General features: G+C 58.8%; 51 protein-coding genes and 2 tRNA genes (2 of these 53 only partly in view). 34 read left to right on the top strand and 19 right to left on the bottom strand.

Annotation, left to right across the window (positions count from 1 at the left end):
- Both dapE and dapD read right to left on the bottom strand, forming a co-directional pair.
- On the bottom strand, positions 1-998 hold the 5' portion of the coding sequence (gene dapE, locus ACQZ5F_RS11530) for a succinyl-diaminopimelate desuccinylase (RefSeq protein ID WP_225339521.1). 199 nt of this gene lie to the left of the window's left edge; the window shows 998 of its 1,197 coding nt (coding positions 1-998); it begins with the start codon at positions 996-998; its stop codon lies off the left edge, out of view.
- 14 nt (positions 999-1,012) lie between these two features.
- Entirely contained in the window at positions 1,013-1,867 is an 855-nt protein-coding gene (dapD, locus tag ACQZ5F_RS11525) for a 2,3,4,5-tetrahydropyridine-2,6-dicarboxylate N-succinyltransferase (RefSeq protein ID WP_046799357.1), read from the bottom strand.
- 137 nt (positions 1,868-2,004) lie between these two features.
- Between dapD and ACQZ5F_RS11520 the strand changes: the two genes are divergently transcribed.
- On the top strand, positions 2,005-2,871 hold the full coding sequence (locus ACQZ5F_RS11520; RefSeq protein WP_432704570.1) for an LOG family protein: 867 nt from the start codon (positions 2,005-2,007) through the stop codon (positions 2,869-2,871).
- A 165-nt stretch (positions 2,872-3,036) separates the two neighbouring features.
- On the top strand, positions 3,037-5,370 hold the full coding sequence (locus tag ACQZ5F_RS11515) for a methyl-accepting chemotaxis protein (RefSeq protein ID WP_225245111.1): 2,334 nt from the start codon (positions 3,037-3,039) through the stop codon (positions 5,368-5,370).
- 72 nt (positions 5,371-5,442) lie between these two features.
- Here ACQZ5F_RS11515 and ACQZ5F_RS11510 read toward each other — a convergent pair whose 3' ends face one another.
- Complete coding sequence (locus ACQZ5F_RS11510) at positions 5,443-6,387, bottom strand: nucleoside hydrolase (protein ID WP_046799457.1); 945 nt, start codon at positions 6,385-6,387, stop codon at positions 5,443-5,445.
- 206 nt (positions 6,388-6,593) lie between these two features.
- On the opposite strand from ACQZ5F_RS11510, the gene ACQZ5F_RS11505 reads away from it, so the two are divergent.
- Together ACQZ5F_RS11505 and ACQZ5F_RS11500 are read left to right on the top strand one after the other, a co-directional pair.
- A complete protein-coding gene (locus tag ACQZ5F_RS11505; protein WP_046799358.1) occupies positions 6,594-7,019 on the top strand; it encodes an Hsp20 family protein in 426 nt (141 codons plus the stop codon).
- Between the two features lie 56 nt (positions 7,020-7,075).
- Positions 7,076-7,333, top strand: a complete 258-nt coding sequence (locus ACQZ5F_RS11500; RefSeq protein WP_003493591.1) for a BQ00720 family protein — start codon at positions 7,076-7,078, stop codon at positions 7,331-7,333.
- A gap of 41 nt (positions 7,334-7,374) precedes the next feature.
- On the opposite strand, the gene ACQZ5F_RS11495 is transcribed toward ACQZ5F_RS11500, so the two are convergent.
- Positions 7,375-7,971 carry an EF-hand domain-containing protein gene (locus ACQZ5F_RS11495; RefSeq protein ID WP_225339519.1) on the bottom strand — a complete coding sequence of 199 codons (597 nt, stop codon included), beginning with the start codon at positions 7,969-7,971 and terminating at the stop codon, positions 7,375-7,377.
- 117 nt (positions 7,972-8,088) lie between these two features.
- Positions 8,089-8,802, bottom strand: a complete 714-nt coding sequence (locus ACQZ5F_RS11490; protein ID WP_046799360.1) for a pyrimidine 5'-nucleotidase — start codon at positions 8,800-8,802, stop codon at positions 8,089-8,091.
- 105 nt (positions 8,803-8,907) lie between these two features.
- Between ACQZ5F_RS11490 and ACQZ5F_RS11485 the strand changes: the two genes are divergently transcribed.
- Positions 8,908-9,825, top strand: a complete 918-nt coding sequence (locus tag ACQZ5F_RS11485; RefSeq protein WP_448730463.1) for an EamA family transporter — start codon at positions 8,908-8,910, stop codon at positions 9,823-9,825.
- A gap of 48 nt (positions 9,826-9,873) precedes the next feature.
- On the opposite strand, the gene argB is transcribed toward ACQZ5F_RS11485, so the two are convergent.
- Positions 9,874-10,758: an acetylglutamate kinase gene (gene argB / locus ACQZ5F_RS11480; protein WP_046799362.1), complete on the bottom strand. Its 885-nt coding sequence runs from the start codon at positions 10,756-10,758 to the stop codon at positions 9,874-9,876.
- Positions 10,759-11,115: 357 nt separating this feature from the next.
- Here argB and ACQZ5F_RS11475 point away from each other — a divergent pair, with 357 nt between their 5' ends.
- Positions 11,116-11,493, top strand: a complete 378-nt coding sequence (locus tag ACQZ5F_RS11475) for a hypothetical protein (protein ID WP_052820273.1) — start codon at positions 11,116-11,118, stop codon at positions 11,491-11,493.
- A gap of 19 nt (positions 11,494-11,512) precedes the next feature.
- On the opposite strand, the gene yihA is transcribed toward ACQZ5F_RS11475, so the two are convergent.
- The 4 genes from yihA to rpmH are packed head-to-tail and all read right to left on the bottom strand — an operon-like array spanning position 11,513 to position 14,519.
- Positions 11,513-12,166, bottom strand: coding sequence for a ribosome biogenesis GTP-binding protein YihA/YsxC (yihA, locus tag ACQZ5F_RS11470; RefSeq protein WP_448730464.1), 654 nt, complete (start codon positions 12,164-12,166; stop codon positions 11,513-11,515).
- Positions 12,163-13,962, bottom strand: coding sequence for a membrane protein insertase YidC (yidC, locus tag ACQZ5F_RS11465; protein WP_052820272.1), 1,800 nt, complete (start codon positions 13,960-13,962; stop codon positions 12,163-12,165). The genes yihA and yidC overlap by 4 nt, the downstream gene beginning before the upstream one ends.
- Positions 13,962-14,345 carry a ribonuclease P protein component gene (gene rnpA, locus ACQZ5F_RS11460; RefSeq protein ID WP_046799366.1) on the bottom strand — a complete coding sequence of 128 codons (384 nt, stop codon included), beginning with the start codon at positions 14,343-14,345 and terminating at the stop codon, positions 13,962-13,964. Before rnpA ends, yidC begins: the two co-directional genes overlap by 1 nt.
- 36 nt (positions 14,346-14,381) lie before the next feature.
- On the bottom strand, positions 14,382-14,519 hold the full coding sequence (gene rpmH / locus ACQZ5F_RS11455) for a 50S ribosomal protein L34 (protein ID WP_003493611.1): 138 nt from the start codon (positions 14,517-14,519) through the stop codon (positions 14,382-14,384).
- Positions 14,520-14,871: 352 nt separating this feature from the next.
- Between rpmH and ACQZ5F_RS11450 the strand changes: the two genes are divergently transcribed.
- The 17 genes from ACQZ5F_RS11450 to ACQZ5F_RS11370 all read left to right on the top strand — a co-directional run bounded on the left by ACQZ5F_RS11450 (position 14,872) and on the right by ACQZ5F_RS11370 (position 34,260).
- Complete coding sequence (locus ACQZ5F_RS11450; protein ID WP_137083354.1) at positions 14,872-16,899, top strand: methyl-accepting chemotaxis protein; 2,028 nt, start codon at positions 14,872-14,874, stop codon at positions 16,897-16,899.
- A 252-nt stretch (positions 16,900-17,151) separates the two neighbouring features.
- Positions 17,152-18,570: a sensor histidine kinase gene (locus tag ACQZ5F_RS11445; protein WP_175414421.1), complete on the top strand. Its 1,419-nt coding sequence runs from the start codon at positions 17,152-17,154 to the stop codon at positions 18,568-18,570.
- A gap of 217 nt (positions 18,571-18,787) precedes the next feature.
- Positions 18,788-18,864, top strand: a tRNA-Arg gene (locus ACQZ5F_RS11440).
- Between the two features lie 546 nt (positions 18,865-19,410).
- The gene (locus ACQZ5F_RS11435) at positions 19,411-20,556 is read left to right on the top strand and encodes an ABC transporter ATP-binding protein (RefSeq protein ID WP_052820267.1); all 1,146 of its coding nucleotides are present in this window, start codon (positions 19,411-19,413) and stop codon (positions 20,554-20,556) included.
- Positions 20,553-21,479: a carbohydrate ABC transporter permease gene (locus ACQZ5F_RS11430; RefSeq protein ID WP_052820266.1), complete on the top strand. Its 927-nt coding sequence runs from the start codon at positions 20,553-20,555 to the stop codon at positions 21,477-21,479. Before ACQZ5F_RS11435 ends, ACQZ5F_RS11430 begins: the two co-directional genes overlap by 4 nt.
- Positions 21,479-22,300 carry a carbohydrate ABC transporter permease gene (locus tag ACQZ5F_RS11425; RefSeq protein ID WP_046799371.1) on the top strand — a complete coding sequence of 274 codons (822 nt, stop codon included), beginning with the start codon at positions 21,479-21,481 and terminating at the stop codon, positions 22,298-22,300. Before ACQZ5F_RS11430 ends, ACQZ5F_RS11425 begins: the two co-directional genes overlap by 1 nt.
- 41 nt (positions 22,301-22,341) lie before the next feature.
- Positions 22,342-23,634 carry an ABC transporter substrate-binding protein gene (locus ACQZ5F_RS11420; protein ID WP_046799372.1) on the top strand — a complete coding sequence of 431 codons (1,293 nt, stop codon included), beginning with the start codon at positions 22,342-22,344 and terminating at the stop codon, positions 23,632-23,634.
- Positions 23,635-23,701: 67 nt separating this feature from the next.
- Positions 23,702-24,502, top strand: coding sequence for a phosphodiesterase (locus ACQZ5F_RS11415; RefSeq protein WP_225339515.1), 801 nt, complete (start codon positions 23,702-23,704; stop codon positions 24,500-24,502).
- Between the two features lie 295 nt (positions 24,503-24,797).
- On the top strand, positions 24,798-26,294 hold the full coding sequence (locus tag ACQZ5F_RS11410; RefSeq protein WP_225339514.1) for an acetyl-CoA hydrolase/transferase family protein: 1,497 nt from the start codon (positions 24,798-24,800) through the stop codon (positions 26,292-26,294).
- Between the two features lie 188 nt (positions 26,295-26,482).
- A complete protein-coding gene (locus ACQZ5F_RS11405) occupies positions 26,483-27,805 on the top strand; it encodes an alpha/beta hydrolase (protein WP_046799375.1) in 1,323 nt (440 codons plus the stop codon).
- Between the two features lie 126 nt (positions 27,806-27,931).
- Positions 27,932-28,969 carry a 4-hydroxyproline epimerase gene (locus ACQZ5F_RS11400; protein WP_137083366.1) on the top strand — a complete coding sequence of 346 codons (1,038 nt, stop codon included), beginning with the start codon at positions 27,932-27,934 and terminating at the stop codon, positions 28,967-28,969.
- Between the two features lie 112 nt (positions 28,970-29,081).
- Positions 29,082-30,119 (top strand): dihydroorotase, encoded by a 1,038-nt coding sequence (gene pyrC / locus ACQZ5F_RS11395; protein ID WP_225339513.1) that lies wholly within the window; start codon positions 29,082-29,084, stop codon positions 30,117-30,119.
- A gap of 172 nt (positions 30,120-30,291) precedes the next feature.
- On the top strand, positions 30,292-30,990 hold the full coding sequence (locus ACQZ5F_RS11390; RefSeq protein ID WP_006310650.1) for an orotate phosphoribosyltransferase: 699 nt from the start codon (positions 30,292-30,294) through the stop codon (positions 30,988-30,990).
- Positions 30,991-31,088: 98 nt separating this feature from the next.
- On the top strand, positions 31,089-32,015 hold the full coding sequence (locus ACQZ5F_RS11385) for a carbohydrate kinase family protein (protein ID WP_225245121.1): 927 nt from the start codon (positions 31,089-31,091) through the stop codon (positions 32,013-32,015).
- 96 nt (positions 32,016-32,111) lie between these two features.
- A complete protein-coding gene (locus tag ACQZ5F_RS11380) occupies positions 32,112-32,459 on the top strand; it encodes a hypothetical protein (protein ID WP_052820261.1) in 348 nt (115 codons plus the stop codon).
- Positions 32,460-32,569: 110 nt separating this feature from the next.
- Positions 32,570-33,535, top strand: a complete 966-nt coding sequence (locus ACQZ5F_RS11375) for an acetylxylan esterase (RefSeq protein WP_225339512.1) — start codon at positions 32,570-32,572, stop codon at positions 33,533-33,535.
- The gene (locus tag ACQZ5F_RS11370) at positions 33,532-34,260 is read left to right on the top strand and encodes an esterase family protein (protein WP_137083372.1); all 729 of its coding nucleotides are present in this window, start codon (positions 33,532-33,534) and stop codon (positions 34,258-34,260) included. The genes ACQZ5F_RS11375 and ACQZ5F_RS11370 overlap by 4 nt, the downstream gene beginning before the upstream one ends.
- A 65-nt stretch (positions 34,261-34,325) precedes the next feature.
- On the opposite strand, the gene pgi is transcribed toward ACQZ5F_RS11370, so the two are convergent.
- Both pgi and ACQZ5F_RS11360 read right to left on the bottom strand, forming a co-directional pair.
- Complete coding sequence (gene pgi / locus ACQZ5F_RS11365) at positions 34,326-35,951, bottom strand: glucose-6-phosphate isomerase (protein ID WP_046799459.1); 1,626 nt, start codon at positions 35,949-35,951, stop codon at positions 34,326-34,328.
- 141 nt (positions 35,952-36,092) lie between these two features.
- Complete coding sequence (locus ACQZ5F_RS11360) at positions 36,093-37,805, bottom strand: long-chain fatty acid--CoA ligase (RefSeq protein WP_046799381.1); 1,713 nt, start codon at positions 37,803-37,805, stop codon at positions 36,093-36,095.
- A 357-nt stretch (positions 37,806-38,162) separates the two neighbouring features.
- Between ACQZ5F_RS11360 and ACQZ5F_RS11355 the strand changes: the two genes are divergently transcribed.
- The 6 genes from ACQZ5F_RS11355 to ACQZ5F_RS11330 all read left to right on the top strand — a co-directional run bounded on the left by ACQZ5F_RS11355 (position 38,163) and on the right by ACQZ5F_RS11330 (position 46,015).
- A complete protein-coding gene (locus ACQZ5F_RS11355) occupies positions 38,163-39,212 on the top strand; it encodes an ABC transporter ATP-binding protein (protein WP_046799382.1) in 1,050 nt (349 codons plus the stop codon).
- A 153-nt stretch (positions 39,213-39,365) separates the two neighbouring features.
- The gene (locus tag ACQZ5F_RS11350) at positions 39,366-40,382 is read left to right on the top strand and encodes an extracellular solute-binding protein (protein ID WP_046799383.1); all 1,017 of its coding nucleotides are present in this window, start codon (positions 39,366-39,368) and stop codon (positions 40,380-40,382) included.
- A 73-nt stretch (positions 40,383-40,455) separates the two neighbouring features.
- Positions 40,456-42,132: an ABC transporter permease gene (locus ACQZ5F_RS11345; RefSeq protein WP_137083374.1), complete on the top strand. Its 1,677-nt coding sequence runs from the start codon at positions 40,456-40,458 to the stop codon at positions 42,130-42,132.
- A gap of 179 nt (positions 42,133-42,311) precedes the next feature.
- Positions 42,312-44,501 (top strand): TonB-dependent siderophore receptor, encoded by a 2,190-nt coding sequence (locus ACQZ5F_RS11340; RefSeq protein WP_225339511.1) that lies wholly within the window; start codon positions 42,312-42,314, stop codon positions 44,499-44,501.
- A gap of 109 nt (positions 44,502-44,610) precedes the next feature.
- On the top strand, positions 44,611-45,492 hold the full coding sequence (locus tag ACQZ5F_RS11335) for a helix-turn-helix transcriptional regulator (protein WP_225339510.1): 882 nt from the start codon (positions 44,611-44,613) through the stop codon (positions 45,490-45,492).
- Positions 45,493-45,622: 130 nt separating this feature from the next.
- Positions 45,623-46,015 carry a PRC-barrel domain-containing protein gene (locus ACQZ5F_RS11330; RefSeq protein WP_046799387.1) on the top strand — a complete coding sequence of 131 codons (393 nt, stop codon included), beginning with the start codon at positions 45,623-45,625 and terminating at the stop codon, positions 46,013-46,015.
- 92 nt (positions 46,016-46,107) lie between these two features.
- On the opposite strand, the gene ACQZ5F_RS11325 is transcribed toward ACQZ5F_RS11330, so the two are convergent.
- From ACQZ5F_RS11325 to ACQZ5F_RS11300, 6 genes are all read right to left on the bottom strand, one after another.
- Positions 46,108-46,350 carry a DUF982 domain-containing protein gene (locus ACQZ5F_RS11325; protein WP_046799388.1) on the bottom strand — a complete coding sequence of 81 codons (243 nt, stop codon included), beginning with the start codon at positions 46,348-46,350 and terminating at the stop codon, positions 46,108-46,110.
- A gap of 315 nt (positions 46,351-46,665) precedes the next feature.
- On the bottom strand, positions 46,666-46,824 hold the full coding sequence (locus ACQZ5F_RS11320; RefSeq protein ID WP_046799460.1) for a YqaE/Pmp3 family membrane protein: 159 nt from the start codon (positions 46,822-46,824) through the stop codon (positions 46,666-46,668).
- 103 nt (positions 46,825-46,927) lie between these two features.
- A complete protein-coding gene (locus ACQZ5F_RS11315; protein ID WP_080842355.1) occupies positions 46,928-47,341 on the bottom strand; it encodes a type II toxin-antitoxin system HicB family antitoxin in 414 nt (137 codons plus the stop codon).
- Positions 47,342-47,344: 3 nt separating this feature from the next.
- On the bottom strand, positions 47,345-47,533 hold the full coding sequence (locus ACQZ5F_RS11310; RefSeq protein WP_082178986.1) for a type II toxin-antitoxin system HicA family toxin: 189 nt from the start codon (positions 47,531-47,533) through the stop codon (positions 47,345-47,347).
- Between the two features lie 179 nt (positions 47,534-47,712).
- A tRNA-Thr gene (locus ACQZ5F_RS11305) sits at positions 47,713-47,788 on the bottom strand.
- Positions 47,789-47,924: 136 nt separating this feature from the next.
- A complete protein-coding gene (locus ACQZ5F_RS11300) occupies positions 47,925-48,887 on the bottom strand; it encodes an NAD(P)H-dependent flavin oxidoreductase (RefSeq protein ID WP_046799390.1) in 963 nt (320 codons plus the stop codon).
- A gap of 254 nt (positions 48,888-49,141) precedes the next feature.
- Between ACQZ5F_RS11300 and ACQZ5F_RS11295 the strand changes: the two genes are divergently transcribed.
- On the top strand, positions 49,142-50,287 hold the full coding sequence (locus ACQZ5F_RS11295; RefSeq protein ID WP_225339509.1) for a hypothetical protein: 1,146 nt from the start codon (positions 49,142-49,144) through the stop codon (positions 50,285-50,287).
- Positions 50,288-50,347: 60 nt separating this feature from the next.
- Here ACQZ5F_RS11295 and ppk2 read toward each other — a convergent pair whose 3' ends face one another.
- Positions 50,348-51,229: a polyphosphate kinase 2 gene (gene ppk2 / locus ACQZ5F_RS11290; RefSeq protein ID WP_137083384.1), complete on the bottom strand. Its 882-nt coding sequence runs from the start codon at positions 51,227-51,229 to the stop codon at positions 50,348-50,350.
- Between the two features lie 232 nt (positions 51,230-51,461).
- Between ppk2 and phoR the strand changes: the two genes are divergently transcribed.
- The 4 genes from phoR to pstA all read left to right on the top strand — a co-directional run.
- Positions 51,462-52,730 (top strand): phosphate regulon sensor histidine kinase PhoR, encoded by a 1,269-nt coding sequence (phoR, locus tag ACQZ5F_RS11285; RefSeq protein ID WP_225339508.1) that lies wholly within the window; start codon positions 51,462-51,464, stop codon positions 52,728-52,730.
- 195 nt (positions 52,731-52,925) lie between these two features.
- Positions 52,926-53,960 (top strand): substrate-binding domain-containing protein, encoded by a 1,035-nt coding sequence (locus ACQZ5F_RS11280; RefSeq protein WP_046799393.1) that lies wholly within the window; start codon positions 52,926-52,928, stop codon positions 53,958-53,960.
- Positions 53,961-54,231: 271 nt separating this feature from the next.
- Complete coding sequence (pstC, locus tag ACQZ5F_RS11275) at positions 54,232-55,716, top strand: phosphate ABC transporter permease subunit PstC (RefSeq protein WP_052820252.1); 1,485 nt, start codon at positions 54,232-54,234, stop codon at positions 55,714-55,716.
- Positions 55,713-56,745, top strand: partial view of a phosphate ABC transporter permease PstA gene (gene pstA / locus ACQZ5F_RS11270; RefSeq protein ID WP_046799395.1) — the 5' portion only. The gene runs 290 nt beyond the window's last position; the window shows 1,033 of its 1,323 coding nt (coding positions 1-1,033); it begins with the start codon at positions 55,713-55,715; its stop codon lies beyond the right edge, outside the window. Before pstC ends, pstA begins: the two co-directional genes overlap by 4 nt.

Below are 56,745 nucleotides of genomic sequence, written 5' to 3'. Positions count from 1 at the left end.
TGACCGGTAACGGCCTCAACCGCGCCTGAGAGCGACGAGATGAGCGCATTGTTGCGCGTCAGAAAAACGTGAGCCGGTCGGTCCGCCCAGACGATCTCATATTTGACCGGACTGCGGTCAGGGCGAAGCTCGCCTTCGGCTGCGGCGGCATCCAGACGGCGGATGATTTCCGTCCGCAGGCTTTCCACTGTCCAGGTATCGTTGAAACGAATGTTGAAGGCCGCCGTCGCCCGTGCGGGGATGACATTGGTAGCGGCATTGCCGGTATCGACGGTCGTGACTTCCAGATTGGATGGCTGGAAATTATCCGTGCCGTGATCAAATGGCGGGTGCATCAGCGCATGGGTGAGCTGCAGCAGCCCGCGAATGGGGTTGTCGGCGAGATGCGGATAGGCGGCATGGCCCTGAACGCCATGGACGGTGATCCTGCCGGAAAGCGATCCGCGGCGACCGATCTTGATCATGTCGCCCAGCTGGTCGGGATTGGTCGGTTCGCCCACCACGCAGGCATCCCATGTTTCGCCTTTGCCGGCCGCCCATTCCAGAAGCTTGGAGGTGCCGTTGATCGACGGGCCTTCCTCATCGCCGGTGATCAGGAAGGAAACGGAGCCCTGCGGTTTGCCATGTTTTTCGATGTGGCGGGCAATGGCGGCGACGAAACAGGCGATACCGCCCTTCATGTCCACCGCACCCCGACCGTACATTTCCCCGCCGGCAATCTCTGCCGAAAAGGGCGGATGGCTCCACGCGGCTTCGTCACCCACAGGAACGACATCCGTATGGCCCGCAAACATCAGATGCGGACCCTCCGTGCCGAGCCGGGCATAGAGGTTTTCCACATCAGGCGTTCCCGCCTCGCGCGCCACCATCTTCTCAACCGCAAAGCCAAGCGGCGAAAGCAGGGTATCGAGCAGGGAAAGCGCACCGCCTTCCGCAGGCGTCACCGATGGGCAACGGATGAGGGCGGCGAGATTTGCAACGGGATCGGTCGTGGTCATAGCAGTCGCTTTTATCAGTCGCGCAGAAGCTCGTTGATGCCGGTCTTGGAGCGGGTCTTTTCATCGACCCGCTTGACGATGACGGCGCAATAGAGGCTCGGGCCCGGCTCGCCGTTCGGGAAAGGCTTGCCCGGCATGGTGCCGGCAACGACGACGGAATAGGGCGGAACTTCGCCATAGGTGATTTCGCCGGTGGCGCGATCGACGATCTTGGTCGACTTGCCGATGAACACGCCCATGCCGAGAACCGCGCCTTCGCGCACGATGCAGCCTTCGACGACTTCCGAGCGGGCACCGATGAAGCAATTATCCTCGATGATGGTCGGGCCGGCCTGAAGCGGCTCCAGAACGCCGCCAATGCCGACGCCGCCGGAAAGGTGCACATTCTTGCCGATCTGCGCGCAGGAGCCGACGGTTGCCCAGGTATCGACCATCGTGCCTTCATCGACATAAGCGCCGAGATTGACGAAGGAGGGCATCAGCACGACGTTCTTGGCGACATAGGCGGAGCGTCGCACGACGGCGTTCGGCACGGCGCGGAAACCGGCGGCACGGAACTGGTTTTCACCCCAGTTTTCGAATTTCGAAGGCACCTTGTCCCACCAGGTGGATTCACCCGGTCCACCGGTCACGATCTCCATGTCGTTCAGGCGGAAGGAGAGGAGCACGGCCTTTTTCAGCCACTGGTTCACCTTCCAGTTGCCATCCGCCTGCTTTTCAGCCACGCGCGCCTTGCCGCTATCGAGAAGTTGAAGAGATGTGTTCACCGCATCGCGAACCTCGCCCTTCGTCGATACGTTCACGCCATCGCGGTTGTCGAAGGCGGTTTCGATGATGGTTTCGAGGGAGGTGAGATCCGTAAGGCTCATGGAAAATTCCTTAAAGTCGCGTGTGGTCGTGGTCACGGCTGGTCCCGCGCCGCTGGAAGGCTTTGGCCATTTGATCTAAGGGAGTGTTGGAAAGGCGTCAATGTGATTTGGGTGATTTGGCGCGTCAGACGAAAGGCATGGAAATGACACGACTGAAAAATGGCAAATTGCGGCGTAAGGATGGGGTATGGGACCCTTTGAAGCGCAGCTCTGTGGACAAGCAGCAGGCCGAGGTCGTTCCCAAGACACCGCAATCGGATTCCCCGTCCTACCGGCTTGCCTATGTGGACATGGATTTCCTCTGCCGTGAGGAATTGCGTCCCGTCAGGCTTCAATTGGAACTTCTGAAGACGGAAATGGCGCTCACCGAGCGCGGCATCAAATCCACCGTCGTCATGTTCGGCGGCGCCCGCATTCCCGAACCCGGTGGCGAGGCCTGGGCGGCGCGTAACGAGACGCAGAAGCGCAACCTGGAGCAATCCTCGGTCTATTACGATGAGGCGCGCAAGTTCGCCCGGCTATGCACCGATTATGCCGCGAAATCCGATCATCTCGAATATGTCGTGGTCACTGGCGGCGGTCCCGGCGTGATGGAAGCGGGTAATCGTGGTGCTGCCGATGTGGGCGGCCCGTCGATCGGTCTCAACATCGTTCTACCGCATGAACAGGCGCCCAACCCCTATGTCACGCCGGAATTGAGCTTCAATTTCCACTATTTCGCCATCCGCAAGATGCATTTCCTGATGCGGGCGAAGGCCGTGGTGATCTTCCCCGGTGGTTTCGGTACGCTCGATGAGCTCTTCGAGACGCTGACGCTTATCCAGACCAAGCGCATGGCACCCATTCCGCTCATCCTGTTCGGCGAGAAATTCTGGCGCTCGGTGGTCAATTTCGAATTCCTGGCGGATTTCGGCACTATCGCCCCGGAAGATATGGAATTGCTTCATTTCGCCGAAACGGCTGACGATGCATGGGACATCATCTCGGCCTATTACGAACACTGATTTTTGCTTGGCGCGACGAAGTAAATTTTAGGGCTTAATTAGCAAACATACTCTAATTTTGCCTCGTCGCGCTGCAGCGCACTGTCCATGCGGACGGGCCTCCATGACGGAGATTTATCATCCGTTGACGTCAGCCTCCCGGCAGACGATTTGATCGAGGCCAAAATGTTCAATTTCAAAGTGAAGTCGCTTGCGACCAAGCTTATCCTCGTGACCGGCTGTGCCATCACCACGGTTCTTGTCGCATCGAATTCCTTCCTCATTTCCCAGACCAGCGACCGTGTCCACGCGCTGACCATGGATCAGGCCAATACCGAGGCGCGCGCCATCGCCAACGTCATCGCCGCGGACGTCGGCGAACTCGGCAGCGCCGCGCGTTCCATGGCCGGTGTCATCGGCCGTGCGCATCAGGCGAAATCGATGGATCGTCCTGGCATCGTCAACATCCTCAAGGCCAATGTCGAGCAGAATGCTTTCGCTTTCGGAAGCTGGTTCTGCGAGCAGCTCGGCCTTTTCGACGGACAGAGCACGGAGATTGCCGACAGGCTCGATCTCGGCACCAATAAAAATGGCGTCTTCGCCCCCTATTGGTCGAAGACCCAGAAGGGTGACATCCAGTTCTCGACTTTCGATAATGACTACGCCGCTGAATGGTGGGCGCTCGCCGCCAAGACGGGCAAGGGCGCCATCACCCAGCCATATCTGGCGCAGGGTACGGAAGTGCCCACCACCATGACCTCGCTTGCCTATCCCGTCATGTCGGACGGCAAGATGATTGGCGTTGCCGGCGTCGATATTTCGCTGGCCTCGCTGTCGCAGAAGCTGCAGGCGCTGCGTCCTTTCGAGACCGGCCGCGTGACGCTCGTTTCGCAGGGCGGCCAATGGCTGGTGCCGCCGACGCCTGAGCAGAACATGAAGGCCTATGACGGAGACGGCGCCAGCGCCGTTCAAGCGGCGCTCGCTTCCGGCAAGCAGGGCCTGATCGAAAACCTCGGCCTCGATACCGACGCGCCCTATAACCGCCTCGTCTATCCCTTTGCGGTTCCCGGCCTCAATGCCACCTGGGTGGTTCTGGTGGATATTCCGCACCAGGCGCTGAACGCGCCGGTGGAAGAGCAGACCTATATGATGATCATCGGTGCGCTCGTCATTCTCGCCGCAGTCATCACCGCGCTTTATTTCGCCGTGCGTCATTTCGTCGGCAACCCGCTCGCCTCGTTGGTCTCGGATGTGCGGACGCTTAGCGAAGGCCGTTACGATGAGCCGGTGTCCGGGCAGGACCGCCGGGATGAAACGGGGGCTGTGGCCACCGCGCTGGAAGGCTTCCGCGCAAAACTCGCCGGCATTCGTGAAATGGAGGCGGATGCGGCTGTCCAGCGTGGCAATGCGGAAACGGCGCGTCAGCGGTCGGAATCCGAGCGCACGGAAAACAGCCGCATGCAGCAACACATCGTCAGCGTGCTTGGCTCCGGGCTCAACGCGCTTTCGCAGGGCAATCTGACCTACCGGATCGAGGATGAGTTCCCGGGCGACTATGCGAAGCTACGCAGTGATTTCAACTCGGCGCTCGCAAGCCTCGAGGAAACCGTCTCCACCGTCAATGCGACGGTTGTCACCATCGGTAATGGCACCGGTGAGATCACCCGCGCCGCCAGTGATCTTTCGCACCGTACCGAACAGCAGGCCGCAAGTCTGGAAGAAACCGCGGCCGCCCTCAACCAGCTGACCGCACAGGTTAATTCGAGCGCGGAAAATGCCGCGCAGGCCGCTGGTGCCGTCAGCCATGCCTGCGATGACGCCGGCAAGTCGGGCGAGGTCGTGCAGCAGGCCGTTAACTCCATGCAGGGCATTGCGCAATCCTCGGCGGAAATTTCTCGCATCATCGGCGTGATTGATGAGATCGCCTTCCAGACCAATCTTCTGGCGCTGAATGCCGGTGTGGAAGCGGCCCGCGCGGGTGATGCCGGCAAGGGCTTCGCGGTCGTTGCACAGGAAGTGCGCGAACTGGCGCAACGGTCTGCAACCGCTGCCAAGGAGATCAAGGGACTGATCAACACCTCGGCCACCCAGGTGGGCGAGGGCGTCCAGCTGGTGGGCAAGGCCGGCGAGACGATGAAGAACATCGCCGATCAGGTTTTGCAGATCAACCAGCTGATACGGCAGATTTCCGCTTCCGCCAGCGAACAGGCGGTAGGTCTCAAGGAAATCAATTCTGCCGTTACCCAGATGGATCAGGTCACCCAGCAGAATGCGGCGATGGTGGAAGAAACCACGGCGGCCAGCGTGACGCTGAACGGCGAGGCCGAAACGCTGAAATCGCTTGTCGCCGGTTTCGCCGTGTCCGGTGGCCAACCCAGCCAGCAATTGCGCTCCGCGGCTGCTGCAATGCGTGCACCTTCGGCTCCGGCCGCAGCCCCAGCCCGCTCGACAGCATCGCGCCCCCGCCCAAGAACCAGCGGTGCAAACGCACTGGCGCAGGATGACTGGACGGAATTCTGACGGGTTTCCCCGCTTCAAATAAAAAGGGCCGCCGGCATATCGCCAGCGGCCTTTTTCATGTCTTCGTTCCGGTCAGAGCCGGGCAAAACGTTCCGTCAGCAATTCGAAGAACCCGTCCGCATCCACAGTGCGCATGACACGGGCATTGGCGGCGCGTTCGGTCACGTGCCACCAGTCAACCACCGTCATGCCCATGGTCAGTTCGGAAGTGGCCTCGATTTCGACGTTACACTCGCGACCCTGAAACAGCTCGGGTCTGATGAGATAGGCAATGACGGACGGATCGTGCAGCGGGCCGCCGTCCGAACCGTATTTCTCGATGTCGAAACGTTCGAAGAATTCCAGCATTTCCGCCATGGCGATGGCCGGGCGCGTGCCGATGTCGCGAATACGGCTGACCCGCGCCTTGGTGGTCAGGAGCTTATGGGTGACGTCCAGCGGCATCATGACAACAGGAATGCCGGCACGGAAGACGATATCGGCAGCCTGCGGATCGACATAGATGTTGAATTCGGCCGCGGGCGTGATGTTGCCGCCCTCGAAGAAGCCACCGCCCATCATCACCAGTTCCTTGATGCGGTCGGCGATCTCAGGCGCTTTCAGGAGCGCCAGCGCTACATTGGTGAGCGCGCCGAGCGTGCAGAGTGTCACCGTGCCCGCGGGCTCTCGCATCAGCGTTTCGATGATGAAATCGACCGCATGCTGCTTCTGCGCCTCCATCGTCGGCTCATCGAGAACAGGGCCGTCGAGACCGGTGCTGCCGTGAACATGCTCGGCAGTGATGGGTTTGCGCACCAGCGGCTTCTCTGCGCCCTCATAGACGGGAATATCGGTGCGGCCGCACAATTCGCAGATGATGCGGATGTTGCGGCTGGTCAGTTTCAGCGGGACGTTGCCGGCGACGGCGCACAATCCGAGAATGTCGATTTCTTCAGGGCTTGCGAAAGCGAGCATGATTGCCGCCGCGTCGTCCTGGCCCGGATCGGTGTCGATGATGATTTTTCTGCGTTCTGCCATGTCTTGCCCGCCGTTGAGATGAGCGCTTTTTTCGAGCGGCGGATGCTCACTTGTCAAGCTCATTCCTCGGCGCCCCCTTCGCGCCGGTCTCGCGTCTTGCGCATCGCGGTTTGGCTTCCCATATTGTTTCAGCCGGTACGATTGACCGGCAAGGTTGCCGGAAGCGGGACCGCAAAACGTCGCTTGGTTGCAAGGACAGAAAAGATATGAGCCGCATGACGCCATTCACCCACCCGCTTTTGCTGGGTTTTGATGCCATGGAAAAAACGCTGGAGCGCATGGCGAAGGCCAATGACGGCTATCCTCCCTATAACATCGAACGCCTGCCCGGGGCCGAAGACGTGCCGGAGCGCCTGCGCATCACCATCGCTGTTGCCGGGTTTTCGCAGGACGATCTGGATGTGACGACAGCCGACAACCAGCTTGTCATTCGCGGTCGCCAGCAGGAACAGGAAAAGCGGGATTTCCTTTATAGAGGCATCGCAGCGCGCCAGTTCCAGAGGGTCTTCGTGCTTGCCGATGGCATGCAGGTCAGGGAAGCGCGCATGCGCAACGGCCTTCTTTCCATCGATCTGGTGCGGCCTGAAATTTCGAACGTGGTAAAGAAAATTAATATTTCCGTCTCAGAGTAGAACGTGAACGCCGGAATCGGACATGAATCGCTCGGCGTGAAGAAGGAGGCTGAAATATGCTTTTAAAAGAAGCGCATGCGCGTCTCACCCGATCCCAGCTCGCCCATATCGGCGAGGGAGAAGTGGGATATATCCGCAAGATCCGTGCGGAAGACGTAAGCCGCTGTTTCCCGGAAGCGCCTGATCTCGATCCGCAACTGGATCTCTGGGCGCTGTTTGGTGCGGATGGTACGCCGATCCTCCTGACCGACAACCGCTCAAGTACGTTTTTCAAGGCTGCGGAAGACGATCTCAAGACCGTCAGCCTGCATTGAATAAAAAAGCCCGCTTTTGAGCGGGCTTTTTCCTTGATGGATCAAAGGAACGGGCGGTCCGGCATATCGTCGATCGAAATGACGCCGTCCTTGTTCTTGTCCAGCCGCTCGAACATTTTCTCGCCGGCTGCGGTGAATTCGGCCTTGCTGACCTGACCGTTCTCGTCGGTATCGGCCCAGCGGATCATCCCCAGGCCCGCACCCTTGCCACCATGCTTGCCCCAGCCCTGATGACCAGGACGTCCGCCATGTTCGCGTTCGGCGCGCTTGCCCTCGGGGCCTTTGCCCTCTTCGGCTTTGGCGTCCTCACGCTCGGGGCGCGGATTGGCGGCGCGGAAAGCTTCCATTTTCGCCTGGCGATATTCGCGCATTTCCTTCGGCGTGATCGAACCGTCCTTATCCTTGTCGATCTCGGTGAAAAGCGCATCCTGCCGTGCGGCGAATTCCTCCTTCGAAATCTTGCCGTCCTTATTGGTATCGGCAACCTTCAGGAGGTGAATGAAGGCAGCTTCCTGGCGGATCGGCATGCGATCCTTATGGCCTTTGCCGGGTGCGGCGAAACTCGCCGTTGCGGCCGTGCTGAGCACAAGGGCTGCGCCAAGAGCAGAGAGGGCGATTTTTCGTGTGGTCATCGTCATTACCTTTCTTTGGTGTCCCTGAAGAAAAGATAGTGACCTCTACCGGGCCTCACCACTTAAACATCGGTAAGGTGGATGAAGCTTCGGTAATGTTGCGGCGTAACTCGGCTATGGCGTTCAGCCGGCGATGGTTCGCGTCAGGAAGCCGGTCAGATTGTCGGTGATGTAGTCGATATGCGCATCGGTCTCGACGGGAATTTCCCAGCGCTCCATGATGACACCCTCAAGATTGGAGGGAACGAGCAGCACGGTTTTCATGCCGAGCGCCTTGGGGGCCGCAAGATTGCGCGGCAGGTCTTCAAACATGGCTGCTTTTTTCGTGTCGAGTTTCGCAAGTGCTGCGAATTTCTCATAGGTCGCGCTGGCCGGCTTCGGCAGATAACCGGCAGCGACGATATCGAAAATATCCTCGAACTGGTCGAGAATGCCGAGAGCGCCGGCGGCCGCCTGCGCATGCTTGACGCTGCCATTGGTCAGTATGAACTTGCGGCCCGGCAGCGCCTTGATCGCCTCGCCGAGTTCCGGATGGGGTTTCAGCGCCGAATAATCGATGGCATGGGCGCGTTCCAGAAACTCGTCCGGGCTGATGCCGTAATTGATCATCAGCCCCTGAAGCGTGGTGCCATGATCATGGTAATAACGCTTCTGCAGCACACGGGCCTCTTCGGGATCGAGCTTTAAAAGCTCCGCCACATAGGCCGTCATGTTGCGGTCGATCTGTGAAAACAGATTGACGTGATGCGGATAGAGTGTGTTGTCGAGATCGAAGACCCATTCGCTCACATGGGCGAAATCGGCGGCATCCGGCAGGTTTTTCGGCTTTGTGTCCATGGCCTGCTTTATGCCCGTTTCGAATGCTGAAGAAAATCGAAAAGACGACGATTGGCGAGAAAATCGGGCTTGGCTGGGGCCTGCAGCGCATGATACCGCCAAACCATGGAACTCTGGATAGGCATAACCTTTGCAAGCGCGTTCTTGCAGAACCTGCGCTCGACCCTGCAAAAGCACCTCAAGGGCATGATGGGCACCACGGGCGCAACCTTTGTGCGCTTCGTGTTCGGAATGCCCTTTGCTCTTGCCTATCTCGCCTTTCTGCATTTTGGGCTAGGCCGGCCGCTGCCGGTGCCGAACATGTCTTTCGCCGTGTGGGCGACGGTCGGGGCCATGGCGCAGATCGCCGCAACTTTCCTGCTGGTACACCTGTTTTCCTTCCGCAACTTCGCGGTCGGCACGGCCTATTCCCGCACCGAGCCGGCGCAGGCTGCGCTGTTCGCGCTTGTTTTTATCGGTGAAAGTATCAATGGCGGGACACTGGCGGCCATTGCTGTTTCTGTCGCCGGAGTCATGCTGATTTCGGTGGCCCGTACGGAAGTGACGCCTGCTTCCATTCTCACCTCCATCTTCAGCCGTACCGCCGGTATCGGGCTCGCTTCGGGTGCATTTTTCGGCCTGTCATCGGTTGCCTATCGTTCGGCGTCACTGGCGCTCGCGCCCAGCCTGCCGACGCCGGATGCGGTGGTTCAGGCGGGCTATACCCTCGTCATCGTCATCGTGATGCAGACAGTGTCGATGTTCTTGTGGATCGTTTGGCGGCAGAGGGACGAGTTGGGGCGCATTGCAAAGGCGTGGAAACCGTCGCTTGCTGTCGGTTTCGTGGGTGCCACGGCGTCTTTCGGCTGGTTCACCGCGATGACCTTGCAGCAGGCCGCCGTGGTCAAGGCGCTGGCGCAGGTGGAGATGCTTTTTGCCTTCGCCTCGACCGTGCTGTTCTTCAAGGAGAAGATCAACAGGCTCGAACTTTCCGGCTGCCTGTTAATTGTCGTCGGGGTGTTGTCGCTTCTGGTGTTCGGCTGAAACGTCGTCTGTGGCGGACAGGCTGGCCGTCCGCCACATTAAATCGCATCAGGGCACGATCAGCGTGCCGGCACCTTCCGTAAATATTTCCAGAAGCACGGAATGCGGGGTCTTGCCGTTGAGGATCACCACGCCCTGCACGCCGGCCTTGATGGCCTCGATGCAGGTCTCGACTTTCGGAATCATGCCGCCGGAAATCGTGCCATCCTTGATGAGCGCGCGTGCCTGGGAAACCGTCAATTCCTTGATGAGTTCCTTGTTGCGGTCAAGAACACCCGGCACGTCGGTCAGGAACAAAAGCCGCGTCGCATTGAGCGCGCCGGCAATGGCACCTGCAAAGGTGTCGGCGTTGATGTTGTAGGTGGCGCCATCGCGGCCGGGAGCGACGGGGGCGATGACCGGGATCATCTCGGACTTGGCGAGCAGATCGAGCAGTGTTCGGTCGACTTCCACGACTTCACCGACAAAACCAAGATCGAGAACACGCTCGATATTGCTATCGGGATCGACGACGGTCTTTTTCGCCTTTTCGGCGAAGACCATGTTGCCGTCCTTGCCACAAAGGCCGATCGCCCATTCGCCCGTCTGGTTGATGAGCGCGACGATTTCCTTGTTGATCGAACCGGCCAGAACCATCTCGACGATCTCGACCGTCTTGGCGTCGGTGACGCGAAGGCCGCCCTCGAATTTCGATTCGATACCCATCTTCGTCAGCATCGCGCCGATCTGCGGGCCGCCGCCATGCACGACGATGGGGTTGATGCCGGACTGCTTCAACAGGGCGATATCTTCCGCGAAAGCCTTGCCGAGTGTCGAATCCCCCATGGCGTGACCACCATATTTTACGACGATGGTCTTGTTCTCATATTTCTGCATGAAGGGCAGAGCCTGTGCAAGCAGCCGCGCCTGAGTTTCGCTTTCGGAAGAAGTCATGGAAAAACCTCGGTCTGTGGTTGCGGCCCAAAAGAGCCTTTCATCGCTCTACAGCATCGGTGCAGAAATCGGAATCGATTTTTGCAGTGCAGGATGCATGGATTGGACATGCCGGCACGTTTGCAGGGACAGGCGGATGTCTGCTTTTGACGAATGAAATAACCTCCGGGCCTTATTGTGTCTGCCCCTGGTAAAATTCCGTTTTTGAGCGGCGCAAAACGCGTAATAAGATTGACATAAAGCACCAATCGGACCAGCCTTGTTCGCAGCAGGGGAGGGGTTATTCAGCAGGGCGACAGGGACGTGTCGCGCATCGTGAAACGATGCTGCCCGGACGACCGAGGAGTTTGAAGACCTATGACGGCACAGGATCGAGACAAGCAAAGCGGTTTGCGGGACGAAGTGCTCGCAGGCGAATATGTGCTGGGTGCCCTGCCGCCGGAAAGCATGGCGGAGCTTGCCAAACGCGTCAAACGCGACCGCCAGTTCGCCGCCATGGTCAGGCGCTGGCGGGATAATCTGGCGGAAACCGAGTATCGGGAAAAGGCGACGGTCGCTGCGCTGCTTGAAAGGGATCCAACCCGATCAGGCCTGCCTTTCAAAAGCCAGCCTCTGCGCAATGGCAGCATGTTCGCCGCCATGCTTTTGGAGGTCTGGCATTCGGTGCGTTTCTGGCGGCTTCTGGCATTGACGGCGATGCTGTGGACCGCCGTTCTGCTTTTTACCATCGCCTGAGGATAAGGGCGGAAGCCTCTTACAGCGTGACGGTTCTGACGATCTCGGCGCGCAGGCTGTCCAGCCCGAAGGATTTTTCCGACGACGTGGCGAGAACTTCAGGATAGGCAGCGGGGCGCTTGCGGATTTTCTCCAGCGTCTCGCCGATCAGTCGGGGAACACCGACGTCCTTGATCTTGTCCGTCTTCGTCAGCACGACCTGATAAGAAACAGCCGCCTTGTCGAGCAGGCTCAGTACCTCTTCGTCGTTCTTCTTAATGCCATGGCGGGAATCGATCAGCACGTAAACGCGCTTCAGCGTTGCGCGGCCACGCAGATAATCGAAGACGAGCTTCGTCCAGGCATCGACATGGTCCTTTGGTGCCTGCGCATAGCCATAACCGGGCATGTCAACCAGCGCCATCGGCGGCAGGTCGCCCGGCTCGCCGGAATAACCTTCCGGAACGAAATAGTTCAGTTCCTGCGTGCGGCCGGGCGTGTTGGAGGTGCGGGCAAGTCCCTTGTGGCCCACCAATGCATTGATGAGTGAGGACTTGCCAACATTCGAACGTCCGGCAAAAGCAATCTCCGGCGGACCTTCGGGCGGCAGGAATTTCATCGCGGGAACGCCGCGAATGAATATCCAGGGTCGCCCGAAAAGGGGCTTTTCGATTGCCGGGCCGGTTTCACTCATTTCGATTGCACCGGCTTTCGCTTGAACAGCCCTTTGAGATTATCGAACAGTTCGATCTTGGCGCCGTGACGCTTCATGATGAGGGCCTGCTGGGAGATCGACAGCGTGTTGTTCCACGCCCAGTAGATGACCAGACCAGCCGGGAAGGAAGCCAGCATGAAGGTGAAGATCAGCGGCATCCAGGTGAAGATCATCGCCTGTGTCGGATCGGGCGGCGTCGGGTTCATGCGCATCTGCAGGAACATCGTGATGCCCATGATCAACGGCCAGACGCCGATCATCAGGAAGTGCGGCACGTCGTAGGGCAGAAGGCCGAACAGGTTGAACAGCGACGTCGGGTCGGGCGCGGAAAGGTCATGGATCCAGCCGAAGAACGGTGCATGCCGCATTTCGATGGTGACGTAGATGACCTTGTAGAGCGCGAAGAACACCGGGATCTGCAACAGCATCGGCCAGCAGCCGGCCACAGGGTTGATCTTCTCTTCCTTGTAGAGCTGCATCATCGCCTGCTGCATGGCCATGCGGTCATCGCCATGCTTGGCCTTCAGCTCTTCCATCTTCGGCTGTACGCGCTTCATGTTCGCCATGGAAGCATATTGCTTGCTGGCCAGCGGGAAGAAGAGCGCCTTGACGACGATGGTGGTGAGCAGGATCGCCACGCCGAAATTGCCGAAATAACGGAAGAAGAAATCCATCATTTTGAACATCGGCTTGGTGATGAAGTAGAACCAGCCCCAGTCGATCAGAAGGTCGAACTTCGGAATGGAATATTCGGTTTCATAACGGTCGACCAGCGGCACTTCCTTGGCGCCGGCGAAGACAAGGCTCTTCAGCTCGATGGACTGGCCGGGTTCGACCGTCATCGTGTCGCTCTTGAAATCGGCCTGATAGCTCGGCTGATTGCCCGTAATGTGCGAATAGCGGGTTTCAAACGGCGTCGTCTGCGGCGGAACGATGGCCGCGGCCCAGTATTTGTCGGTGATGCCGAGCCAGCCGCCGGTCGCCTTGGCAACCGTTACCGGCGCCTCTTCAACGTCCTTGTATTTCTCTTCCGTCAGGCTGCCGTCTTTGCCGGAGACACCGAGAAAGCCTTCATGGATAACGAAGACGGGCGGGATCGCCGGTTTGTTGTTGCGCGTCACGCGGCCGTAGGTGGCAAAGGAAATAGCCGCCTGACCGGGGTTCTCGACCTTGTCGGCGACCGAGATCATGTAATGTGGGTCGATCGACACCGTACGGGAGAAAACGACGCCCTTTTCGTTGGTATAGGTGAGCGTGACGGGTGTGGTTTCCGTCAGCTTGTCGCCGCTCGCAAGCGTCCAGACCGTCGTCGGGCCGGGAACGCCGCCGACTTCCGCAGCGCCGACGTAACCAAGCTCGGTGAAGTAGCCGTCCTTGGTATCGGAGGGCGAAAACAGTGTGATGATCGGGCTCGAGTCATCGACGGTCTCATGGTAGCCCTTGAGCCGGATGTCATCGAAACGGGCGCCGGTCAGGTTGATCGAACCGGCGATGGCGTTGGTGTCGATGGCGACGCGCTGGGTCTTGGCGATCGCTTCTTCCCGGGTCGCCGTGGCGGCGGCCTGCGTGGAGGATGCGGGCGGTGCGCCTTCTACGGTTGCGCCGGGTGCGGCACCGGGTGCCGGCTGTTGCTGCGTCGTCTGCTGCTGCGCCTGGCGGGCCTCTTCGGCGCGGCGCTGCTGCTCGATGCGCGGATTCATGTAAAGGAATTGCCAGGCGAGGACGATGACAACCGAAAGGGCTATCGCGATGAAGTAATTGCGGTTCTTTTCCATCATTCTTTCCTGGAGCGGGTCTCCTGGGACCGTTTCGGTTTCGCCGTTCCTTCAATGCGCTCGGTAAGGAGAGACTGAAGTTTCGGGAAGGCCGTACTGAGCACGTCCCTGCGGGCGACAATCACATAGTCATGACCGGGCTTCATTGCGACCCCGGCAGAAAGCCTGACGGCTTCCTTGAGACGGCGGCGCATGCGATTTCGCTCGACCGCGTTGCCTTGTTTTTTTGTTACGGTAAAACCGACCCGTGGTTCGGTTTCCGGGGTCTTCCGATCAAGCACTTCCAGAAGAAAGGTGCCTCCCCGTCGTTTTTCCCCTGCCTGAACGGCAAGAAACTCCGACCGGTTTTTAAGCCGGCCGGGGTGTTTTTTAGTCTCGCTCATGTGCCCGCGACTTTCATCGGGCCACAGGCTCGGCAATTAAGCCGACAGACGTGCGCGGCCGCGCGCACGGCGGGCTGCGAGAACCTTGCGGCCGCCAGCGGTAGCCATGCGGGCACGGAAACCATGACGACGCTTGCGAACAAGCTTGGACGGTTGGTAGGTACGCTTCGACATTTATTTAATACCGCGGTGTGCGGCCCTTCTTGAATTTGCAATTATTTGCAAGAGCGTTTCGTTTTTTGCACGGCTAACCCCGCCTGGGCGAGCTTTCAATGGCCGAGCGTGCGCGGCTTATAAGGGCATAGGCCGAACAAAGTCAATTGCCGAAGGGGTTTTCGCGGTTCACCTTTTGCGGAAAACGCACCGCCATCTCCTTCGCCGACTGCCAATAGAGATTGATTCCAACGGGCAATCGGTAAAATCCGAAATTCTTTCTTAACGCAGCATTGATAAATGTTGTGATGCGAAAAGTTATGCCAGCTTCCTGTTTTCCGTCGTGCGGCTGGCTTGTGTTGGGGGAACGAAATTGAGAATTCGCGGTCGTATCAATCTTCTTGTCGGGCTGATGAGCCTCGTGGCCTGTACTATCGGTGGACTGTCCATCTATGCGGTCAGCGAATTCCGGGTGCGTACGGTCGCATATGAAAAGGCGGCAGAGCGCGCCTATAAGGGCGAGGCGCTCAACCGGCTGGTCACCGCGGTTGTGATGGAGGCGCGCGGGGTTTACGCTGCCCCCGATATCGCAAAGGCCGCACCCTTCGCGGATGGCATCGTCAAGAACCTTGACGCTATGGAAAAGCTGATCGGCACATGGACCCCTCTCGTTCCAGCGGAACAGAAGGCGGCCTTTGATAACCTCTCCAACCGCTTCAAGGAATTCAAGGCGTTCCGCCTGGAAACCGCGCGGCTTGCCCGCGAGGCCAGCCCGCAGGCGGCCAACCTGCAGGGCAACAACGACGCGAACCGGGCCAACCGCAAAGCCTATCAGGCGGAAATCGATGCAGTCGTAAAGAATGACATTGCCGAACTTGAGGCCGTCAAGGCCGGCATCGACGGTTTTGTAACGACGACATTCTGGCTGGTCATCATCGTCACCGGCAGCGGCATTTTGGCCGGCGCGGCTTTCGGTCTTTATATTGGAGCCCGGCAGCTGAGCGCGCCCATCCGCAGGGTTTCGGAAGTGATGAACGCCGTGGCTGACGGAAATCTGGACGCGGATGTGCCTTATCTCGGCCAGAACGACGAGATCGGTGAAATGGCGGCGGCCGTTGAAGTCTTCAAGAAGAATGGCCGCGAAGTGCGCCGCATGAACGCCCAGGAAACCGCCATGCGCGCCAAGAGCGACGATCTTCAGGCCGGCATGGCCATCGTCGTCGATGCGGCTGCGGGAGGCGATTTCAGCCGCCGCATCAACAAGGATTACGGTGACGAAAACCTCAACCGTTTCGCTGCAACGATCAACGCGCTGCTCACCGGGGTAGATAATGGCGTCTCCGAGACCAGCCGCGTCATCGAAAGTCTGGCACGCGGCGATCTGACGGAAAAGATGGACGGTGAGTTCCGCGGCGTGTTTGCCGAACTCCAGGCCAACGTCAACCAGACGCTGTCCAAGCTGCGGGAAACGATGCGCGAGGTGCGCAGCAGCACGGAAGGCATCAGCGGCAACGCAAACGAATTGCGCTCGGCGGCCGACGATCTGTCGAAGCGGACGGAACAGCAGGCCGCAGCGCTGGAAGAGACGTCCGCCGCGCTGGACGAGATCACCGCCGTCGTTCGCAATTCCACTGATCGTGCGCAGGAAGCCAGCACCATGGTGGCCGAGACCAAGCAGAAGACGGAAGAATCCGCCAGTGTCGTGCGCGATGCCGTCTCCGCCATGGATCGCATCGAGCACGCTTCCCGTGAAATCAGCCAGATCATCAACGTCATTGACGAGATCGCCTTCCAGACCAACCTTCTGGCGCTGAATGCGGGTGTGGAAGCTGCCCGCGCCGGCGAGGCGGGCAAGGGTTTCGCCGTCGTCGCCCAGGAAGTGCGCGAACTGGCGCAGCGTTCCGCCACCGCCGCAAAGGACATCAAGGCGCTGATCACCAAATCCGGTCAGGAAGTGGGACGCGGCGTATCGCTGGTGCAGAAAACCGGTAGCGCCTTGAACGAGATCGAGACCCGTGTTCTCGCGATCAATGACCACATCCATTCGATTGCCACGGCAGCGCGGGAACAGTCCACCGGCTTGCACGAGGTCAATACGGCGATCAACCAGATGGATCAGGTAACGCAGCGCAATGCCGCCATGGTGGAAGAAACGTCGGCCGCAACCCACAAGCTGAGCAATGAAGCGGGACATCTCGTGACGCTGGTGTCGCGCTTCAAGGTTGGCGCTGAGGATGCTCCGCACCACACGCGGATCGAGCAGCCGATGCGACCCGTGGCGGTATCCGGCAGAGCGGCGGCTGTCGCTTCTCCGGCCCGCAAATTGATGAACAGCGTCAGCCGCGCCCTCAATGCCCAGCCGGCCGCCACACCGGCGCATGGCGACTGGCAGGAGTTCTGAGAAAGCCGATCTGCGGTTTCTCGTGAGACGCGCTATCCTTAAAACGCCGCCTTCGGGCGGCGTTTGTTTTTTTGCGCTGATGAAAACGTTTATTTTGCAGTGCATTGGAAAAATGTCAGTTAGGTCCTATTATCATGCGTGCATATAAACCGAGCCGTTCAACCGAAGCGGCGGCGCGCATAGGATCAGGGCCAGGTGTTATCTAAAGGCGTAGACAGCTTGGACCGCACGGAGGACAATCCGGTGCACTGCATGCCGGGATTGACCGCTGGTCTTTCGGGGCGCCTGCTGTTGCTCACGGTCATTTTCGTGATGATCGCCGAAGTACTGATCTTTGTGCCTTCCGTCGCCAATATGCGTCTGTCATGGCTGCGTGACCGCCTGAACACGGCGGCTGCCGCCGGCGCGGTGATTGACGGCTTGCAGGCCGAATTGCCACGAAGCGTGCAGAACGACACGCTGATGGCAACCGGGGCAAAGCTTATTGCGCTGCGCAAGGACGGCACGTCGCGCCTGCTCGCGGTAGCGGAAACGCCGCCCGGAGTGGACGAGCAATATGATCTTTCCGATGTTTCACAGCTGGCGGCGGTTCGGGATGCGTTTTCCACATTGCTGTTCGGCGGCAACCGCATCATCCGCGTTTTCGATGTCGTCGGAGACAGTGACACTATCATCGAGCTGGTGCTCGGCGAGAACAAGCTGCGGGCAGCCATGCTCGCTTATGCGCGCAATGTGTTCCTGATCTCTATCGTCCTGTCACTCATCACTGCCGGTCTCATCTTTATCTCCATCAACCGCATCATGATCCGGCCCATACGCCGGTTGACGCTTGGCATGCAGCATTTCTCGGAAGACCCCGGCAATCCGGAGCGCATCTTCGTGCCCGAGGAAGGGACCGATGAACTGGCGGTTGCGGGGCGTCACCTCGCCGACATGCAGACGGAACTGCAGAAAACGCTCAGGCAACAGAAGAACCTCGTTGATCTCGGCCTCGCCGTTTCGAAGATCAACCACGACATGCGCAACATCCTTTCATCCGCGCAGCTCATGTCGGACCGGCTGGTGGATGCCAAGGATCCGATGGTCCGGAGTTTCGCTCCGAAACTGCTGCGCACCATCGACCGCGCCGTGGCCTATACGGGTGAAGTTCTGGCCTATGGGCAGGCAACGGAGGGCGCCCCAAAACGCAAGACGGTCCATTTAAGCCTTCTGGTTCGGGATGTGCGCGATATTCTGGCGCTTGAGCCGGAAAGCGGCATCGAGTTTCATGACAGCGTGCCCGGCGATCTGACCGTCGACGCGGATGCCGAGCAGCTGTTCCGTGTGATCCACAATCTCTGTCGCAACGCCGTTCAAGCCCTGCAATCGGATGCGACAAATACCGTGCCGCGACATCTGTCCATTGCTGCTCAAAGGGCTGGCAGCGTCGTCAGCATCGTCATCGACGACAACGGGCCGGGAATGCCACGTAAAGCAAAGGAGAACCTGTTTTCCGCTTTCCGCGGGTCGGCGCGCTCCGGCGGCACGGGCCTCGGCCTCGTCATCGCCCGCGAACTGGTGCTTGCCCATGGCGGCACCATAGCACTTGTCGAGAAGCCCGGCCCAGGCACGCAGTTCCGCATTGAGATCACTGACCGCGCCGCCACTGTGCAGGCGGCCAGAACCGCCTGAAAATTCCCTGAGCCAACGGCCTTCAGTCATCGGCGCGCCCGCTGGAAAAAGGGCAGTGTGCACCGCTTCGAAAACGGCCTCTATGGAATTTCTTTTGTAATCAATGAGATAAATGAATTGCTGCGGAAAAATGACAATTTCGAAACGAAATCGCTTGCAATCGGAATGAGGACGTTTTAGAGGATCGCCACGCCACCGGAAACGACCGGAACGGCACGCACCCGTAGCTCAGCTGGATAGAGCACCAGACTACGAATCTGGGGGTCAGGAGTTCGAATCTCTTCGGGTGCGCCATTTCTCTTCCCAAAAAACTGTCGATAAGACCTAAGTCAATCGTTGCTGTGGCGCGCCCTCATCCGCATAGTTTGGCCCGCGTGAGCGCTGCCCTTCTTGCATCGGCGACGAGGCTCCGTGCGCCCAACAAACTTCGAATCACTCGAATATGTGCCGAAGTCTCTGGGTCACCAGATGGCTCAGAGTAGAAGTCATGTTGGAAGCGGACACGTTTGCGGATTCGATTTCGAGACATCACGACTGCGCCGCCTCTGCGATTGAGGCGCGGCATGGCAGCGGCGAGATTTTAGCCAAAATGAGGTCGCTTGTGATTCTCGCCATGGCTTTAGGAGCTGTGCGCTCCAAGGCGGTTTTAAGCCGAGAAATGCCAGCTTCGCATATTTGGGAATAAACCCCTACATATTAGTGGTTTTGGTGAAAGCCCGTATTACAACGCTTGGCGGTGAGCCGGGTTTGCCTGGCTTTTTGATGTCACCGAACTTTCCGCAAACCTTCGTCATATTGTCATACAATATAAGCATATGCGCTCCAGAAAAGGAGCGCAGAATGACGCCACAATCACTTGAGCTTTCAGGAATCGGCAAAGGCTTCGGGGCTGACGATGTTCTGAAAGAGATCGATCTCTCCATCCGTCCCGGGGAATTTTTGTCCCTCGTCGGCATGTCTGGCTGCGGCAAGTCCACGCTGCTGCGCATCATTGCCGGGCTGGAGACACCGGATCGCGGTTCGGTATCGATCGGCGGGCAGGACGTGACGGAGATTGATCCGAGCGACCGCAATCTGGCGATGGTTTTTCAGTCCTACGCGCTTTATCCCCATATGAATGTCCGCCAGAACATCGCGACGCCGCTGCGTATGCGGCGTCTGCCGTTTGCCGCGCGTCTGCCGCTGATCGGACGCATGATGGCGCCGGCCGAAACATTGCGCGATATCGACGCCGCCGTCGAACAGGCGGCCGAGACCCTGCAGATCGCGCATCTGCTGGACCGCAAACCGGCGCAGCTTTCCGGTGGTCAGCGCCAGCGTGTTGCGCTCGCCCGGGCGCTGGTGCGCTCGCCTGCCGCATTCCTGATGGACGAGCCGCTTTCCAACCTTGATGCCAAGCTTCGCGCCCATATGCGCGAGGAGCTGGCCGGGCTGCATCGGCGGCTGGGTGCAACCTTCATCTACGTCACCCACGACCAGATCGAAGCCATGACCATGTCCGACCGCATCGCCTTGATGTCGGAAGGCCGGATCGAGCAGCTCGGTACGCCGGATGAGCTTTACCGGAAGCCTGCAACGCTGACCGTCGCTCGCTTTATCGGCACGCCTTCCATCAATCTGCTGCCGGTCGAAATCGATACGCTCGGCAAGATCACCGCTTTCGGTCGTGATCTGGGCATCGACACCGCAGGTCGCGACGCTGGCCCGGCGACCCTCGGCCTGCGCGCCGAAGATCTGCGTCCGGGCGCCGAAGGTTTTGCTGTGCGCGTGGTCCGCAGCGAAACCCACGGGGCGGATCGCTTCGTCAGCTGCCGTCTTCTCAGCGACGAGACGGTTGCCATTACCCTGCGTCAGGGTGCGGGCGAGGCGCTGGAGGCCGATGCGCATGGCGTGCTGAACCTCGGTTTTACCCCGGAAAGCGCTCATCTTTTTGCCGCCGATGGCCTGCGCCGCAAGACGACGGTGCGTGAACGGGTGCCGGCATGACGGTTGTTGATGCTTCCATGACCGCGCGTGCCAAATCCCGTCCACGCCTGTCCAAGGCGGACCGGCGGATGATCTGGCGCGGCCTGATGTTTGCCGCCCCTGCAAGCCTGCTGCTTCTCGCCATCTATATTGTTCCGATGCTGGTTCTCGCCGGGTTTTCCGTCACGGATTACCAGCTCGGCGCGCTCTCCACGCGCTTCGTCGGCCTCGGCAACTTCGTAAAAGCATTTCAGGACCCGGTTTTCCTGCGTGCGTTGACGAATACCGCCATCTACGCGGTCATCGTCATCCCTTTCGGCGTGTTTCTGGCGCTTGGCGTGGCCCTGCTCGTCTATAATCGCAAGCGCAGCCGTGCCTTCTGGGAAGTCGCCTATTTTCTTCCCGTCACCGCAACCCTCGTCGCCATGGCGACCGTGTGGCAATTCCTGCTGCACCCTTCGCTCGGCCCGGTGAATGCCGCGATCAAATGGCTGGGTTTCGAACCCGTCGCCTTCCTTTCCAATCCCGTCCTCCTCATTCCCACCATGGCGCTGATCGGCATCTGGCAGGTTCTGGGCTTTAACATGGTGCTGTTCCTTGCCGGCCTTACCGCCATTTCGAAGGATCTGCATGAGGCGGCGCGGCTAGACGGCGCAAAGAACCCCATAGACCGGTTCCTGACGGTGACATGGCCGATGCTTGGGCCGACGACCATGTTCGTGGTGGTCACCACCTCCATCTCGGCCTTCAAGGTATTCGAGACGGTCGCCGTGCTGACCAAGGGCCGCTTCGGTTCGGAAACCCTGCTGTTCGATCTTTATCTTGAGGGTTTCGAATATTCCAACACCGGTTATGCGGCGGCGCTGACCATTATCTTCCTCGCAATCGTGCTGGTGCTGTCGATAGGCCAGACGCTGCATATGGACCGGAAGGTGCATTACTGATGGGCGCTCTCCGCAAATATTTCCCGCATCTGGTCCTGGCGCTCGGCGCATTCGTGATGCTCCTGCCGTTTTACTGGATGATGCTGACGTCGATCCGCTCACCGGCGGAAATATTCAACGTCTCGCTCTGGCCGATCCCGGAAAAATTCGACGCGGTGGAAAACTATGCCCGGGCTGCGGGACAGGTGCCGATGGCGCGCTTCATGCTGAACGGCGTCATCGTCTGCGTCGGCATCCTCATTGTTCAGGTGCTGACCTCGGTTCCGGCGGCCTATGCACTGGCGAAGCTCAGGTTTCCGGGCCGCAAGCTGCTCCTGGGTCTCGTCATCGCGGCGCTCTGCGTGCCCATTCAGGCGCTGGCGCTGCCGCTTTTCGTCGGGCTGGCGAAAACGCAGCTCCTCAACACCTATTTCGCAATGATGATGCCGTTCTTCCTCTCGGTCTTCGCCATCTTCCTGTTCAACCAGTCCTTCCGCAGCTACCCGGATGAAATCATCGAGGCGGCACGCATGGATGGTTTTTCGGAAATGGAAATTTGCTGGGGGCTCGTCCTGCGCGGCTCGCTGCCTTCGCTCGCCGCTTTCTCGGTCTTCTCGCTCGTCGCCCACTGGAACGACCTTTATTGGCCGATGATCGTGGTTTCCGACACCAATCTCGCCCCGCCGCCGCTCGGCATGATGTTCTTTGCCGACGTCGAATCCGGCGCCAATTACGGTGCGCTTATGGCGGGCGCCACACTGATTACCGCGCCGATGGTGCTGTGCTTCCTCCTCGCACGGCGGCACTTCATCGCCGGTATTACCATGACCGGCGTCAAGTGACGCCGTTCACACTCCTCCTCCCAACCTCTCTGGAGACTGATATGAAACTCAACCGACGCGCTGTGGTGAGCGGTCTGGCCCTCGGCATGGCTTTTGCAGGCCTTGCACAGCCGGCTCTGGCCAATGAAATCACGCTGAACGTTCTCTACAACCTGCCGGGCTTCACCAAGTTCCATCAGCCGTTGGCCGATGAATTCATGAAGAAGAACCCGGACGTGAAGATCAACTTCCTCGCCCCGGCCGCCGGTTACAACGAAGGCCAGCAGCAGGTTCTGCGCTCTGCCGTCACTGGCAATCTGCCTGATGTTTATTTCTCGGGTTACAACCTGACGGCGGAACTGGTGCACACGCTCGCACCGCGCAACCAGATCACCGATCTCGGCCCGTTCATCCAGGCTGAAGGCGGTCAGGCCTTCCTCGACAAGAACTACAGCCCGAAGATGGCCGCTCTCGGCCAGATCGACGGCAAGCAATATGGTCTGCCGGTCAACGCCTCTTCGCCGATCATCTACATCAACGCCGACCTCGTCACCAAGGCTGGCGGCGACCCGGACAAGATGCCGACGACCTTCCCGGAACTCATCGCTCTCGCCAAGAAGATCAAGGCTCTCGATGCCAAGTTTGCCGGCATGAGCTACGACATCAACGGCTGGCCGGATGACTGGTTGTGGCAGGCGCTGGTCTTCGAACAGGGTGGTAAGCTCGTTGACGAAAAGACCAAGACCGTTGCCTTCGACAATGAGATCGGTCTCAACGCCCTGAAGATGGCCCGCCAGTTTGTCACCGAAGGCGGCCAGAATCTGCTCGACTGGGACCAGTCGCGCCAGCAGTTCGGTGCAGGCCTCACCGGCTTCATCTTCTCGACCCCGGCCCACGTTCAGACGATCCAGGGTCTGGTTGGCGACCGCTTCAAGCTGAAGACGGCGACCTTCCCGCTCGACAACAAGGAAAAGGGCGGCGTGCCGACCGGCGGCAACTCTGCCGTTATCCTGACTCAGGAAAAAGCCAAGCAGGATGCTGCCTGGAAATATCTGAAGTGGATCACCGGTCCGGAAGCGCAGAACACCATCGTTCGCATCACCGGTTACCTGCCGACCAACAAGCTGGCAACCGGCCCGGACTTCCTCGCTCCCTATTATGTAGAGAACCCGAATGTGAAGACCGCTTCGCTTCAGGCCGACCGTTCGCTGCCCTGGGCCGGTTATCCGGGTGGCGATTCCGTCCGCATCTGGCGCACACAGCGCGACATCATCGGCACCGTCATGCGCGGTGAGGTGACGCCGGAAGCCGGTCTCAAGCAAGTTGTCGAACAGACCAACGCCCTGCTGAAATAAGCAGATCCCCTGAAAGAGGCTGCGGGGAAATCCGTTCCCGCAGCCATTTTGTGCAGAAAGACCTGTTATGAAGATCATCCAGATCACCGACACCCATCTCGTACCGCCCGGCATCGCTGTAAACGGCGTCGATCCGGAAAAGCAGCTGCGCGCGGCGGTGGCCGATATTGTCGAAAAACATGCCGACGCCGATCTTCTTGTCATGACGGGCGATCTTTGCAACTACGGTGAACCGGAAGCCTATGAACTGCTGCGCGATATTCTCGCGCCCGTCTCCGTCCCCGTGCGGTTGATGCTTGGCAACCACGACCGACGTCCGGAATTCGTTGCAGCTTTCCCGGAACAGCCGCGCGACGACAATGGCTATATCCAGTCATTCATCGATACCGAATTCGGCCGCCTGCTGTTTCTCGACAGCCACGAAGCCGATGTCATCGGCGGCAGGTATGGCGCGGATCGTCTGGCATGGTTGGAGCGTGCGCTGGAAAGCGCGGGCGAACTGCCGGTCACGGTGTTCATCCACCACCCGCCGATGGATTGCGGCATCCGCCATTTCGAACATATCGGCATGCATGATGATGGCGCCATCATGCGCCGCCTCGCGGCTCATCCGGGCGGTATACGTCATATCATCTTTGGCCACATCCATGTGCCAATGGCGGGCACCACTGCCGAAGGCATAGCCTACAGTTCCGGTCAGGCCTGCGCGCATCGTTTCATTACCGATATCGATGTTCTCGATCCGCTGTGGACGGGTGGCAACCCTTGTTACCGGGTCATCACGACAGGTGCATTTGGTTTGCGCGCCTATGATGCCGAAGTGGGGCAGGTTGTCCTCGGTCAGGCACCCATCTGCGAAGGCCCCTGATCACGGGCGATTTTTGGCGATATGACGGGGCGGTCGCCCGCCTCATCATATTTCGCCGCCGATACGATGCTGCGGAAGCTCTCCGATTGGCACGGCGATGTCGCGAAGACCCCGCGGCCTGTAGCGCCGATGCACCACTTGCGGTTTGCTGCGCAAGATTTGATGGACTAAGGCCATGGTCCCGATCGCGCCCTTGATCTATGTCAGTTTCATCGGTGAAACTGCACGCCATAGTCGCCAGAGAAATGGCCAGCTTGATGTCGTGCCATCGTGAGTGCAGATCATGGAGAAGTGCATGCTTGAAAAGCGTATCCGCAATGCGTCCCTGCTGAAGAGGATCGTCAGCGCCGAAGAGGCCGCCAGTCTCATTCAGGATGGCATGACTGTCGGTATGAGCGGCTTCACACGCGCTGGTGAAGCCAAGGCCGTGCCGCTGGCGCTGGCCGAGCGCGCCAAGTCGCATCCCATGAAGATCACCCTGATGACCGGTGCTTCCCTCGGCAACGATCTCGACAAGACCATGGTCGAGGCCGGCATGCTGGCGCGCCGCATGCCGTTCCAGTCCGATCCGGCTTTGCGCAAGGCGATCAATGACGGGAGGGTGATGTTCATCGATCAGCATCTTTCCGAAACGGTTGAGCAATTGCGTGGCGGTCAGATCCATGGCGTCGATGTTGCCATTGTCGAGGCCGTGGCAATCACGGCGGAAGGCGGCATCGTCCCCACCACCTCGGTTGGTAATTCCGCAAGCTTCGCCATTCTGGCCGATAAGGTCATCGTTGAGATCAACCTGTCGCAGCCCGAAGTGCTGGAGGGGCTGCACGACATCTTCATTCCCGCCAAACGCCCGACCCGCATGCCCATTCCCGTCGTGGCGACGGACAGCCGTGTCGGCCTGCCATTCATTCCGGTGCCGCCGGAAAAGATCGCCGCCATCGTGCTGAGCGACAAGAGCGACAGTTTTTCAACGGTGCTGCCGCCGGATGACGAGACCAAGGCGATTGCCGGCCATCTCACCGAGTTCCTGCTGAACGAGGTGCGTCATGGCCGCATGACCCACGAACTCCAGCCGCTTCAAGCCGGTATCGGCACTATCGCCAATGCGGTAATGCATGGTTTCATCGATACGCCGTTTCACGATCTCAAAATGTATTCGGAAGTCCTGCAGGATTCGACCTTCGAGCTTTTCGATGCGGGCAAGCTCACCTTCGCCTCCGGTTCATCGATCACGCTATCCTCCGCCATGAACGAACGGGTCATGCCTCGGCTGGCCGATTACAAGAGCCGGTTGATCCTGCGTCCGCAGGAGGTGAGCAATCACCCTGAGGTCATCCGCCGCCTCGGCATCATCGGCATCAATACGGCGCTGGAATTCGATATTTACGGAAACGTCAATTCCACCCATGTCGGCGGAACGCACATGATGAACGGCATCGGCGGCTCGGGGGATTTCGCCCGTAACGCCTATATGTCGATCTTCGTTACCAAGTCGATCGCCAAGGGCGGGGCCATCTCAAGCGTCGTTCCGATGGTCAGCCATGTCGACCACACTGAGCATGATGTCGATATTCTCGTCACCGAAACAGGTCTTGCCGACCTGCGCGGTCTCGCTCCGCGCGAGCGCGCGGCCGTTATCATCGCAAACTGCGTGCATCCCAGCTACCGCGATGCGCTGACGGATTATTACCAGCGGGCGGCGGCGCGGGGCGGGCACACGCCGCATCTCATCGAAGAGGCGCTGTCCTGGCATAATACACTTCGTGAAAGAGGAACGATGCTGCCGCAGCAATAGGGCCTGCGCTTTTGCCGGCCACGGAGTTTCCTGCCTGTCGCCCGGCAATTGGGTCTGTTTGGACACACCGGGGCGGAAAGTGTCCGCTGCTCCGCTTTGGTTGCTGGCGCGGCAGTTCCGCCTCCGGTAGAAAATTCTCTCCCCCTGGCTGCTATCCGGCTGCCTCTGGGTTGTAGGAGAGTGATGTGATGCCCCTTCGCTTTGTGGCCGTAATTGCGATTGTCGCCCTGCTCGCAGGCTGCGGTGGGCGACCCATCGGGGTCATGACGCCGACGGGGCAGACCGTGGCGGGCACGACGCCGGTCAACCTTCTGGTTGCCACCACGCGTGCGCCATCGGAAAACACCGCCGTGCTTTTCGGCGGTGAGCGTGGAACGGGCCTGAAGGTCGATGCCGTCACCATTTCGATTCCGCCCAATGCCAACCGCAAGGTTGGGCAGGTGCAATGGCCGAAAAAGCTGCCGCCGAACCCGCTGAAGGATTTCACCACGGTGGCGGTGGAGCCTATTCGTTCCGAAGCCGAAACCAGAAGCTGGATCGGTAAACATATCGCGAAGGACCGCCGCGTGCTGGTCTTCGTGCATGGCTTCAACAATCGCTACGAGGAATCCGTTTATCGCTTCGCCCAGATCGTCCATGATTCAGGCACGGATGTTGTGCCCGTCGTCTTCACCTGGCCGTCGCGAGCAAGCATTTTCGACTATAATTACGACAAGGAAAGCACCAACTACTCCCGCGATGCGCTTGAAGAGATGCTGACGCGTCTCGCCAAGGACAAGTCCATCGGTGAGGTCACGGTCATGGCGCATTCCATGGGCACCTGGCTTGCGGTGGAAGCGCTGCGCCAGATGGCAATCCGTAACGGCCGCGTCGATCCGAAGATCAACAATGTCATTCTTGCCGCGCCGGATCTCGATGTGGACGTCTTTAGCCGGCAATTCGCAAGTCTTGGCAAGACGCCGCCGAAATTCACCCTCTTTGTCTCGCAGGATGACCGCGCACTCAGCCTGTCGCGCCGTATCTCAGGCAATGTCGACCGTCTCGGCCAGATCGATCCATCCGTCGAGCCTTATAGCAGTCAGCTGGAAAAGGCCGGCATTACCGTTCTCGATCTCACCAAGCTGCAATCCGGTGATCGCCTGAACCACGGTAAATTTGCCGAAAGCCCCGAGGTCGTCCGCCTGATCGGCGACCGCCTGATTGCTGGCCAGACGGTGACGGATTCCGATGTCGGTCTGGGTGAGGCGCTGGGTGCTGTCAGCATCGGCGCTGCGCAAACCGTTGGAACGGCAGCCAGCGTGGTGGTCAGCGCACCGATTGCGGTGTTCGATCCGCGCACGCGGGAAAATTATGGCAGGCAGGTGGAACGGCTCGGTCGCTCCATGGAGAACACTGTCGGATCGGTGGGCGATACGGCCGGTTCCGTGGTGGATGATCAGGCGCTTCAATCGTCAAGGGTCAACTGCGAGGCCGCCGCCAATCGCAAGCGGGCGGAATGCCGTAACCGTTAAGCTGAGATGTGAGCGGGGGTGGCGAAAACGTTAGGCGTTTTTGTCATCGCGTCCCGCAGATTTGTATACAGCTTGTATTTTTATCTGTATGGTCGGGTCAACAACCCAACTTCCGGAGTAAGACCCATGCGTTGGAAACGCACCCTCCAGCTTCTCGATGTTCATTGCGAAGGCGAAATCGGCCGTGTCGTCACCGGCGGCGCGCCTAAAATTCCCGGTAATACCGTGGCGGAACAGCTTCACTGGATGAATACCGATCCGCAGGGCGAGGCGCTTCGCCGTTTTCTGACACTGGAGCCGCGCGGCACGCCGATGGGATCGGTCAATCTTCTCCTGCCGCCGAAGCATCCGGATGCGCATGCCGCCTTCGTCATTCTCCAGCCGGATCAGGCGCATGCCAGTTCGGGTTCCAATTCCATCTGCGCAACGACCGCGCTTCTGGAAAGTGGCATGGTAGAAATGCAGGAGCCGGAAACTGTCATCATTCTCGAAACGGCAGCCGGTCTGGTCAAGGCCACCGCCACCTGCCGGGACGGACGCTGTGAAAAGGTCAAGTTGACCATGGTTCCGTCCTTCGTGCATGCGCTGGATGTCAGCATCGAAACGCCCGAATGGGGCAAGGTGACGATGGACATTTCCTACGGCGGCATTTTTTACGCGCTCGTCGATGTTCGCCAGATCGGTCTCACCATCGAGAAGGCCAATGCCGCGAAACTCGTTGCCGCCGGCATGACTCTGAAAGACCTCGTCAACCGTGAAATGACGGTCGTTCATCCGGAAATCCCCGCCATATCAGGCGTTGCCTATGTGATGTTCCGCGATGTGGATGCGGATGGTTCCATCCGCACCTGCACCACCATGTGGCCGGGCCGGGCGGATCGTTCCCCCTGCGGCACCGGCAATTCCGCCAATCTTGCGACGCTTTATGCGCGCGGCAAGGTGAAGGTGGGAGACGAATATAAATCCCGCTCGATCATCGGTTCGGAATTCGATGTCGGCCTCTCCGCCGTCACCGAGGTGGCGGGCCGCCCGGCCGTCATTCCCACCATTGCCGGGCGCGGCTTCACCTTCGGCCTGCACCAGGTGGGCCTCGATCCCTTCGACCCCTTGGCTGATGGCTTCGCCATGACCGATGTCTGGGGGCCGGAAGCCGGCAACATCTGAGGCAGGCTTTAAAAAAATGACATTTACAGCCGCCCGATGACCTCTGGCGGCTGTTTTCCCGCGACAAAAGATGCTAAGCGGGCGCAATTCCATCATGCTCCGAGGTATCCCGATGAAGTCGCTCACCCTGCGCCGCCCTGATGACTGGCACCTGCACCTGCGTGATGGGGCAATGCTGGAAGGGGTGATCGGGGATACGAGCCGCCATTTCGCCCGCGCCATCATCATGCCGAACCTGGTGCCGCCGGTTGTTACCACGGCCGATGCACGCGCCTATCGCGAACGCATCGTCAAGGCGATCCCGGCGGGTGACCGTTTCGAACCGCTGATGACCCTCTATCTGACTGAGGACACGCAGGCCGACGATGTGGAAGAGGGCAAAAAAAGCGGCCTCATCACCGCCGTAAAGCTCTACCCGGCGGGTGCGACCACCAATTCCCATGGCGGTGTGCGCGATTTCAACAGGGCGATGCCGGTTCTGGAGCGCATGGCGAAGATTGGCCTGCCGCTCTGCGTGCATGGTGAGGTAACGACGCCGGAAGTCGATATTTTCGACCGCGAGAAGGTGTTCATCGATACGGTTCTGGAGCCGCTGCGCCAGCGCCTGCCGGAACTGAAGGTGACGATGGAGCACATCACCACCCGCGACGGTGTGGACTATATCAAGTCGTCCAAGGCCAATCTGGCTGGCTCCATCACCACTCACCATCTCATCATCAACCGCAACGCCATTCTGGTTGGCGGTATCAAGCCGCATTATTATTGCCTGCCCGTCGCCAAGCGCGAAGAACACCGGCTGGCGCTGCGGGCTGCCGCGACATCCGGCGATGCGCGCTTCTTCCTCGGCACGGATTCCGCTCCGCATGTGGACCCGCTGAAGGAATGCGCCTGCGGCTGCGCCGGCATCTATACCTCCATCAACACCATGAGCTGTCTCGCCCATGTCTTCGAGGACGAAAATGCCCTCGACAAACTGGAAGCCTTCGCCTCGCTGAATGGTCCCGCCTGGTATGGTCTCGCGCCGAACGAAGAGACGATCACGCTGGTCAAGCGTGATGAAGCGGTTTCCTTCCCTGAAAAGATCGAGACGGGCGCCGGGCCGGTGACGGTGTTTGACCCGATGTTCCCGCTCCACTGGGATGTAAGTTGATTTTTTAATGACCGCCGGCACTGCCGGCGGTTTTGTTATGGTCTTCAGGTATTCGCCTTAAATTCCGGCGCCGCCTGAGGATGCCTGCAACACTGAACCAAGACGTTGTGCTTTCCGAAAACCGATCCGGGTTTTCGGAGCGATAAACCAAGGCCGAAAAAGGAGAACGCCTATGAACCATTTCACATTCACCGACCGCACCGTCGTTGCGGAACTGGTTGCGAAGATGTTGTGGGAAATCAAGGCGGTCCATTTCAATTCCGAAAGCCCCTATACCTTCGCTTCGGGCATGAAGAGCCCTGTCTATATCGACATGCGCAAGCTCATCTCCTTCCCGCGCATTCGCTCCGCAGCCATGGATTTCGCGGCGGCGGCTGTCATGCGCGAGGCCGGTTTCGAGAAGTTCGACTGTGTCGCCGGTGGTGAAACGGCCGGCATTCCTTTCGCCGCTTTCCTTGCCGAGCGCCTTGGCCTGCCGATGATCTATTGCCGCAAGAAGCCGAAAGGCCATGGCCGCAACGCCCAGATCGAAGGCCATATGCCGGAAGGTGCCCGCGTTCTCGTCATCGAGGATCTGACGACGGCCGGTGGCTCGATGTTTACCTTCATCGACGCGATCCGAGCGGCGGGCGGCATCGTTGATCACGGTATCGCGCTCTTCTATTACGGCATCTTCGAAGAGGCGGAAGCGCGCTTCGCCAATGGCAATGTCAAGCTGCATTATCTGACGACCTGGCGCGATGTTCTGGCTGTCGCACGGGCTGAAAAACTGTTCGATGAAAAGACGCTGTCGGGGGTTGAAGCTTTCCTCGACAATCCGCTGCCCTGGTCTGCGAAGCACGGCGGCGTCAGCGAATTGCCGCAATCGTGATTTCGGATGCGGCCAGCCGGCTTGTGGCTGGCCTTCCGATCGATCTTCGTCTAAATCGATTTAAGTTCATTTGATTTGCTGTTTTGAGGAGGACCGTAATGATCCTGTGTTGTGGTGAAGCCCTGATCGACATGCTGCCCCGGCAGACGACGCTGGGTGAGGCGGGTTTTGCCCCCTATGCCGGCGGAGCGGTCTTCAACACGGCGATTGCGCTGGGGCGTCTCGGCGTCCCCTCCGCCTTTTTCACCGGCCTTTCCGATGACATGATGGGCGATATCCTGCGGGAAACCCTGCGCGCCAGCAAGGTGGATTTCAGCTATTGCGCGACCCTTTCGCGCCCCACGACCATCGCCTTCGTCAAGCTGGTGGATGGCCATGCGACTTACGCTTTTTACGACGAGAATACCGCTGGCCGGATGATCACCGAGGCGGAGCTTCCGGCATTGGGTGCCGATTGCGAGGCGCTGCATTTTGGCGCGATCAGCCTCATCCCGGAGCCTTGCGGCAGCACCTATGAAGCCTTGATGACGCGCGAGCATAAAAGCCGCGTCATCTCGCTCGATCCGAATATCCGCCCCGGTTTCATCAAGGACAAGCAGTCGCATATGGCCCGCATCCGTCGCATGGCCGCCATGTCGGATATCGTCAAGTTCTCGGATGAGGACCTCGCCTGGTTCGGTCTGGAAGGTGACGAGGATACGCTTGCCCGCCACTGGCTGCATCATGGCGCGAAACTGGTTGTCATCACCCGCGGTGCCAAGGGCGCTGTGGGTTATACCGCCAATCTCAAGGTGGAAGTGGCCTCCGAGCGGGTCGAAGTCGTCGACACCGTCGGCGCGGGCGACACTTTTGACGCGGGCATCCTCGCTTCGCTGAAAATGCAGGGCCTTCTGACGAAGGCGCAGGTTGCCACGCTCAATGAAGAGCAGATCAGGAAAGCTTTGGCGTTGGGTGCAAAAGCCGCTGCGGTCACTGTCTCGCGGGCTGGCGCAAATCCGCCTTTTGCGCATGAAATCGGGCTTTGAGCATCGCTGTCTAACGCTTGATCTGTGTCTGGAATATTGTGGTTCTGAGGACAGGGGCGTATTCTCGTCCCAATTTGCATCGCCACGGATGAGACTATGGCTCCGTTGACCCCACCACCCAGGATCAGGCTTTCGCGGTTGCGGGATATCGGTTGGTCTGTGTGGGACCCCATCGGCCTGTTGCCGGCGGGAGAAAACTGGAACGATCCCGATAACCTGTGTTTTGCGGATGAATACGACAATTACCTGATTGCGGCCGCAGGCCAATTGCGCAGAGGTATCGCTGTCGCTGAAGTCACCGATTATCTGGTGGGAATCGAGGCCGAAGATATGGCCCTTGGTGAAACGCCCGGATGCCGCGAAAGAGCATTGGCGGTTGTAGCCGCAATCAATGCGGACCCGCAGCTTTGGACCTTGCCCGAAGGTCAGGATGTTGCTGTTTGAGGCGGGGCATTTTCGGCACAGCCGCTGTGCGCGCGGTCAATACCCTAAAAAACCGGTATTCGAAGATCAAAAACCTTGTGTCCGCCGGTTTTTCGCGAAACAAGCGTCGCATGAGTGTTCCCAATATCCATCCTTTCGATTTCGATCCCAGCTACGGCATGAAGCGCGAACAGTTGCTGGCCATCACCCCGCCCGAAGCGCCGCCGGGCTTCGATGACTTCTGGCAGAAGCGCTATCGCCGCGCGCTCGCTACGGATCCGCGGCCAGTGCTGCGCAAGAGCAGGCTCAGCCATCCGCGCTGGCATGTCCTCGACGTCATCTACACCTCCACCGGCGGCTTCCGCATCGGTGGTTGGATGCTTCTTCCGCGCGAAGGCCTGGTGTGCCGGGGCCTCGTCGTCGGCCATGGTTATGGTGGGCGCTCCGAGCCTGATTTTGAAGTGCCGGTGGAAGAAACAGCCGTGCTGTTTCCCTGTTTTCGCGGGCTCTCGCTAAGCGCCTGTCCGCCGATTTCTTCGGAATCCGCCCTTCATGTTCTCTACAATATCGACAGGAAAGACGATTACATCATCGGCGGCTGTGTCGATGATCTGTGGGTCGCGGTTTCGACGCTCGTGACCCTTTACCCCTGGCTGGAAGGGCAGGTGGGGTATAGCGGCATCAGTTTCGGCGGCGGCATCGGAGCACTGGCGATACCGTTTGATGAGCGCATCGACCGCGGCCATCTGGTGGTGCCGACATTCGGACATAGGCCGTTCTGGCTGACATTGCCCACCGTTGGCAGTGCGAATTCGGTTCAGTCATACCAGAAGGGCCATCCGAATGTGCTTGAGACCTTGCGCTTCTTCGATGCCGCCTGTGCCGCCGCCCGCATAAAAGTGCCGATGCTGGTTGCGCCGGCGCTTTTCGATCCATCGGTGGCGCCGCCCTGCCAGTTCGCAGTGGCCAATGCGCTGCCGCACTCAAAATTTAATGAAATCTTCATCCTCGACGCCGGGCATTTCGATTACCCTGACAGCGCATCGCAAGATGCGGTCCACAAGGACAAGGTCAGACGGTTTTTCAAGGTGCCATGAAACGCGAATATCTCCGTTGGTATAGTCACAGGCTCCATCGCGACATGGAGCTCCTGATATTCGGTCATGCCGGCGCCAAGGTGCTGATGTTTCCCACCCGGGACGGGCGCTTCTTCGAATATGAAGAACTGGGGCTTGTCGGTAGTCTGGCCGACAAGCTGGAGGCAGGACATCTCCAGCTTTATTGCATTGAGGGGTTGGCCACAGAGACCTTTTATGCGGCCCATCACCATCCGGCCGACCGCATTCGCCGCCATTCAGCCTTCGAGAACTATATTCTCAGCGAAGTACTGCCGCTGATGGCCGAGAAAAATTCCCATACCGATACCATCGTGCATGGCTGCAGCCTCGGTGCGTTTCAGGCCGCCAGCCTCGTTTTTCGCCACCCGCATCTGTTCCGCAAACTCGTCGCCTTTTCCGGCCGCTACGACCTGACGATGAAGGTGGAATCATTCGGCGATCTATTCGACGGTTATTATGACGATAATGTCTATTTTCACATGCCAAGCCATTTCCTGCCGGGTCTTGCCTGCCCGTGGCGACTTGAACACCTGCGCCGCATCGACATGGTTTTCACCATCGGTGATGCAGACCCGTTTTTGGACAACAACCATCATCTGAGCCGGCTTCTATCAGACAAGCAGGTGGGCCATCAGATGCATGTCTGGGAGGGCCGCGCCCATCGAGCGGGTGCATGGCGCAAGATGGCGGCGCTTTATATTTAAGGCCGCTGCATTAAAAAAGCCGGAAGTGTCCTTCCGGCTTTCCTGAGATCGAGGGTAGGCGGCTTTTACCCAGCCAGACCCGCCAGCGCCTTTACCAGCCCCTGTGTAGAGCTGTCATGGCCGGCGGCGCTTTCCTTGCCTTCCACGACGGGTAGCAGGCCGGTTGCCAGTTCCTTGCCAAGCTCCACACCCCACTGGTCGAAGGAGTTGATGCGGAACAGCACGCCTTCCACAAAGACGCGGTGCTCATAAAGCGCGATCAGGCGGCCAAGCGCGAAAGGCGTCAACTTGTCATAGACGAAGGTGATCGAAGGGCGGTTGCCGGTGAAGACGCGGTGCGGGGCGATGAAGTCGGCAAGTTTGTCTTCCATGCCCTTGGAGGTGAGCTGGGCTTTCGCCTCAGCCAGCGTCCGTCCCTTCATCAGCGCTTCCGATTGCGCCAGGCAATTGGCGATGAGGAGCTGGTGCTGATGGCGCAGTTCGGGCTCAAAACCGTTGGCGGCGATCATGAATTCCGCCGGAATGACGCTCGTGCCCTGATGGATCAGCTGGTAGAAAGCGTGCTGGCCGTTGGTGCCGGGTTCGCCCCAGACAACGGGGCCGGACTGGCCTTCGACGGGTGTGCCGTCGATGGTAACGCCCTTGCCGTTCGATTCCATGTCCAGCTGCTGGAGATAGGCGGGGAAGCGCGACAACCGCTGGTCATAGGGCAGGATCGCCCGCGTCGGATAGTTCAGCACGTTACGGTTATAGAAGCCGATGAGGCCGAGCAGCATCGGCAGGTTTTCGCGGATCGGCGCCTCGCGGAAGTGCCTGTCCATCGCATGTGCACCATCCAGGAACTTGCCGAAATTATCCGGCCCGATGGCGAGCATCAGCGGCAGGCCGATGGCGGACCAGATCGAATAACGGCCACCTACCCAGTCCCAGAAACCGAAGATGCGGTCGCTTTCGATGCCGAAGGCTGCAACCTTGTCCAGCGCGGTGGAAACGGCGGCGAAGTGGTGCTTTACGGCCTCCTCGCCCAGCTTCTCGGCGATGAAGCGGCGCGCGGTGGCGGCATTCGTCATCGTTTCGATGGTGGTGAAGGTCTTCGACGCGATGATGAAGAGCGAGGTTTCCGGATCGAGCAGCTTCAGCGTATCGGCAATATGTGCGCCGTCAATATTGGAAACGAAATGCGCCCGCGGCCCGTCATGGAAAGGCGCAAGCGCGAGCGTTGCCATGACAGGGCCGAGATCGGAGCCGCCAATGCCGATATTGACGACGTCGGTAATCTTCTTTCCGGTCGCACCTTTCAGGGAACCGGAACGGATCGCATCGGCAAACTTGCCCATGGCCGCCAGAACGCCGTTCACATCAGGCATCACATCCTTGCCGTCAACGAGAACGGCAGTGTTGGAGCGGTTGCGCAGCGCGGTATGCAGCACGGCGCGGTCTTCGGTGAAGTTGATGGCCTTGCCGGAGAACATCTCCTCGCGCTTGGCTTCGACGCCGCCTTCGCGCGCCAGCTGTTCGAGAAGCGTCACGATCTCTTCGTTGACGGCGCATTTGGAATAATCCATCAGCAGGTCATCGAATTTTACGCTGAAACGGCTGAATCTCTTGTCGTCGGCCGCAAACGCGGCGCGAAGATCGGTTGCGGCTGTGCTGCTTGCCGTTGCTTTGAGTTTTTCGATGGTGGCCTGCATCATGTGCTCCTCGGCTTCCGTGGAAGGATGAGGAAACTATTCTTTTTCAGGCGGCCAAATCAAGGCGACTTTGATAAAAGAAAAGCGCCGGGATAAAAGAAAAGAGCCGGTCGCCCGGCTCTCGTCATTCGCTTCAAGCGCTCAATTCAGATTGCGCAATTCGCGCCGCAAAATCTTGCCGACATTGGATTTCGGCAGCTCGGTGCGGAACTCGATGATCTTTGGCCGCTTGTAGTTTGTCAGGTTCTTGGCGCAGAAGGCCTTGAGTTCGGCTTCCGTCAACGACTGATCCTTCTTGACGACGAAAAGTTTGACGGTTTCGCCGGAATGTTCGTCCGGAACGCCGATTGCGGCGCATTCCAGGACGCCGGGATGGCTGGCAGCCACTTCTTCCACCTCGTTCGGATAGACATTGAAACCGGAGACGAGGATCATGTCCTTCTTGCGGTCGACGATCTTGGTGTAACCGCGCTCGTCCATGAAACCCATGTCGCCGGAGCGGAAGAAACCGTCGGCGGTCATGGCTTTTGCCGTTTCATCGGGCCGTTGCCAATAACCGGCCATGACCTGCGGGCCGCGAATGCAAATCTCGCCAACTTCACCCACAGGCAAACGGTTGCCATCGTCATCGCGAATGTCGATCTCCGTCGATGACAGCGGCAGACCGATGGTGCCGCTGAACTCGGTAGAATCGAGGCGATTGACGGTTGCGACGGGCGACGTCTCGGAAAGACCGTAGCCCTCCGCAATCGGGCAGCCGACAATCGAAAGCCAGCGTTCCGCGACCGGTCTTTGCACCGCCATGCCGCCGCCGAGAACGAGGATGAGCGATGAGAGGTCGAGCTTGCGGAAATCCTCATTGTTCATCAGCGCGTTGAAAAGCGTGTTGATGCCGGGGAAGATATGCGGCTGGTAATGCGACAGTTCCTTGACGAAGCCGGGAATGTCACGCGGATTGGCGATCAGCAGATTGTGGCCGCCGAGCGCAATGCCCATCAGCGAATTCACCGTCAGCGCGAAAATGTGGCAGAGCGGCAGCGCGCAGATGAAGTTGAGAACTTCGGGACGATCCTTGCGGCTGCTGAAGGCGGCGTCCAGCCACAGGCTGATCTGCGCCTTGTTGGCCAGAAGATTGGCATGGGTAAGGATCGCGCCTTTGGAGATGCCCGTAGTACCGCCGGTATATTGCAGGAAGGCGATATCCTGAGCCGTGAGGCCGACGGACTTCAGGGAAAATCCCTGGCCTTCCTTCAGCACCGCCTTGAAGCTGATCGAGCCGGGGATCGCATAGGCGGGCACAAGCTTCTTCACCTTGCGAACGACAAGATTGACGATATGCCCCTTGAAGCCGAGAAGATCACCCATGGCTGCGACGACCACATGCCGTACGGCGGTTTTCGGCACCGCCTGCTGCGCCACATGGGCGAAGTTTTCGAGCACGAACAGCGCCTTTGCGCCGGAGTCCTTCAGCTGGTGTTCCAGTTCGCGCGGTGTGTAGAGCGGATTGACGTTGACCACGATCATGCCCGCCCGCAGGATTCCATAAACCGCGACGGGGTTCTGCAGGATGTTCGGCATCATCACCGCAACCCGGTCACCTTTTTCCAGTCCTCTGGATTGCAGCCAAGCGGCCACAGCACGGGTTTGAGCATCCAGCTCCCGATAGGTCAGCGATTTCCCCATGCTGGAAAAGGCTTTGCGGTCGGCAAATTGCACGCAGCTCTTTTCAAGAAGGTCTACAAGCGAGGCGTTGGCCGATACGGGGATCTCGGAAGGGACGCCCGGCGGATAGGACGACAGCCAACGCTTCTCTACGCTGACATTTCCCGGCTGTCCCAGGGACAATTCACTCATGCTTCTCCTCCCAGAGTCTTTTTCGCGCCGTGCATTCGGTGGAATGCATGAAGGGCGCTTTAGGCTTCGTGATGATCATGAAGCTCCCGCAACCAGCCGGCATATCGGCGAGATAGAAGGAACCACATGTGCGCCACCGGATCGACCGCTCCTCCTGCTCCCCGGTGACGAATGATAGACGCGGAATCCCCTGACGTCCATCGTATCGGTGAAGCCTATTTAACTCTAACGTAAACGTCAATATTGCTGTCGCACATCTCGCGTCCTCGTGAATGGAAACGGAGTCATGTGCGATTTTTTGACTTTAATCCTGATTTGAGCGATCAACATAATTCGCAAAGCAGGGCAGGATTGGAAATGGCAGGCAGCGCAGCGCTTGAACTGAAATCGGTTGGGAAAAGATTCGGTGATACGGATGTCTTGTCCGATATCGACCTGTCCGTCGAACGCGGCGAGATTATTTGCCTAGTTGGACGGTCGGGCTGTGGAAAATCGACCTTGCTGCGCATCGTTGCGGGTGTGGAGACGCCAGACCGCGGTAGCGTTTCCCTTAATGGTTCGGCCGTTGCCGACTCGGCTGTTTTCGTTGAGCCGGAAAAGCGCAATATCGGTTTTGTCTTTCAGGATTATGCGCTGTTCCCGCATCTCACCGTCGAGCAGAATGTCATGTTCGGTCTCAGAACCCTCGCCAAGGCCGAGGCCCGCCGCCGTGCGATGGAGATGATTGAGCACGTGCATCTGCAAGAGCTAGCCAAGCGTTATCCGCATACGCTTTCGGGCGGTGAACAGCAGCGCGTGGCGCTTGCCCGTGCGCTCGCCCCGCAGCCCGGTCTGTTGCTGATGGATGAGCCTTTCTCCAATCTGGACAGAGGTTTGCGCGACAATGTCCGCGAGGAGACGCTTGGTCTTCTGCGGCAATTGGGGACGACGGCGATCATGGTCACCCATGATCCGGAAGAGGCGTTGTCCGCAGGCGACCGCGTGGTTCTGATGCAGCGCGGGCGCATCGTGCAGAGCGGCACGGGTTATGAAATCCACGACAATCCCAAAACCCGCTATGCCGCCGATTTTTTCTGCGCCTTCAACAAGATCGAAGGCCGGGTAAGGCAGGGGCGCGTTGAAACGCCGCTCGGGCTGCTGGGTGATGCCTCCGATCTGCCCGATGGCCTTGCAGCGGTTGCCTATGTTCGACCCAACGCGATTTCGATTATCGAGGACAACACAGCGAAAGACGGGATCGCCGGCGAAATATTGAGCCGCGTTTTCCTCGGTGAGATCGAACAGCTCGGCATCGCCGTACCCGGGCTGCCGGGAGACTTGCGTGTCCGCACGATGCAGCGCACACCCGCCAAGACCAAGGCAGTACGTTTCGGTATCGACCCCAAGGGTGTCCTGATATTTACTTGAGGTTGAATGAGTGGATTTGCATGTAAATTTCAGCATCCTTTTCAACTCTTGGTGATCAAACCCGTCAGAAAACAGCGAAATAAAACTTGATTTGATCCATCAGGTATGATGTCTGCTGCCTCTATATTGCCGCCATCGAAGAGGGAGACGACCATGACGAAATTTACCAGATTTGCCCTGCTTGCCAGCACTGTTGCTTTTGCAGCCGGGTCAGCCAGCGCCGCGGAACTCAACATCTACACCACCAGAGAGCCGGGCCTGATCCAGCCCCTGCTGGAATCCTTCACCGCGTCGAGCGGCGTCAAGGTCAACACCGTGTTCCTGAAAGATGGTCTGGCTGAGCGCGTTCTGAGCGAGGGCGCAAGCTCGCCTGCCGACGTCCTGATGACCGTGGATGCCGGCAACCTCGTTGATCTTGCAGAAAAGGGCGTTACCCAGGCGGTTGAGTCCGAAACCCTGACCAAGGCAGTCCCGGCCGAACTTCGTGATGCTAAGGGTCACTGGTTTGCGCTTTCCATGCGCGCCCGCGTTCTTTATGCGGCGAAGGATCTCGACCTTGCTTCCTTCAACTATGAAGATCTGGCGGATGCCAAGTGGAAAGGCAAGGTCTGCATTCGCGCTGGCCAGCACCCCTACAACACGGCACTGTTTGCCGATTACATCGCTCATTATGGCGCTGCCGACACTGAAAAGTGGCTTGCTGGCGTCAAGGAAAACCTGGCCCGCAAGGCAGGCGGCGGTGACCGTGACGTTGCCAAGGACATCCTCGGCGGCATTTGCGATATCGGTATTGCCAACTCCTACTACGTCGGCCTGATGCGCTCGGGCAAGGGCGGCGAAGAGCAGGTCAAGTGGGGCGACGCCATCAAGGTGGTTCTGCCGACCTTCAAGAATGGTGGCACGCAGGTCAACATTACCGGTGCGGCCGTGGCCAAGAATGCGCCCAACAAGGCTGAAGCCGTCAAGCTTCTGGAATATCTCGTTTCCGACGAAGCCCAGAAGATCTATGCCGAAGCCAACTACGAATATCCGGTCAAGCAGGGCGCGGGTCTCAACGAGATCGTCGCTTCCTTCGGCGACCTGAAGATCGACAGCAAGCCGCTGACGGAGATCGTGTCGCATCGCAAGCAGGCGAGCGAGCTGGTCGACAAGGTCGGTTTCGACAAGTAAAGGCCAATTGGCAACAACAAGGTGAAAGGCGCTCGCACCCGCGGGCGCCTTTCCCTGTATTTTCAAGAAGCTCATGAATCCAGACGCCGCTCAGCCATTGACGTCCCGCGCAAGACCAAGGTTTTCATCCGCCTTCTGGTGGCTGGGCCTGTCGCTCATTGCGGTCTGCGGCGCCATGGTGCCGGTTCTGGCGCTGGTCTCTCAGGCGGTGCAGGGGTCTGCCGGCCTGTGGGAGCATCTCGGCTCCACTGTTCTTTTGACGGCCTTGCCGGATACGGTCATCCTTCTCGCCGGTGTCGGCTTGCTGGCCGGCATCATTGGAACCTCATCGGCGTGGCTGGTTACCGCTTATGATTTTCCCGGTCGCCGGATATTGGAATGGGCGCTGCTGCTGCCGCTGGCCATGCCAACCTATATTGTTGCTTATGCCTATCTGGATATTCTGCATCCGATCGGGCCAGTGCAGGGAGTAATCCGCTTTCTGCTCGGTTATTCCAGCCCGCGTGAATTCCGTCTGCCGGACATAAGATCGATGACGGGCTGCATCATTTTGCTTGGCTTCGTGCTGTTTCCCTATGTCTATATTCCCGTCCGCGCCATGTTCCTGACGCAGGCTGGCAATCTGCTGGAGGCCGCCCGCACGCTTGGCGTTTCCAGACAGAGGGCTTTTTTAAAGGTCGCAGTGCCGCTGGCGCGGCCGGCGATCGCGGTCGGCGTCAGCCTTGCCCTTATGGAAGCGCTGAACGATATCGGCGCCTCGGAATTTCTGGGCGTCCGCACCCTCACAGTTTCGGTCTATACGACCTGGGTCACGAAATCCGATCTGCCCGGTGCGGCGCAGATCGCGCTCTCCATGCTGTTCATCGTCGTTGCCCTCGTGGCGTTTGAACGCTGGGCGCGGCGCAAGCAGCGTTATTCGGTTTCCGCGCAGAAAAGCCGGGAACTGGAGCCGGTGCGCCTTACCGGCCTCAAGGCCTGCGGTGCTTTTACACTCGGCAGCCTGCCGGTCCTGATCGGTTTCGTCGCGCCAGCGAGCTATCTCGTCATCGAGGCATGGAAACGGTTCCGCTTCAGCGGCCTGTCTGCCCGTTTCACCGAGGAGGCGTTGAACACCATCGTCTTTGCCGGATTGGCGACGTTGATCACCCTTATTCTCGGCCTTGCGGTTGCTTACGCGATGCGCCTTGCTCCGGGGCGTCTCTCGCTTTGGTCCTATCGTCTTTCCACGGTGGGATATGCAGCCCCCGGCACGGTCATTGCTATTGGCGTGCTGATCGCGCTCGGTGGTTTCGACCGGTTTGTTGACCAGACCATGCGTGACTGGTTTGGCATATCCACCGGCCTCATTTTCATCGGCAGCGGTGCAGCCCTGATCTACGCTTATTCGGCGCGTTTCCTCACCATTGCAGCCGGCGGCGTCGATGCCGGCCTGAGCCGTATCCCGCAATCTTTTGATCACGCTTCGCGAACACTCGGACGATCCGCAACCCAGACATTCCGCCAGATCCACTTACCGCTCTCGAAGGCATCGCTTGCGGCAGCGGCGTTGCTGATCTTCGTGGACTGCGTCAAGGAACTCCCCGCCACGCTTTTGTTGCGGCCGCTCAATTTCGAGACCTTCGCGACCCATCTCTACGGCGAAGCAGCGCGCGGCACCTATGAGGAGGCGGCAATCGCCGCACTGGCGATTGTCGTCATCGGCATCCTTCCCGTCATGCTGCTTGCGAGGATCGGCCGACGCAAAGGTTGATGGCTGGTCCCGCCGCATAAAATGACGGGCATAAAACAGTGCGAGAGGCCAATAAGCTTCAAATCCTCCCGGAAAACGACAAGCATCCCGCCTTAATCCTGATGTAAATACTCAGCTTAATTGAAGTGCTGCGGCCTGCCGGCTATGATCGTCGGCCGCGATCTGTTTCGGGGCATATCTTGAAAAATTTGCATGGGATGTTTTTGAGCCGTCTGGCTTTGGGAACGGCTGCCGTTGTTTTGATGGCGCCGGTGATGGGCCACGCACAGGAAACGACCGTTCTGCGGGAAATCACCGTCGAAGGGCAGGGGGCGGAAAATGCCACGGGCCCGGTCCGTGGCTATGTTGCGAAGAAAAGCGCGACCGGCTCGAAAACCGACACGGAAACGAAAGACATTCCGCAATCCGTATCCGTCGTCGGTCGCAAGGAAATGGATGACCGCGGCGCCGTGACCAAAATCGACGAGGTGCTGCGCTACACGCCCGGTGTGACGGCGGAGCCCTTCGGTACCGACCCGGATACCGACTGGTTTTACATTCGCGGTTTTCAGGCAACCCAGACCGGCGTGTTCCTCGATGGGCTGAACCTGTTCAGTTATGGTTTCGGCGGTTTCCAGATGGATGCCTATGGTCTGGAACGGGTGGAAGTCCTTAAAGGGCCCGCTTCGGTGCTGTATGGCGGCGCCAATCCCGGCGGTATCGTGCAACTGGTCCGCAAGCAAACTCAGGATACGCCGGTTCGTGAAACGGAAATCGGCATCAACAATTTCGGCAATGCCTTTTTCGGTTTCGATGTTGGCGACAAGGTGGATGGTGAGGGCGTATGGAAATACCGCGTCACCGGCAAGGTTTCCGGCGGCGATAATTACACCGATTACTCAGAGGATCTGCGCGGCTTCATCATGCCGCAGATCACCTTCGAGCCGGATGCGCAGACAAGTGCCACGCTCTACGGATATTTCTCGGCGCTGGATCAGGTGCATGTCGGCAATGGCTTCCTGCCCTATGTCGGTACCGTTGTCGATGCGCCATTCGGCAAGCTCGACCGCAAGGCCTTTTATGGTGAACCGGATATCGACAATGGCCGTGTCTACCAGTCGATGGTGGGTTATGAAGTCAGCCATGAATTCGACAATGGCTGGAAGATCAGCCAGAACGCCCGTTATGGCCACCTCTACAAGCACGAGACCGGACCCTATCCGGGCGGTTGGGCCAATGCCGACGCCAATGGCCAGCCGATCCTCGATGCCACCACCAACGACTATATGTTGACCCGCTTCGGTTATGACGGCCTGTCGAAAGCGGATAGTTTCGGCGTTGACAACCGCATTGAAGGACAGTTCGAAACCGGCGCGGTCAGCCATTCGCTGCTCGTCGGTCTCGACTATAAATATTACAGGCTGGATCAGGTGCAGGCTTGCTGCGGATCGAATGCGATCGGCGCGCTCAAGCCGGTCTATGGCTCGACGCAGGGTACGAATTTCGTTTATGCCGACAATGTCGTGACCCAGCAGCAGATCGGCATCTACGCGCAGGACCAGCTGCGTTTCGGCGATGGCTGGCTGGTGACGCTCAACGGTCGTTACGATTATGTCGATACGGAGCTGAACAACAGGTTGCCGGCAGGCGCGTCTTTCCGCTCCAATGACGATGCGCTGAGCGGCCGGGCCGGCCTCGCTTATGAATTCGACAATGGCCTGACACCCTATGTCTCGGCGGCCACCTTCTTCAATCCGCTGATCGATACGCTTGCGGATGGCACCCCGGCCGCACCGGAGGAGGGGCACCAGTTCGAAGCAGGTGTCAAATACGAACCGACTTTCTTTGATGGCAGCATCACTGCCTCCGTCTTCAAGCTGGTCAAGGACAATGCCATCGTGTCCTATACGGCTGGCGGCGTGACCACGAGCGGGCAGTTCGGACAGGTGGAATCCACCGGCTTCGAGCTGGAAGCCAAGGCCAATCTTTCCGACAACTGGAAGGCGCTTGCCTCCTATTCCTATACCGATCTTGAGATTAGCCGCGACGCCAACCCCAACCTGATCGGCAAATCGCCCTGGATCGTGCCCGCCAACACCGCGTCCCTGTGGGTGGATTACGCCTTCACCGATGATACGTTTGAAGGCCTCAGCATCGGCGGCGGTGTGCGCTATCAGGGTAAATCCTGGGCTGATGCGGCAAATACGCTGCGCGTTCCGGATGCGGCGGTCTTCGATGCCGCGATACGTTACGAGAAGAACGACTGGACCGCCTCCGTCAACGTCGCGAATGTCTTCGACAAGGAATATGTCAAGAGCTGCGCCGGCGTCTCGGTTTGTGGCTGGGGTGATAGCCGCACCATCACCTTCAAGCTTGCAAAGAAGTGGTAAGGTTTGGCAGCAGGCTAGCAGTTGCGGGAAATATAGTTTGCCTCTATAAACATGAATAGATTTATCATGTTTATAGAGGCGCCTTTGCGCCTTGCGGGATCAAGAGGCCATGGCTTTCCGCGTACGGATGGAAAATGAGATCGAGGGCTTTGCCGTCATCGGCGGCCCGCGCTCGAGGGTCTGGAACGGCATCGTCGCCGATCTCTGGGATGTGCGTTGCGCGCCGAAAGCGGGTGGCCGTTATGTTGGCAAGGACCCGCGTTTCGTTTTTCTGCTGGATATGGACGGGAGCGATGACGGCCGGTTCATGATGAACCGCTCCCATCGTGACAATCACGGTTCTTCCAAGGCGAACCGGATTTCCTTCGTGCCCGCCGATCTGGATGTGCATGCGGAACTCAGCAATGTGTCCTTTGTGCGCCATCTCGATCTGCATTTTGATGCGGGTTTGCTGGGCGCGCGGCTGGTGCAGGGGTTTGACCCGCACGGCCTGCTCGATCCGCATCTGATGTTCGAGGATGAGCGCCTGCTGGCGTTGGCGCGGCTGATCGCTGCCGAGTGCGATAATCCAGACCCCTTGCATGACCTTTACGGCGAAAGCCTCGTGCTGGCGCTGCTGACGGACTTTCTCAAGGTAAAGCGGGAACCGGTCAAGAAACGCAGCAAGCTCGCCGTCTGGCAGTTAAGAGCGGCGACCGACTATATCCGTGAACATTGCCTGCGGTCGATCCGGCTGGAGGAACTGGCGGAACTCACAAACCTGTCGCAATCCCATTTCAGCCATGCCTTCAAGGCTTCCACCGGCGTACCGCCACACCAATGGCAGATGCAGGCGCGTATCGATCGCGTCAAGGATCTGATGATGCGGACCGACATGGCGTTGACCGACATTGCCATTGCTAGCGGTTTTTCAGACCAGGCGCATTTTTCCCGCGTCTTTCGCAAGATGGTCGGGGTTTCCCCCTCCGTCTGGCAAAAAATCCGCCAATAAGCGCGCCTTTTTGTTCCGTCCTCCTTCAAAAAAATACCTGCCGCAGCGCTTGAAACGCCTCGGAACGATTTCTCCGTCGCAGGGTTTACAAGACGTGACACCAACGAAGAAAATCAAGGAGGAAGACGTCATGTTGCATCAGGAACCCCGCGCCGGGCAGGATCCCTATGTCAAGGATACGCCGAGCCTGATCGCCAGCGACAAGGTAGAAGGCACCCGCGTTTATGGCGCCGATGGCAAACATATCGGCTCGATCCAGCGCATTATCCTGGAGAAGCGTGGCGGCCGCGTCGCTTATGCGGTGTTGAGTTTCGGTGGCTTTCTCGGGATCGGTGACGACTATTACCCGCTGCCTTGGGAAAAGCTGCATTACGATGAAGAACTCGACGGCTACCGCATCGATCTTACCAAGGAAGAGATCGAAAACGCGCCGCACTTCGCCAATCTCGATGACAATGATCTGCTGAACGCCAAGGACCGCAAGGTTTACGACTATTACGGCGTCGCGCCTTACTGGATGTAAGGTCCAGAAAAAGCGCTCCCGGCAATTTGTCGCCGGGAGCGCAATACGTAAAAGAACGGCTCCTTTTCAGGAGCCGTTTTGTTTTGGGCCCGTCAATGCGGGTTTTTCTGCATCTCGGAAACCGCATCGGTGAAACATTTGCGCGCTTCCTCCGGCGATTTGCGCCCGTCAAGGGCGGCGCGGCAGGCGCTTCTGGCTCTCACAAAGCTTAATCCGCCAATCTTCGGCCAGCCTTCCGTTAGCAACGTCAGCGCTTCAGAGGGGCCGGCGACGACACTCTTGCCGTTCGCCTCAAGATTGACCTCGACCGGTTCTGTCCATCTCTCGTTCTTCATCGTGCACCTCCCAGAGCAACGCGATCCCGAAATACACCCGACAGCGGAGCAACCCATGAACGCAGCCGTGTGTCACTGCCGCTTAGAATATGCGCAAGCGAGTGAATTGACAACGGGGATCAGCGGAAGCCGAAAAACGACAGAATTGCCAGTACGATAACGACGAGGCCGACGATGTAGATGATCTGGTTCATGATTTTCTCCTTGGCTGCTTGTCATCACCTTAACGTGAGGGAGAAGACGAGGTTCCAGAGATCATAAGAATTTAATCACGTACTAAAATGTTGCGGACGTTCCATTGCAAATGGCCGGACTTCACTTCCGCAGGATCACCCAGATGGCGTGAATAATGCCGGGTACATAACCGCACAGCGTCAAAAGAATATTGAGCCAAAAATGCAGGCCAAGCCCGACCTGAAGGAACACACCGACGGGCGGAAGAAGGATGGCGATAAGAATACGAATGACGTCCACGATGACTGGCTTTCTGGTTGAGAGTGACTTGCCGGTCAACGTATTGCGGGCTGTTTGGTTTCAAACACTTTTGCCGTGACGATCACGCGTCGGTCGAACGGCCTTACCTATGATCGTCGCGGGTTGCGTTCGACATCTCATGTTTCGCCGCGCGCGCCAGGAATCCAGACCGCGTCAGCCCTCTGGTCTCTGCGAAGGCATCAATTGCCTTCAGGACGTCTTCCGGGAGCGTGATGTTGAGACGAACGGACTTCCTGCTCTCTGCCTTGAGGGCAACGAGGATGGCAACGCTATCCCTGTTTTCTGCATCCGCCATGATGGTATCGAGAGAAGACGCTTCGGGAATGGCTTCGCCATCCTCGATCATACCTTCAACATGGAGCGCCAAAGCTTCTTCCGCCATTCGGCGCGCGTCATCAAGATCAGTGCCCGCAGTCACGACACCGGGAAAATCGGGGAAAGAAACGCCGTAATCGCTATCAGCGTCCTTATGGATCAGTCCGATATAGTTACGCATGGTTCACCTCAGTTTCAGTCCGGATTGCTTTTCAATGCTTTTAAGCGTGCCGATCGGCAAATCTCTCTTCGGGTGAGGAACAGTGACGCGGCCTGGTTTGGTTGGATGTTTGAATTGAACGTGACTACCTATCGTGCTCACCTCGTACCAGCCATCCGCTTTCAAGGCCGAAATGATGTCGCCGCTTTTCATGTGTGTATTGATACACACAATCATCTCGAAAGTCAATAATTGGGGATTATGTTTGATTGACGAAGTCTGACGGTCAAGGAACCCCGACGTGTTATCGAGTTTCTGTCACCACGTAGAGGCGTGTAAAATCGAAGCTGTCGATCCCGCGGTATTAAATGAGTTTTCATTTTGCTTGGAAATGGTGCCGCTTACGTGACTCGAACACGTGACCCCGTCATTACGAATGACGTGCTCTACCAACTGAGCTAAAGCGGCCCGAACATGACCCGTCTGTTGCGGATCAGCTTCATGGCGGGCTGATACAGGCAATGCTGACGGATTTCAAGCCTTGAATACGCGGCTTTTGAAATTTCCGCAAAAAGCTTTGCCTGCTTATTGTTTGCGGGCGGCGTCAGGCCGTTGTGCAGATGCGGTTTTTCGCAGCCTTATATTCCCGCGCCAGCCGATCGACGAGGTCTGCCACCGGCTCCACGGCCTTGACCGCGCCAATACCCTGGCCGGCGCCCCAGATGTCCTTCCAGGCCTTTGCCCCGCCGGTTGCCGTTTCGAAGTCCATCTTGGAGGGGTCCGCTTCGGGCAGGTCGTCGGGATCCATGCCGGAGGCGACGATGGAGCTTTTCAGGTAGTTGCCATGAACGCCGGTGAAATAATTCGAATAGACGATGTCTTTCGCTTGGGCGTCCACGATCGCTTGTTTGTAGCCGTCGGAAGCGCGCGCTTCCTGCGTGGCAATGAAGGGCGAGCCGATATAGGCCATGTCCGCGCCCATGGCCTGTGCCGCGAGGATGGAACCGCCATTGGCGATGGCGCCGGCCAGCAATAGCGGGCCATCAAACCATTCGCGGATTTCCTGAACAAGCGCGAAGGGTGACAACGTGCCGGCATGTCCGCCGGCGCCGGTTGCCACCGCAATTAGCCCGTCCGCGCCCTTGCGGATGGCGGAGCGGGCGTGACGATCATTGATCACATCGTGCAGCACGATGCCGCCATAGGAATGGACCGCCGCATTGACCTCAGGCACGGCGCCGAGCGAGGAAATCACCACCGGCACCTTATATTTGACGCAGAGGCCGAGATCATGTTCCAGCCGGCGATTGGACATGTGCACGATCTGGTTGACCGCAAAGGGGGCAGCCGGACGATCCGGGTTGGCGCTGTTATGCGCGGCAAGCTCTTCGGTAATCATCGCCAGCCATTCGTCCAGCTGGCTTTCGGGCCGCGCGTTCAGCGCCGGGAAAGCGCCGATGACACCCGCCTTGCATTGTGCCAGCGTCAATTGCGGATGCGAAATAATGAATAGCGGTGATGCTATGACCGGAAGACGCAGATTGTCTTTCAGCACGGACGGCAGCATGTTTCCTCCCATGAATTACGTTTACGCGCACGTAAGTTAATATCGTGTTCGGCGACGGATTGAAAGCGAAAACCGCGCCGTATCGGCGTCACAAATCTGCGTTCGCAGTGCCACAATGGATCGATTTTCCCCAAGCCAATCCGGTCTTTATAACAAACGATGCTTGCGGAGGCGCGGCATAGCCGTTACCGAATCGTAAACCAATGGCGCAGCGCCGCATATTTTTGCACAGCGCAACAGAACAAGGATCGGTCGTGAGCGGACTGGAAACGGCAATCAGAAATGCTCTGGAAAAATCGGACAGATCGAACGCCGAAGTTCGTGCACGGATTTACCAATCATCGCGCCAGGCGCTGGAAGCTGGCCTGCGCAAGCAGGGCATAGACGAACCACAGGTCGTCGCACAGCAACGCCAGCGGCTTGAAAGCCTCATTCATGTCATTGAAAATGAAGAGCGTAACCGGCTTCTGGACAGGGTGGAACAGCAATTGCGGCCACCACTGCCGGAGAGTGCCGCCCATGATGAACCCTCGGTCGATCCCGTTTCGCAGCCACAGCACCACGGCGATATGGCCGTCGAGCCGGAACTGCGTGGCGAAACGCGTGACGCGCGGCCGGGCGTCGCTGCTGCTGAAGAGCCGCTAAGTGCCGGTCGGCGCAATGCAAAGCCATCCAGGAGAGGATCCAGCGCGGGCGATGCCTCGCTTGCTTTCCGCCCGGAAGGCGCTGTTGGCCGCCGCAAGCGCCGCGGACTTTTTGCAAGGCTTTTCATATATGTGACGCTTCTCGCCTTCATCGGTTTCGGCGCCTGGTGGGTCTATTCGTCCGGCCTGCTGCTGTCGCCCGCGCAGCGCGATACCAGCGTGCCCAATCCGCCGGCCCAGGTGCAGGCGGAAGACTTCAACGGTGCGGAACCGGCGCCGAGCCTCTCCGCCGGCCGTGGTTTCTCCGATGACTGGGTGGAACTCTTTAATGCCGAGCGCGGCAGCGCCGGAGTTTCGGCAGGCCCGCGCGCCACGGTCGAAAACATCGCCACACCTGCCGGCAAGGCGATAAAGGTGACGTCGAGAAGTGTTTCGCAGGATGGTGCTGTTAGCGTCGAGGTTCCGGTGGAAGTCATGCGTGACATGGCGGGCAAGTCCTCGACCATATCGATCACGCTGCAATCATCCAGCGACCGGCAGACACAGGTTTCCGTCGCCTGCGATTTCGCCACGCTTGGAGATTGCTCACGTCACCGCTTTACGGCCACGGCTGAAAGGGCGGATATGCTGCTGAACGCGACATTCGAGCGCTCGCTCGCTCCTAACGCGCCCGGCAAAATCTTCATCAACAGCGACATTGACGGCAACAGCCGCCCGGTCAATCTTTACTCCGTGCGCATTCTGCCCGGCCAGTAAGACTGACAGGAAGAATGGCAAGCGCCGCCGTGAGGAGGCGCTTGCCTTCGTCTCCCCGTCCTATTTAAGAAACTCCGGACCCGACCCCAGTATCTTGTCGTCGATCTCGCCGATCACCTTCTTGTCCTTGCCGTCATAGTCGAGTGCATTGAGAATATGGCGGATCAGGTTCACACGGGCGCGGCGCTTGTCGTTGGCGCGCACCACCGTCCAGGGGGCATCGTCGGTGTGGGTCTTTTCCAGCATCTCGTCGCGCTTTTGCGTGTAATCGTCCCATTTCGTCAGCGCCGCTATGTCCATATCCGAAAGCTTCCAGCATTTCAGCGGGCTGTGGCGGCGATCGTGGAAGCGTTCGATCTGCGTCTCGCGGCCGATGTCGAGCCAGAACTTGAAAAGATGAATGTCCTCATGCACCAGCATCTTTTCCAGCCGCGGTGTTTCCTTGAGAAAGCGCTTGTGTTCTTCCGGGGTGCAAAATCCCATGACCGGCTCGACACCGGCGCGGTTATACCAGGAACGGTCGAAGAGAACGAATTCGCCGGCAGTCGGAAAATGTGAGATATAGCGCTGGAAATACCATTGGCCGCGTTCTGTTTCCGTCGGTTTGGTCAGCGCCACCACGCGGGCGTAGCGGGGGTTGAGATAGGCCCGGGCCGCAAAGATCGCGCCGCCCTTGCCCGCCGCGTCGCGGCCTTCGAAGACCGCCATCACCCGTTTGCCTGTGGCCTGCAGCCAGAACTGCACCTTCACCAGCTCCACCTGCAGCGCCTCCAGCGCAGCGTCGTAATCTTCCCGTTTCATCTTCTTGTCGTAGGGAAAGTCGCCTGCGGAGAGTTTTTTGTCCTCCACCCAGTCGGGAAGAACCGGATCGTCGATGTCGAAGCTGCGCGGCTTGCCGCCAATGGTAAGCTCCACCGCTCGCTTCTTCGTGTCTTCGGCCATATTTGTTCTCCGGCTATTGTTGTGTAAAGGCAACTCACCGCCAATGAGTTCATATCCACCGGCAGAATTCAAGTGAAAGAGGAGTGGCTGCGCATGGTGCGGCGCCGGGGACGATTGCGGCACAGATTTTGCGCATATACGTTGCGAAAAATGCGCGGTGATGAATCTCTGTCATGAAGCTGGCCTATGAGAATTCGATGCGCCGTCAGGTGAAAGTGGAAAGCAGGCTGAAATGGCAGTCATGGAAGGCGATCGTGGATTAAGGCTTTTGGGACGAAAGCTTGGCCGAAACTGGTTGCCCGTTCTCGTCGTCAGCATGCTGGCCATCGTGGCCGTTTCGGAACTGCACACGCCCTACATGCCGGCCGTTCTTTGGTTCTGCGCCATCATCGCCATTCTGGCGGTTCGGGAACGGCCAATGGCGCCCAAAACCGATGAAACCGCGGTTGCGGAAACGGATGAACCCGAGGTGCCCGCCGAAAGTGTCATTTCCGGTGTCAGGGCCGGCCTTGCAGTGCTGGATACGCCGGTCTTCATCCTCGACAAGAATGCCAGCGTGCTGTTTCAGAACGGTGCGGCCGAACGTGCTTTCGGCCAGCTTCCGCCCGGCGCGCATATTTCCGCCCGCCTGCGATCTCCCGGTCTGCTGGATGTCATCCGCGAAACCATCACCACCGGCCAGCCCAATCAGGTCGAGCATTCGGAGCGTTTTCCATCCGAACGGGTCTTCATCGTTCGCATCGCCCGTGCGGATGCGGGGGAGGTGGCCGGCCCGCCATTTTACATATTGTCGTTCCGTGATGTGTCGGAGCTTCGCCGCATCGACCGGATGCGCAGCGACTTCGTCGCCAATGCCAGCCATGAATTGCGCACGCCGCTCGCCTCGCTGCGCGGCTTCATCGAAACCATGCAGGGTCCGGCTCGCAACGATCCGAAGGCACAGGAACGTTTCCTCGCCATCATGCTGGATCAGGCAACCCGCATGAGCAGGCTGGTGGATGATCTGATGTCGCTTTCACGGCTGGAGCTGCGGGCGAATATCGCGCCTGACCAGAAGGTCGACCTCGTCCCCGTCATCGGACATGTGCGGGACGCGCTGCTGCCGCTCGCCAATGAGCTGGATGTCGAGATCACCCTACATCTGCCCGACCGGCCGGCAGAAGTGCAGGGCGACCGCGACGAACTGGTGCAGGTGTTTCAAAATCTCGTTGAAAATGCTTGCAAATATGGACAGGAAGGCAAGGTCGTGGATGTCTGGCTGCGCGCCGAACCCGGCAAGCCGGTGGAAGTGAGCGTCATCGACAAGGGGCCGGGCATTCCCGCTGAACATGTGCCGCGTCTGACGGAGCGGTTTTATCGCGTCAGTGTCGCCGACAGCCGTTCCAAAAAAGGAACGGGTCTGGGGCTTGCCATTGTCAAGCACATCCTCACCCGCCACCGTGCCCGCCTCATCATCAAATCGGAATTGGGCAACGGTACGGACTTCACGGTCAGATTCTGACATAAAATATCTATCTGCTTTTACTGTCGTAAAATTTTATAAATTAAATCAATAATTTAGGTTGTCACAAATCTTTCACTGAAGTGACATAAAAGGATGTGGCTACGGTGGTTAAGAAAAGGTCGCCGAGCGCATGCTTTGAGCGAGTGCCGCTATCGGCCGCGTCCACAAACAAGCCCACGACGGGAGAGACAAATGAACATCCTTAAATTTTCCGCAGCAGCTCTGGTGGCTTCTGTCGCCTTCGCTGGCGCCGCCGCTGCTCGCGACCAGATCCAGGTTGCCGGTTCTTCCACGGTTCTGCCCTATGCCAAGATCGTTGCTGAAACCTTCGCCGAAACCTTCCCGAACTTCAAGGCTCCGGTTGTTGAGTCCGGCGGCACGGGCGGTGGTCTGAAGGCGTTCTGCTCCGGCGTTGGTGAAGGCACCATCGACATCGCCAACGCTTCGCGCGCAATCAAGAGCGACGAACTGGCCGCCTGTAAGGCTGCCGGCGTTGCCGACGTTCAGGAAGTGAAGATCGGTTACGACGGTATCGTCTTCGCAATGGACGCTTCCAACAAGGACATCAAGCTCGAGCCGAAGGATCTTTACCTCGCTCTCGCCGCTGAAATCGTCAAGGACGGCAAGCTCGTTGCCAACCCCAACAAGAAGTGGTCGGAAGTCAACAAGGAACTGCCTGATGTAGCGATTGCCGCTTACATCCCGGGTTCCAAGCACGGCACCCGCGAAGTCTTCGAAGAGAAGATCATGGCTGACGGCTGCAAGGAAGCCGGCGCTACCGACGCCATCAAGAAGATCGTCACCGATGCCAAGCAGGCAGCTGCAAAGTGCATCGCTGTCCGTAAGGATGGCGCCGCGGTCGACATCGACGGCGACTACACCGAAACGCTGGCCCGCATCGACGCCAACAAGACTGGCCTCGGCGTCTTCGGCCTCGCTTTCTATGAAAACAATGCTGACCGTCTGAAGGTTGCCACTGTTTCTGGCGTTGTTCCGTCCACCGAAACCGTTGCCAGCGGCAAGTACCCGGTTTCCCGTCCGCTGTTCTTCTACGTGAAGAAGGCTCACCTGGGCGTTATCCCGGGCCTCAAGGAATATGTCGAGTTCTTCGTTTCTGACGACATGATCGGCCCTGATTCCCCGCTCGCCAACTACGGCCTGGTTGCCGCTCCGGACAAGGAGCGCGAAGAAATCCGCGCCAAGTTCGCAGCCGGCGCTTCCATGTAATAAAGACGAGGGGCGCGGCTTGCCGCGCCCCTTGTTTCGCCCGGTGCCTCTCCGCTTCGGCGATTGTCTCCGGTTGACAGTTCCGATCCATCGCCATCCACATAATTGTTTATGGATTACAGATGGATAGGTTGTATCAACCTTGACGCTTGCCAGACTTTGATACAGTCAAAAGGCAGGCATCTCTGGATGGTCCAGCGGTCTCGTTTTGATGACTTTTTGATTTGCCCGATATCGCACCGTGCTCTTGAGGCACGCCGAGGGAATTCTAATGAACACATCGATCCTTTTGCTGATACTGGCGCTGATCGGCATCGGCAGTTATCTGCTCGGCAGCCGCCGCGCCATTGCTCTGTCTGGCGGGCGCCCCGCCAGCATGCATTCCCGTGCCGGTTATCACGGCTCCTACGCGGTCGTCTGGGCGGTGTTGCCCGCGGCGTTCATTCTCTGTGTCTGGCTCGTTATCAGCCCGCTGGTCGTCACTTCTGCCGTGCGCGGCAATTTTCCCGAAGATGTGCGCGCCCAGTCCGAGGCGCAGCAAAGCCTGACATATGGCATGGTGAGCTCCATCGCCCGTGGTCTTCAGCGCCTGACGGCGGAAGAAACTGCGCAGGCAGACGCGGATACAGCCGCGGTAAGGCCGCTTCTGGCATCGAAAGGCGTCGCGATCGCCGGCGATCCTGAGCGTTATATGGTCGATGCTGCCCAGACGCTGAACACGATGACCACTACAAGCCGCATCGCGATGATCGTCATCGTGCTGGCGGCCGCGTTCGCCGGCGCCGCTTATGCGCTGCGTTCGATCGCTCCGCGCTTTCGGGCCCGCAACAAGGTTGAAAGGGTCATTCTCGCATCCTTGCTTGTTGCCTCGTCCATCGCGATCTTGACGACCATCGGCATCGTCCTGTCGATGCTGACGGAAGCCATCCAGTTCTTCACCATGGTTCCGGCACACCAGTTCTTTTTCGGAACCGTGTGGGATCCGCGTTTCGCCGCCGCCGGTGCAACGGACTCCTCCGGCCAGTTCGGCCTCATCCCGCTGCTTGCCGGCACGCTCTATATCGGCTTCGTCGCCATGCTGGTCGCGGTCCCGGTCGGTCTGTTTTCGGCGATTTACATGTCGGAATACGCCTCGCCGCGCCTGCGTTCAGTGGCAAAGCCGCTGCTCGAGGTGCTCGCCGGTATTCCCACGATCGTCTATGGCTTCTTCGCGCTGACGACGGTGGGTCCTTTCCTGCGAGACATTTCCACGCAGATCAGCGGTCTCACAACCGGCAACTATGCCAATTTCATCCAGGCGCAGAGCGTCATTACCGCCGGCTTTGTGATGGGCATCATGCTCATTCCCTATGTCTCTTCACTGTCGGACGATATCATCACCGCTGTGCCGCGTTCGTTGCGCGACGGTTCTCTCGGTCTTGGTGCCACGCGCTCTGAAACCATCAAGAAGGTCATCGTTCCTGCCGCTCTTCCCGGCATCGTCGGCGCCGTGCTGATGACGGCGTCGCGTGCGATCGGCGAAACGATGATTGTGGTTCTCGCCGCCGGTGTTGCGGCCCGCCTGCAGATCAACCCGTTCGAACCGATGACCACGGTGACGGTCAAGATCGTCAGCCAGCTGACCGGCGACCTTGAATTCACCTCGCCGCAGACGCTTGTCGCCTTCGCGCTGGGCATCACGCTTTTCGCCATCACGCTTTGCCTGAATATCTACGCGCTTTACATCGTGCGCAAATACCGGGAGCAATATGAATGACCGACATCGTTTCTCCCACAGCCGGTGCTGCCGCCGGAAACAGCGCCACGCGCCGTGATATCGGCATCAAGCGCCGCTATGCCGCCGAACGCCGCTTCCGCGCCTATGGAATGGCAGCGATTTCCTTCGGCCTCATCTTCCTCTTCCTGCTGCTCTGGTCGGTCGTATCCAAGGGGTACACCGCCTTCCAGCAGACGATGATCACGGTTCCGGTCGAGTTTTCCGAACTGATCATCGATCCGAAGAATGAGCGGGCCGCAAACCCCGCAAAGCTGATGACGGCCAATTATCCCGTTCTCGCCCGAGATGCGGTTGCCAAGGTTCTGGGCGTCGCGCCGACGGACCGCGCCGGTCTGCGCGCCGTCAACGTCATGATCTCCGACAGCGTCCGCACCCAGCTGCGCGACATCGTCGTCGCCGATCCTGCCGTTATCGGCACCACGCGCAACGTCACGCTTCTCGCATCGGGCGATGTGGATAGTGCCTTCAAGGGCCAGGTCGATCTGACGGTGGATGAAGCCAACCGCCGTATCTCGAACCAGCAGCTCGGCTGGATGAATCAGCTCGCCGAAGGCGGCCAGCTCGGCAAACATTTCAACACCGGCATCTTCGTCAACGGCAATTCGAGCCGTCCGGAAGCGGCGGGTGTCGGTGTGGCGCTGATCGGCTCCTTCTATATGATGATGATCGTGCTGGTTCTGTCGCTGCCGATCGGTGTCGCAGCCTCCATCTATCTCGAGGAATTCGCGCCGAAGAACCGTTTGACGGACCTTATCGAGGTGAACATCAACAATCTCGCGGCAGTTCCCTCCATCGTTTACGGTCTGCTCGGCCTTTCCGTCTTCATCAACTTCATGGGCTTTCCGCGCTCGGCCTCTCTGGTCGGCGGCCTTGTCCTGACGCTGATGACACTGCCGACAATCATCATTGCCACACGCGCCGCACTGAAGGCCGTGCCGCCGTCGATCCGTGCCGCAGCACTTGGTCTCGGCGCCTCGAAGATGCAGACGATCTTCCATCACGTTCTGC

It is taken from the genome of Agrobacterium sp. 22-210-1 (genome assembly GCF_053522525.1).
The sequence above is the reverse complement of the archived record's forward strand: the minus strand, read 5'-3'. Positions and strand labels throughout refer to the sequence as shown.

Excerpts from the sequence above, each read along its gene's own strand:
- dapD (WP_046799357.1), bottom strand. The coding sequence starts at position 1,867 with ATGAGCCTTACGGATCTCACCTCCCTCGAAACCATCATCGAAACCGCC.
- ACQZ5F_RS11520 (WP_432704570.1), top strand. The coding sequence starts at position 2,005 with ATGGAAATGACACGACTGAAAAATGGCAAATTGCGGCGTAAGGATGGG.
- ACQZ5F_RS11515 (WP_225245111.1), top strand. The coding sequence starts at position 3,037 with ATGTTCAATTTCAAAGTGAAGTCGCTTGCGACCAAGCTTATCCTCGTG.
- ACQZ5F_RS11510 (WP_046799457.1), bottom strand. The coding sequence starts at position 6,387 with ATGGCAGAACGCAGAAAAATCATCATCGACACCGATCCGGGCCAGGAC.
- ACQZ5F_RS11505 (WP_046799358.1), top strand. The coding sequence starts at position 6,594 with ATGAGCCGCATGACGCCATTCACCCACCCGCTTTTGCTGGGTTTTGAT.
- ACQZ5F_RS11500 (WP_003493591.1), top strand. The coding sequence starts at position 7,076 with ATGCTTTTAAAAGAAGCGCATGCGCGTCTCACCCGATCCCAGCTCGCC.
- ACQZ5F_RS11495 (WP_225339519.1), bottom strand. The coding sequence starts at position 7,971 with ATGACGATGACCACACGAAAAATCGCCCTCTCTGCTCTTGGCGCAGCC.
- ACQZ5F_RS11490 (WP_046799360.1), bottom strand. The coding sequence starts at position 8,802 with ATGGACACAAAGCCGAAAAACCTGCCGGATGCCGCCGATTTCGCCCAT.
- ACQZ5F_RS11485 (WP_448730463.1), top strand. The coding sequence starts at position 8,908 with ATGGAACTCTGGATAGGCATAACCTTTGCAAGCGCGTTCTTGCAGAAC.
- argB (WP_046799362.1), bottom strand. The coding sequence starts at position 10,758 with ATGACTTCTTCCGAAAGCGAAACTCAGGCGCGGCTGCTTGCACAGGCT.
- ACQZ5F_RS11475 (WP_052820273.1), top strand. The coding sequence starts at position 11,116 with ATGACGGCACAGGATCGAGACAAGCAAAGCGGTTTGCGGGACGAAGTG.
- yihA (WP_448730464.1), bottom strand. The coding sequence starts at position 12,166 with ATGAGTGAAACCGGCCCGGCAATCGAAAAGCCCCTTTTCGGGCGACCC.
- yidC (WP_052820272.1), bottom strand. The coding sequence starts at position 13,962 with ATGGAAAAGAACCGCAATTACTTCATCGCGATAGCCCTTTCGGTTGTC.
- rnpA (WP_046799366.1), bottom strand. The coding sequence starts at position 14,345 with ATGAGCGAGACTAAAAAACACCCCGGCCGGCTTAAAAACCGGTCGGAG.
- rpmH (WP_003493611.1), bottom strand. The coding sequence starts at position 14,519 with ATGTCGAAGCGTACCTACCAACCGTCCAAGCTTGTTCGCAAGCGTCGT.
- ACQZ5F_RS11445 (WP_175414421.1), top strand. The coding sequence starts at position 17,152 with ATGCCGGGATTGACCGCTGGTCTTTCGGGGCGCCTGCTGTTGCTCACG.
- ACQZ5F_RS11435 (WP_052820267.1), top strand. The coding sequence starts at position 19,411 with ATGACGCCACAATCACTTGAGCTTTCAGGAATCGGCAAAGGCTTCGGG.
- ACQZ5F_RS11430 (WP_052820266.1), top strand. The coding sequence starts at position 20,553 with ATGACGGTTGTTGATGCTTCCATGACCGCGCGTGCCAAATCCCGTCCA.
- ACQZ5F_RS11425 (WP_046799371.1), top strand. The coding sequence starts at position 21,479 with ATGGGCGCTCTCCGCAAATATTTCCCGCATCTGGTCCTGGCGCTCGGC.
- ACQZ5F_RS11420 (WP_046799372.1), top strand. The coding sequence starts at position 22,342 with ATGAAACTCAACCGACGCGCTGTGGTGAGCGGTCTGGCCCTCGGCATG.
- ACQZ5F_RS11415 (WP_225339515.1), top strand. The coding sequence starts at position 23,702 with ATGAAGATCATCCAGATCACCGACACCCATCTCGTACCGCCCGGCATC.
- ACQZ5F_RS11410 (WP_225339514.1), top strand. The coding sequence starts at position 24,798 with ATGCTTGAAAAGCGTATCCGCAATGCGTCCCTGCTGAAGAGGATCGTC.
- ACQZ5F_RS11405 (WP_046799375.1), top strand. The coding sequence starts at position 26,483 with ATGCCCCTTCGCTTTGTGGCCGTAATTGCGATTGTCGCCCTGCTCGCA.
- ACQZ5F_RS11400 (WP_137083366.1), top strand. The coding sequence starts at position 27,932 with ATGCGTTGGAAACGCACCCTCCAGCTTCTCGATGTTCATTGCGAAGGC.
- pyrC (WP_225339513.1), top strand. The coding sequence starts at position 29,082 with ATGAAGTCGCTCACCCTGCGCCGCCCTGATGACTGGCACCTGCACCTG.
- ACQZ5F_RS11390 (WP_006310650.1), top strand. The coding sequence starts at position 30,292 with ATGAACCATTTCACATTCACCGACCGCACCGTCGTTGCGGAACTGGTT.
- ACQZ5F_RS11385 (WP_225245121.1), top strand. The coding sequence starts at position 31,089 with ATGATCCTGTGTTGTGGTGAAGCCCTGATCGACATGCTGCCCCGGCAG.
- ACQZ5F_RS11380 (WP_052820261.1), top strand. The coding sequence starts at position 32,112 with ATGGCTCCGTTGACCCCACCACCCAGGATCAGGCTTTCGCGGTTGCGG.
- ACQZ5F_RS11375 (WP_225339512.1), top strand. The coding sequence starts at position 32,570 with ATGAGTGTTCCCAATATCCATCCTTTCGATTTCGATCCCAGCTACGGC.
- ACQZ5F_RS11370 (WP_137083372.1), top strand. The coding sequence starts at position 33,532 with ATGAAACGCGAATATCTCCGTTGGTATAGTCACAGGCTCCATCGCGAC.
- pgi (WP_046799459.1), bottom strand. The coding sequence starts at position 35,951 with ATGCAGGCCACCATCGAAAAACTCAAAGCAACGGCAAGCAGCACAGCC.
- ACQZ5F_RS11360 (WP_046799381.1), bottom strand. The coding sequence starts at position 37,805 with ATGAGTGAATTGTCCCTGGGACAGCCGGGAAATGTCAGCGTAGAGAAG.
- ACQZ5F_RS11355 (WP_046799382.1), top strand. The coding sequence starts at position 38,163 with ATGGCAGGCAGCGCAGCGCTTGAACTGAAATCGGTTGGGAAAAGATTC.
- ACQZ5F_RS11350 (WP_046799383.1), top strand. The coding sequence starts at position 39,366 with ATGACGAAATTTACCAGATTTGCCCTGCTTGCCAGCACTGTTGCTTTT.
- ACQZ5F_RS11345 (WP_137083374.1), top strand. The coding sequence starts at position 40,456 with ATGAATCCAGACGCCGCTCAGCCATTGACGTCCCGCGCAAGACCAAGG.
- ACQZ5F_RS11335 (WP_225339510.1), top strand. The coding sequence starts at position 44,611 with ATGGCTTTCCGCGTACGGATGGAAAATGAGATCGAGGGCTTTGCCGTC.
- ACQZ5F_RS11330 (WP_046799387.1), top strand. The coding sequence starts at position 45,623 with ATGTTGCATCAGGAACCCCGCGCCGGGCAGGATCCCTATGTCAAGGAT.
- ACQZ5F_RS11325 (WP_046799388.1), bottom strand. The coding sequence starts at position 46,350 with ATGAAGAACGAGAGATGGACAGAACCGGTCGAGGTCAATCTTGAGGCG.
- ACQZ5F_RS11315 (WP_080842355.1), bottom strand. The coding sequence starts at position 47,341 with ATGCGTAACTATATCGGACTGATCCATAAGGACGCTGATAGCGATTAC.
- ACQZ5F_RS11310 (WP_082178986.1), bottom strand. The coding sequence starts at position 47,533 with ATGAAAAGCGGCGACATCATTTCGGCCTTGAAAGCGGATGGCTGGTAC.
- ACQZ5F_RS11300 (WP_046799390.1), bottom strand. The coding sequence starts at position 48,887 with ATGCTGCCGTCCGTGCTGAAAGACAATCTGCGTCTTCCGGTCATAGCA.
- ppk2 (WP_137083384.1), bottom strand. The coding sequence starts at position 51,229 with ATGGCCGAAGACACGAAGAAGCGAGCGGTGGAGCTTACCATTGGCGGC.
- phoR (WP_225339508.1), top strand. The coding sequence starts at position 51,462 with ATGGCAGTCATGGAAGGCGATCGTGGATTAAGGCTTTTGGGACGAAAG.
- ACQZ5F_RS11280 (WP_046799393.1), top strand. The coding sequence starts at position 52,926 with ATGAACATCCTTAAATTTTCCGCAGCAGCTCTGGTGGCTTCTGTCGCC.
- pstC (WP_052820252.1), top strand. The coding sequence starts at position 54,232 with ATGAACACATCGATCCTTTTGCTGATACTGGCGCTGATCGGCATCGGC.